Here is a 55815-nt window from a genome sequence, read left to right as displayed (position 1 = left end):
CACGCAGACCCTCGACGCGTTGTTCCTGGGCGCGCGAGTCTTCGTGAACATCCCCAAGCAGGGCTATGTCGGCATTGGCAAAGTCGTGGGGCCCTCGACGCCGGTCCGAGACTTTGAAGTCGAGGTGAACGGAAAGACGATTCCGATTCTCGATGCGCCGCTAGCCGCCCAGGAAATGGATCGCGACCAGGACAACGACGAGCTCTGCGCCTACCTCGTCCGCGTCGAATGGATCAAGACGGTTCCCCGCGAAGAGGCCTATTGGGAGAAGGGCCTGTTCGCCCTGCAGCACACCGCCTGCAAGATGACTAGCAGCTTCACTATTGAGCGTCTGACACAACACTTTGGGGTGGAGGATTGATTGGCCACCCCACCTACAGTGGTCCGCTCGGCAAGTATTGTCTTCCGCCGTGCAATCGATAAGGATCGACTGCATGAATGTTCTGTGCCGATCAAGGCTCCGCCGGTTCAGGTCTGAGCCCTTTGCTGTTTGTCTGCCGCCCCGAGACCGTGTAGCGCTCTACCGCGTCGCCCGGCATCGCCGCGTATCCCATGCGAGGGTGCTGCATGACCTCTTGCGTCGTGAGGGTCTGGCGTTGCCAGCGCGTCGCCAAGGAGTTTCTTACTGATTAACTTAGATCCGGGCTCGCGGAGTAATTAACCGCACAGGCTGGCGAGCGACAACGGGTGCTACCTCCCCCGCGTTGCTCGCCGGCCGGCTCGGCGTCATCGGAGGTAGATATCTTGGGAAATTCAAATAGCGGCCGGGGCCGCCGTTCTCGACTCTCCAAGAACGCAAGCCGCCGCCCGATGTTCCGCGGCGTCACTTCACAGCGGGGTGGGCGTTCCCTGTTAGAGCAGGCGCTCGCCCGAGTTCCCACCGGTGAGGACCAGCCCGACGCTGTTGTTTGGGCCCGACCGATTGAGCCAGATTCTGCGCTCCGTGATCTTCGTACGCTGCGCTCTGATATTGCCGCCGCAGCGGCTAGGCAGTTCTCTCATGAGGTTATCCTGCCCTCGCGCTATCACCCCAATAATGTCACCAGCTTCGCGTTCACTGACAACCAAGACCGCCAAACTATCTATGGCCTAAACGCTGGTAGGTTCATTGGATACAAGTGGTGGCGCCGTAAGAGTCACCCCGCCGAGTCGAGAGATCGGCGGTCGCAGCGTCGTCTCTACTCTCAACTTGAGGATCTTTGCTTCGCCAACTACTACTGCACGTACGCCATCGAATGCGTTGAAGAATTGATCGTAGGGCCCGGCCCACCGTTGCCAGTTTCGCTCTCGAAACTGTTGTTCGCGCACAAGGAAGCTTTGGAGCGATGGAACCGCTACCGTGATGCCGCAAGGGTCGCTCGCGACTTTGCGGCCCGAGGCGAAGTGACTCGATTTGATCAAAAGAGAAACGCGGAGCTACTCGACACTGCGTTGGAGATCGTGGGGCCTGGGAACGTGTCACAGCTTGTGCGGTACCTCAATCGAAACCTACCGGAGGGTGAGAGGCAGTTTTCTCACAAGTCAGTGGGCAAGGAGCTAAAGCGACGGAAAAATAACCGGCCGTAACGGCGTTCCGGCCATACTTTCTTTCGGCCGGAACGCTGTTACGGCCGAACTGATCCGTCGCATTGCCCGGCACACAGCGTCAAACTGCCTTCCGTGTTCAAGCAAACGGGAGGCAGGATGGATTTTCTAACGACGAAGCAGGTCGCCGAATTGCTCGGCGTCGAGCCCTGGCGGGTCCGCCGACTCTACGAGACCGCCGCCCTACCTGAGCCGGGTCGATTTGGAGGGAAACGCGCTCTGCCGCGGTCCGCCGTGGCCGATGTTGCGATCGCTCTGCGCCGCCGCGGCTGGCTGCCGGCGGTCTCTCCGGCCTCTACGCTTCAGGAGGCCGGCCGCGATGGCTGAAGCGGACGCGCTGACCGACGATGAGATTCTCAGGTTCGCCGATTCCGGGCTCTGCTCCGCGCCGACGGTCGAGCTCTCGGCGGAGCTCGGCGAGAAGCTTGAGCGGGCGCTCTCGCGTACCGCGTTGCCCCTGATGCTGACTGCCGCCCAGGTGGGTGAGCAGCTCGGCGTGTCAGCACGCGAGATCCGCCGCATGAACCTGCAGGGCGATCTCCCCGAGCCGCTCAAGATGGGCCACAAGAAAGTTCGCTGGCGTCGTGACGAGCTGGTCGCGTGGATCGACGCCGGCTGCCCCGATCGCGACGCCTGGCTGCGTCACGCCGGGCGGGCCGCGCAAAAGAGCGGGCGGCCCTAAGGCCGCCCGCAGGACCAACCAACCACCGGGCTTCGAGGGCTCGACAGGCGACAGGAAGGAACCGTGAGCGATTCTACCGGCCAGGCTGGCCGCCGACAAACGCGGCAGAAGCACTCGCCCCAGCAGTACCTGCTTCCGTTCGAGACCTACCGCGAACGCTTCGCCCTTCTAGATGCGATCGACTATCGCCGCATCACGGTCGAAGGCAAGCCTTGCACCCGTGGCCAGTGGAAGCGCATCCGAACGCTGCTCAAGGTCTACAACCGGCTGGCTGGCGATCGTGAGTGCTTCGCGTCCGTGGCGACGCTCGCCGACCGATGCGAGTACAGCAAAGCAACGGTTTCGACCGCCATTCGAGAAGCTACGGAGTTGCAGCTTCTCGAGAAGACGCCGCAGACCCGCAAGACGGGAAACGGCGGACGGGCGCCGAACCTTACCCGAGTGCAGTGGGATCGCGTGGCGGCGCTCGCAGGGTCGAGGGAGGTTGATTCCAACTTTGGGGAGGTTGATTCCAATTCTTGCGAGGTTGATCCCAAGAATTGGAGCGCCAATAAGGAGATATCAGAGTCTACCTCTCCGAGAGGAGAGGGGTCGAGCGCGACCGTATGCACTGGTTTCGGTCTCGGGCTCTCTGACGCCCAAGTCGATGATTGCCGCCGACGCGGCAACCTCATCCTCAAGACGGTCGGCCCCGCGCGCCGCGGTTCCGATGACTTCGAGCTTGCCGCAAAGGTCGCGATCCTGAGCGTTCAGCACCTTGGCGAGGCGTGGCTCATCGACTCGCTGGAGGCGCTGACGCGGCGCACGGGCACCAAGAAGATCGACGACCCCTGGCGTTATTGGCGGACCTGCCTGGCGAACAACTTCGACCAGTTCGCCAAGGGGTTCTGCGGCAACAAGTTCAACACGGCCCTGGCCAGGACTCGAGTGCCTGCGGACCTACGGCGAAGTAAACGCGAGGGAGGAGTTGAGCAGCCATGCTGAATACCTCACCCGTTGCCCGTCCGTTCCCAACCATGGCGGCCGAGAGAGCTCAATGGGCGCGGCTCGAGCGCGACCACGGCGCCAACCTCGACGCATTGCCCGCGAAGGGCCGACGCCGGATCGAATGCCTGGTGTTTCGCTCGGCGGCGGCAGCCGAGCTCGGCCGCCGCTTCGCTCCCCACGCGTACCGCATTAGCTTGCTCGCCGCGCTTGACGAGGTTTCCCCCGGTTCCCGGAAGAAGCGTTGATCATGAGCGATTACCCCAGCAGCAACGAGCGTCTCCCGCTGTTCGAGACGCCCCACAACGGCAGCGACACCAGCCGAGCCGCCGCCAAGTCGGCCGCGTCCAACGCCTCGCGGCAACGCGAGCGGATCCTGCAGTTCATCCGCGACCGGGGCGACCACGGCGCCACCCGCGAAGAGATCGAGCTGGCGACCGGGATCTCGGGCAACAGCACGCGGCCCCGGGTCCGGGCGCTGTGCAAGGCGGGCCTGATCCGCGAGACCTCGTGCACCCGCCGCACGGCCGCGGGCAACGCGGCCCGCGTGCTGGTCGCGGCAGGCAAGGCCGAGCGCGACCCTCTCCTTACGACCGGCGCCGCGGGGTGTTAGTTTCGTGAGCGATCAATCCTTTGCTGCGGCGCGTGGCGGTCGGGAGTCGAACCCCGGCCCCACGCGTCCGTGGCGCGTTCGACAAAGGAGCCAACCCCGTGCCGACGATCAAGCGGCTCACGTTCACCAAGTACGTGGGGCCCGACGGCCGACGCGTGAAGAAAGACGCGCCGGGCGCCAAGCCCAAGCAGTACCAGTCCAAGCGCTACTACGGCTGGTACCAGGACGCCCGCGGCGAAACCGTGCGGGTGAAGCTGTCGACCGACAAGACCGCCGCCGCGCAGCAGCTCGCCCAGCTCGTGAAGCGGGCCGAGTGGTCGCGGTCGGGTTTGCGGCACGAGTGCAGCGACCACCTCGAGACGCCGCTCGCCGAGCACCTGGCCGCGTACAAATCCCACCTGGCGGCCAAGGGCAATTCAGAGCGGTACGTTCGCGAGACCGCCGGGCGGCTCAAGCGGATCCAAACCGCGATGAACGCCGACAAGCTCGGCGACCTGAACCTCGATCGGTTCACGGTCTACCTGAACGAGCTCCGCGGCGGCGGGGCGAGCGCGCGGACCCTGAACGCCGCCCGGGGCGATCTCAAGTCGTTCGGCAAGTGGTGCGTCATGACCAAGCGGCTGCCGGCGAACCCATTTGAGGCGGTCTCGAAAGAGAACGAGGCGGTCGACCGGCGACGCGAGCGGCGGGTGCTGCGCGCAAAGCAGCTCGCGGATCTCATCGCCGCCGCTGACGATAGCGAGACTCCGTTCCGCGGCCTGGATGGGCCCAACCGGGCGATGCTCTACCAGTTAGCGATCGCCACGGGGCTCCGCGCGAACGAGCTCGCCACGCTGACGACGGCGAGCCTGCAGCTCGAGGGCGACTCCCCGTGCGTCGTGGTGCGGGCGGCCTACTCGAAACGCCGGCGCGAGGACGAGCAGCCGCTGCCGACCTGGCTGGCGGAGAAGCTGCAGGCCTGGCTCGACGTGAAGCGGGCCCGCTCGCTGAGCCTGGCGCCGCAGAAGCTGTTTCCGGGTTCGTGGCCGCGGCGGGCGGCCGAGATGCTGCAGCCCGATCTCGAGGCGGCCGACATCGCCTACACCGACGAGGCTGGCCGCGTGTTCGACTTCCACGCCCTGCGGCATCAGTTCATCACCACGCTGGCGGCGGCCAACGTGAGCCCGAAGATCGCCCAGCAGCTCGCGCGACACTCCAGCATTGAGCTCACACTCGGCCGGTACACCCACCTGCAGGCGGCCGACGTGGCCGGCGCCCTCGACGTGGTTGGCGATCCTGCAGCCTCGCGGGAGTCAGGCGCCGCGACTGGGACCGACGACGCCGACGCGTCGAAAGAGCTGCGCTACAGCTGCGCTAAACGTGTCTCTCATCGGCCGGAATCGGCCTCAGACGGTAAGCGGGGGGATCGGGGGCGAGTTGATAGAGACTCGCCTGAAACAGTTGCCAGATTAGGAGTTGCGTCTGGCGTAGAAGCGGAGGGCATGGGACTCGAACCCACAACCCCTTGCGGGGCGCCTGATTTCGAATCAGTGCCGGCCTGTCGTGGGCGGACGCTGTCGGACAGAGGCGGACTTTTTCTCGCGGAATAGCGTGCTCCTGCTACCGCCAAGCTCTTTGGCGGTCTCCGTTTGAGGCTTTGGGCGCAGCAAAGTGTTGCAGTTTTGTTGCAGGGTAGGGCGGCGCTGCCGGCGGCGGTCGGCTCTAAATGCGTTGTCAACGTTCGTTACAAGATTCTGGTGAGCTTTCAGCTGCGACTGCCGGACTCTGGCGGATTTGGCTTAGATCGGCCCTTAAGCTCTTCTTCGTCACGTGCATGAACACTCACGCCTGACGTGAGCAGCTCCTATCTAAGGCCGCACGTGACACTGCTGCTCGGCTTCGGTCGAGCCTCTCAGTAGGAGCTGCTCACGCTGGGCGTGACCCACCAGGAGGCGGCCAGCCCGCGAAACGCACGACGTGGTTCTCACGGACGAGCGCGGGCCCCGCTCTTTTTGATGTCCGATTACCCCGCGACCGAAGGCGGCGAGCGGCTGCCCCTGTTCGATCCGCCCCAACGGGAGCCGGAGCGCGAGGAGGGGCCGCTCGCGCCCTGCCGGTCGCCGGCCGCCGATCGCAAGCGGCTCGGCAAGCAGCAGCGCGAGATCGTCGAGCTGCTGCGGCAGGGCGAGCAACCCAACCACCGGCTCGCCCAGATCGGCATCCGGTACAGCGCACGGATCGAAGAGCTCGGGAAGGTCGGCTACGTGATTAAGCACCGCAAGGGCTCGTCGCCCGGCGAGAACATCTATTGGCTCGAGAGCGAGCCCAGTCCGTAGTGGCGTGGTTTGACGCGGTTTGTTTCAGTCCAACAGGAGCAGAGTCCATGCTGGTTCTTTCACGGAAGATGCACGAGGCCATTGAGGTCGGCCACAACGTCAGGGCGACCGTGGTCGACATCCGCGGCGATACGGTCCGGATCGGGGTCGACGCGCCGCCGGAGGTCCCCGTGCACCGCGGCGAGGTCGGCAACGCGATCCGGCGGGCCCGGCGGGATACGCCGCTCTTGGGCCTGATCGGCTACGCCGGCGCCGGCAAAGACGCCGCCGCGGCGGAGCTGGTCAAGCAGGGCTGGCGGCGGCTGGCGTTCGCTGATCCACTGCGCGAGTCGCTGCTGCGGCTCGACCCGGTAGTGCGACTAGACAACGGATCGCACGCGAAGCTAACGCGGATGGTCGGCACGTTCGGGTGGGACCACGCCAAGCGGCACGCGGACGTGCGGCGGCTGATGCAGGGTCTCGGGACCGACGTGGTCCGTGACGTCTGCGGCGCGGGCGTGTGGGTCGACCTGATGCGGCGGCGGCTCGATGAGACCCGGCGCCGCGGGCCGGTGGTGGTCACCGACGTGCGCTTCGCCAACGAGATCGCGCTGCTGCGTGACGAGTTCGGCGGGCGGCTGATCCGCGTCCACCGGCCCGGCGTGGGACCGGTCAACGGCCACGTCAGCGACCAGATCGGCGAGCTGCCGACCGACGGCGAGGTGCTGAACGACGGCGAGGTGCTGAACGACGGCGAGGTGCTGAACGACGGCTCGCCCGAGCAGCTCTGCCGCCGGGTGCTGGACTGCGTGCAGACCTTCTGGGAAGCGGACCAGGCGGCGGAGGGCGCGGCATGAGCTGGATCGGTCTCTACGAAGGGGGCAGGGTGGATCTGGTCGACCCGCGACCCGAGCAGTTCGCCATCGAGGACATCGCCCGCGGGCTGTCGCGCGTGAACCGGTTCGCTGGGCATACGCACGAGCCGTACTCTGTGGCGCAGCACTCGGTGATCGTCTCGCGGCTGGTCCCGCCGGAGCTCGCGCTGTGTGGGCTGCTGCACGACGCCGGCGAGGCGTACCTGGGCGATCTGGTGCGGCCGCTCAAGCAGATGCTGCCCGGCTACGTCGAGCTGGAGTCGCGGATGATGCTGGCGATCGCCGAGCGGTTCAACTTCCCGTGGCCCAAGCCCGCCGAGGTCCGTGAGGTTGACAACCGGCTGCTGGTGACCGAGCGCGACCTGCTGCAGCCGAAGGCGCCGGCGTGGGAGTCGCTGCGGGACGTGAAGCCCTACCCACGGGTGGAGATCTACTACGAGTTGCCCGCCCGGGCGGCGGGCAACTTCTTGCGGCGGTACGAGGAGATCGTCGGCGATGAGCCGGGCGAGCTCCCAAGCGCCATGAACCGACTAGCCGACAACACGCGGCCGTTTGGCGACGGCGCGTACTGACACCCCCGGAGACCCCCCATGCCCGTAGCCCATCTGATCCGTTTCCCCGATGGTTCGAGCGCCCTGCTGGGGGTCGACTCTGCGATCGCCGCCTACACGCTGCGCGAGAAGCTGATGGAGCAGTTCCGGCAGATGCCGCCCGGCGAGCCGCTGGAGTTCGCGATCAAGAAGATGCCGGTCAGCAACGACGATCTACAAGAGAGCCAGGAGCTGTGGTGATGGGAAGTCGCCCGCACTATGACCGGTTCTGCGCGGACTGCGGCGAGTATTTGGACGACTGCAAGTGCTGGCTCGACGAGCCGTGCCCCTGCTGCCTGGCGCCGCTGAACCGCTGCCGCTGTGACGACGAAGACTACTCCGCGCCCGACGCCTAGAGCAACCACGATGACCTACCGAAGAAAACCCGCCGCCGGTCAGCAGCCGCTGCCGCTGGACGTCGAGTACGCCGAGCGGTTCCGCCTGCTGGAGTCGGTCCACTACAGCCGCAGCGGCCTGTCGCAGCGGCGTTGGAACAACGTCGTGGCGTTGCTCTCGGCCGTGCACCGCCTCAATCAGGGGAGCGGCTGCTGGGCGTCTAGCGATCGCCTGGCGGACGAGTGCCGCTACTCGCGTCGGACGCTGTTCCGTGCCAGCCAGGACGCCCAGGAGCTCGGTGTGCTGGAGGTCGAGAATCGCGTCCGGAAGGGGGCCAACGGCGGCCGGGCGTTTAACTCCTGGCGGATCGACTGGGGGGCGTTCGCCCGCCTGGGCTCAGCGATCCCGGCATGCTCGGCCCCGTCGTGCGCGGGTGAGTGCCAAAATGCCCTAGGTGAGTGCCAAGATGCCGAGGTTGAGTGCCAGTTTGGCACGGCCATAGAGGAGAACTCTAAGCTTAGCTCTTCGAGTCGAGACGGGTCGAGCGCGACCGAAGAAGCTTGCATTGGTTTCGGCCGCCGGCTGTCGCCGGGCGGCCTGGACGAGGTCCGCCGGCGGGGCAATGCGATCCTGGCCGCTGTCGGGAAGCCCCGCCCCAACACGGACGACTGGGAGTACGCCGCCAAGATTGCTGTGCTGAGCGTCGAGCGGCTTGGCGAGCACTGGCTCGCCTCGAGCCTGGAGGCGGTCCGCCACGGCAGCCCCAAGACGCCCTGGAGGTTCTGGCGGGGCGTGCTGGTCAACAACACCCGGGAATTCCTGCAGCTGGACCTGCGCCGACTGCTGGCCCAGACGTCGGTCCCCGAGGTGTTGCGGCGGCGTTCCCCACCCATTGACCTGAGCGAGCGGCTTTGCGTCGCGGGAGGGGAGCCTTGAACCGCCTCGACCAATTCGCAACCGACTCCGCCGCGGCCGGTTCCGACGAGCACGTGGTGGTGATCGCCCTCTAAAAAGGCGCCGAGCGGTACATGTTCGCGTTCTGGCCGCACCAGCAGGACCTGGTGCGGCGGATGTTGGGGCGGTTCGCGGCGAACGACGAGCTGTCTTTCAATTGGTACGACGCGGCGACGCTGAGTCAGCAGATCAATCAATCGAAGTAGCCCCAGTCGGGGCAAACAACCACGAGGAGCCAACCATGGTGAAGGTGATCAAGCACGGCAGGGCGCCGCTGACGGTGTTCGAGGGCGTCTGCCGGACATGCCAGTCGCTGCTGCAGGAGGACCGCAGCAAGGTGAACCCGACGTTCGACGTCCGCGAGCAGACGGAAGTGGCGACGGTTCGCTGCCCGGTCTGCAAGGCGGACGCGCAGCTGGTGCCCAAGTCGGAAGGGGGCCCATCGTGATGCGTACGTTGCTGCCGATTGTCCCAGAACCCGTCAGGGAGGGCAGGACAGATGCCTAGCGACCCATCGTGGCGCCCCGTCAACCGCGTGCAGGCGCATTTCGAGAGGGAGGGCGAGCAAGCCCAGCCGCAGGAGAAGCCGACGCGTTGCGACGCCACTCGCGAGCGAGGAGAGGGCTGCCACCTGCCGTACTGCAATTGCGGCTACGGCGCCCGCAGCCACTGCACGTGCCGCAGCGAGGCGATGGCGATCGCCCTCTACGGCGCGTCGTTCGCCGTTGTGCTAGCGCTCTTGTCGTTGCTGTTGTAGCGGACAAACGCGGACGGACCACAATCCGGAGCCCGCGCGACGCCCAATGCCGAGAGACTTTACAGGTTTGAAGCAACCGGAAGGCAGGAGGCCCATGCCAAGGCACCGAGAGATCACGCTCAAGTTCCCGGTGGTGTACCAGATCGGCGTGCCGTTCGCGACGGTGCGTGGGAACCACCAGGAGGTGGTGATCGTCACGATGGACGACGAGTGGCTGACGGACGAGCAGCTGCGGGAGAAGGCGGAGCGGGTACGGAAGCGATTGGCGATGAGGCGTCGGGATCGGTAGTGCTTCGAGTGGCCCCTGGCGTCAAGCACTTGGTTCGGAGTCAGCGACCGCGTGCCCTAGGTTGGCCGCGGATCTCGCTGGCGTCTGAGCTGCGCGGCCGCGGCGATCTCAACTGGATACCGATGGCAGGGACTGAACCACCTTGGTCTAGCTACGCCGCTGGCTGAATAGTCCACGGCTGCGGGCTCTGTCAGCCGATGGGGTCTATTGTGCCTGTTAGCTTTGAGGCCGACGTTTGGGCGGGGACTTGAGTTGATCCACCACACGGCGGACGCCTGCAATATTGCCTACCGCTTTGACGATCGGTCTGCGCTGGTTCTCGTACTGTAGCGCGCCGCTCAGTGTGACCGTTCCTTGCTGGACGGTGGCGGTCACTTTCGACTGTGCTCCGGTCCCCGTCCGTTCTAGCCGCTGGTTCACGGTCTTCTGCAGCGATCTGTCGGGGACTTGGTTTTGGCCGAACATTGGGTCGAACCTCTTGAGGGGGTTGTTTGCGTCGGCGCCCGACGGGTCATGCGCCCGTTCTTTCGCACTCACGCATCATTTCGAATCCGGCCTTCGTCAGAGAGTACGCGCCGGGGCGCTTCTCCCGGACAAGCAGTTCCTTCTCCACTAGCTCTTCTAACGCTAGGTGGTGCTTGTCCCAGCCTGCGCCCCAGAAACAGAGCATCTCGCGCGGCTCCATCAGGTACTGATGAAACGTCCGCAGGACTGATCGTTGTGGCTTGGGCAACAAACGGTTCATTCGTTCCTCGACATCACACGGGGCGGAGCAGACCCCGTTAGGGACTTGCGCCGAGAATGGACCTGCGTCGTTCCAGGTCTCTGGAGAGGGTCTTGAGGGCGTCGCTGCCGGCACGCATCGATTTCAGCACGGCTTCCGCTTCCGTCAGGGTCAGCAGCGTCACTGCCTGCCCCCGGAACAGTTTGCGCCAGAGTCGGACCGCTTCGTCATCGGAGAGCATTGTCGATTCCCTTTTCTTGTCGTTCACGCAGGTGGGCCTACGACTCTCCGCCGATGTCGAATTCGAACTGGCAATCCGGGTCGAGGTGGTCCAGGAATTCATCGCTCCTGACTCCATGGGCGATCTTGGATGCGTCGAACATCGATTTCGCGCCATCGAGGTCGACCATGCCGTTGGCGAGCAGGGCGCACTGGATGAATCCGATCCAGCGGTGGAGCTTCGTGGCGGGCCAGTCTTCGGCGTGGTCCTGAATCCGCTCGCACATCCACTCCAGGTGAGCGGGCTGCAGGGACCTAGGCAGCATCGTGAGGGGCTCGTCCCATGCGCCGACGATCGTCTTGCACTTTTCCGCCATGGCTGTGATCAGCACCGCAGACTCGTCCATGGAGATCTCCTAGGCTTCCGGGTTGATTCGTTCCGTGGCGCGGTCCATGCGGAGGAGTTTCCGGCGCGCCTCCGTCTTGACCCGCACCGCGGCGCCGGGCATGGCAAGGACTCCCTTGAGGTCGCCTATCGCTTGGTCTTGCTCTCCCATCGCGAGCCGCACCAACGCCCTGTTGTAGAGCGCCATCGCCACCAATTCGGGCGGCACGCCATCCATCTGGATCACCATCCTGTAATCCTCAATCGCCAATGCACGCTGGTGCAGCTTTGCACGCGCCATCCCCCGCCGGTAGTGCCACTTGGCTTTCTGCCGGGGTGAGCTTCTCAGGCTGAACCACTTAAGTGTCTGCATTCAACGGGTCCGTCGCTGCGCTAGCGCGCACTGGAGCGACTGCTGTGCGGAGGCTGCTTCGGACTAACGCCTCCACCGATTCCGGCGTGTGGAAAGAACCGTAGGCGATCCGGAAGAAGCAGCCCCCCTGATGGGGCTGCTGGTACGGTTCGCTCGTGGTAAAAGCAAAACTACGACTGAGGCGCGACACGACCCGTCGCGCCGTCTGAAGGTCTCTTACACCGACGCGGCACGCGTAGGCTTCGTCGAAGACTAGATACGAATCTGAACGGAGGGCTGCTGGAGCCAAGAATCGCCCTGGCTATTGAGGGGCGGCTGTGGGCTCTACTTCCAATGCCTGTTGTCGTATCCGCCTTTCACGGACTGTCTCAAAAGGCATCCCCTCCAAGAGCTCATACCGCTCGGCACGGATGAACCAGAAGGCCAATCCGCCCGAGTTGTGGCGGGGCGAGTTCGCGGCCGCTGGCGCCCGCACTCCCAGCGACCCCTTCTTGCCCGTCTTCTTCCAGCCACGGCGTTCCATGATGATGCGCACCAGAACACCGATTGCCTGGCGGAGCCGCTGCGACCGCTGGGCGTGAATCCCTGATAAGAACTCGTTGATCTGGGGGTGGCACTCCAGTTCCCTAACGACCCCGGCGAGCGGCGCGCGGTCGTGGTGGATCTCGGACTCCTCCATCCTCCGCTGGCATTCTGCGTCGTTGAAGAAGTCCAGCACCGCTTCAAAGGGCAGTTCCTGGTCATTGACGACATCTGAAAACGTCTTGCCCTGCTTGTCCGCAAGGAACACGTTGCGGGTGACTCTAATGCGTGGCATAGGAACCTGGTGGTGGAGCGGGTCCGGCGTCTGGCGTGCTGTGGAGGTACAATTATTGTATCTCCAAAATCGGCATCTGCGGGGTGGAATCCATGAAGAATCTTGAAGTAGCACCGAATCGTCGGAAGAGGACGCGACAGGCACCTGCTAACTCCTTTGCTAGCGTGACCTCTTGCAACCGATTAGGGACGCCGGGGGCAACGTCCGGTTGGGGGGCGTCGGCGGAGCTGCACCGGAAGCTGAAGGAGCTGCCAGGCGGGAGGTCGCCGGGGTGGTGGGGGCGATGCGGGCGGAGGAGAGTGTCATCCGCAGGTTTGTTCGGTCAGTTTGGGACCGACGCGGGGTGGGTCGGTCGATGAAGCCGGTGCAGCTTTGCGAGTCCCGACTCTGACCGAGGTCGTGACAACCTCAGCGGGTTCGCTGCCGTTCTTTGGCGCCGCGGGCGATGCAACCTTCGTCGGTAGGGGCGCCCGCGGACAGCGGGCAGATAGTCCAATCGACTTCGATTGGAATGGGCGATCAGGGGCATCAAGGCCGGGCATGCTGTATGGCCATCGCGGCCAAATTAAGTTCGTATCACTCGATCAAGGTGAATGCCCGAAGTAAGAGTACGCGCTGCCCGAACGATGAAAGTCTGATTCGCCCCGAGCACTTCGAAACATGATTGCAAGAACTTCCACGGATCGCTCCGTGGGGAGAATTGCCCCGACTTTCCTGGGCGTGGACCCTCGTTTTGGTGTAGATTCAGTAGCACTTACTTCTGGTCCCACTGGCGAGTGATGCAAATGCGGCTGTCAACTCATCGATCGGCAACTCTCTCGTTCGTGGCTGCGATGCTGCCTCTTTGCGGTGTCGTGGCGTCGCCGGCGCCGGCCGCGGTCTACTCCCAGGTCGCTCAGGTGTCTGGAAGCGGATTGGGTGATAATGGCGCCGGGGATGGCACCACACGCACTGCTCAGGCGAGCACGGCTGACAAGTTGTTCGCTGGCTCGGCTCGCGCCCGCAGCGCGGCGGGGTTCGTCTCCGGGTACGTCCTCGCCTTCGCCGATAGTCGGGCTTTCCCCAGTGGGGGATTCGTCTCGGCGAAAGCTTCAGCGTACCTGCAAATCAACGATGTTGTCATCAGCCGCACTGACCCAAACCTACCCGACACGGTCGAGACGACGTTTCAGATTAGCTTCGACGAAAACACCGACCTAGACCGCCTGACTACCATCAACGGCGGACTGGGCAACTCGGACGATTTTGACCTGGACGGCGCGCGGGACGGATTGCTGGATGTGACCAAGACGGTGCCCGTCGACACGCCGCTGTCGATTTTTCTAACGGCCGGCATTGGCGCCACGCTCCAAAGCATGCCCGGTCAGATTGAAGCCAGCTTCACTGCCAGCCTGGGGGGATCGCCCGTCTTCCTGCTCCCCGACGGGTATGTGGCCAACAGCGTCGATGGGCAGATCGAAGATAGTTGGTATGTCGGTCCGGTAGGTTCCGTGGTTCCCGAACCCAGCACGCTGACCGGGTTGCTGGCGGTCCTGCTGCCGGCTTTGCTGTGCCGGCGTGGCTTCTGCCGCGGCGACCTCTCCGAATTTCTTTGTTCCTAGCGTCCCCCATCACTGCAAGCACGCGCAGTCGGTAGGCGACTGAGGTTGAACCAGTTTCAGCGAGTTAGCCGCCTGCCCGAGCCGCTGAGGCGCCCGATCGGCGGCGGCGCCTCCGCGGCTAAGTCGGGAGGGGCCGTCCTGGCCGGATGGTACGCTGGGAGGAGCAAGCGGCGACTGCACGGGCACTCGCCGACACCGCGGGCTGCTGCGTTGAGTTTGGTCGGGTTGTCTTTGGCCAGGGGGGCCAGTAGTGCTTGGGGCGCCTGATGATCTAAGATTACTTGACTACTAAGAGGCGGTGTCACCATGAAGCATAGGCCCCTTAATGTGGTTAGAGACCTCCTGTTCCCTTGCGCTCAACGCACCTGTGGCCACGCCTTTCGTGCTGATGCTGCGGCCCCGTAGCGGGGCACAACAATGGGTGGCGAGTGAGCAGTACGTGCTGACGCCCAGCGTGACAGCGGTTGAATTCACCGACCAGTTTGGCGATTTGTGCCAACGACTGGTTGCTCCTTCCGGGAGTTTCTCGATTCATACTGGCGCCGTCATCGAGGCGGCCGACGCCGCCGACCTCGCACCAGGGGCGCCCTTCGTCGAGGTGCAGCAGTTCCCTGACGCGGCGTTGCCATTCTTGCTTCCAAGTCGGTACTGCGAATCGGACCGATTCAGTCAGATGGCAGCGTCCATCACCGCCGGGTACGCCGCGGGTTACGACCAGTGTTCCGCGATCGTCGACTACATTCGCGGCTTTCTGCGATACGTGCCCGGCGCCGGTCAGCAAATCATCAGCGCGGCCGAGGTGAATGGCCGAACGCAGGCGGTCTGCGGCGACATGGCCCACCTGGGCATCGCCCTCTGCCGCGCGTTAAGCATCCCCGCACGGATGGTCGTCGGGTACCTCGAGTCGCTTCAGCCAATGGACCTGCACGCGTGGTTCGAGGCGTATGTGGGCGGCCGCTGGTACACCTTCGATCCGACGCAGGACGCGTTGCATGGGGGACGCGTGTCGATTGCTTACGGCCGCGACGCCGCGGACGTCGCTGTTTACACACAGTTTGGCGAACCGGTGGACCTGGTTAGCATGACCGTCCGTGTGGCGCGGCTACCCGGGTCGCCCACATGAGCGGAGCGATGACGGGTCCTGCGTCCGCCAGTGCTCTCGCCCCCGAAAGGGCTGGTCCAAGCCGAAATCGAACCAGAGTCACGCCTGAGCGCTCGACGCGGATTGTGGAGGCTAGTCTTCCTGCAGAGGTGTACACAATCTCGGCGCCTTCAGAAGTCCCGGTTCAGACGGCGGTTGTGACGACCTCAGCGAGTTTGCTACCGTTTTTTGGCGCCGCGAACGATGCAACCTCACAGAGTCTCATCTAGGCACCCGGCCCAGCAAGGCAAGCGACCTCACTTGCTAGCCGTGCATGCACCACAGAAGGCGCCGAATCAAGCAGACACGTCAGACGCCCGCATCCGGGGTCCGGACAATCAGCATGTCACGGTACGCGATGCCATCGATTCATAAGCCGTGCACCCTCCTCGCTATGATTCATTAACGAGACAGGCAGTTGAATCGCGGCCTTCGGCGCAGCGTGTGTCCGGGGTCGCCTGCTATGACGCGACGAGGCGCCGGACTTTTTCAAGTAAGAGGCCGTTGTCGATCGGCTTGCTCAAGTAGTCGTCACACCCGGCTTTGATGCAGCGGCTCATGTCGCCTTGCATGGCGTCTGCAGTGAGCGCAACGATCGGTCCGTTGTAACCGAGACGCCGTAGTTGATCCGCGGTTCGATAGCCGTCCAGCCTTGGCATCTGCATGTCAAGCAGGATGATATCGACGATGCGGTCGTTCCGCAGCATTTCTTGAACCATCTCGACGGCTTGCTGCCCGTCTTCGGCTTCGGTGATCTTGGCGCCGGCTTTTCCCAAGAGCCGGGTGGCGAGAAACCGAATCTCTCGACGATCGTCGACGATCAACACGCTGCAGGCGAGTGGCGCCCCTTCAGACGCGAGCGGTTGCGGCTCGTACTCGCTCGACCGGTCCAACGGGATGAGACGAGCCCCAGCGATGTCGCCGCAGTCGATCGTGGCGGTGAAGCAACTGCCCACCCCCGGTTCGCTACGCACGGCGATATCGCCCCCCATCAATCCGGCCAAACGCTGCGAAATCGCCAGACCTAGGCCCGTGCCCTCGAACCGTCGTGAGACCGACGAGTCGACCTGCGTGAACGGCTTGAACAGCTGATGGATCTGCCGCTTGGTCATGCCAATCCCCGTATCGGCGACCTGGAACTCAATACGATTGGTTGATTTGTCGTACCGTACGGAGAGCGTCACTACGCCGCGGTCGGTGAACTTAATCGCGTTACCAATGAGGTTGATTAGGATTTGCTTCAATCGCTTAAGGTCGGACACAATCACTTCCGGTACGTCGCTGCAGTCTAGCTCAAACTTGATGCCGCTTTCGGCAGCGCGAACGCCCATAACGCTCCGCACGTCCTCAACGACGCTGATAGGAGAGAACGGCTCGGCGAACAGCTCGATCTTGTCGGCTTCGATCTTCGACAGGTCCAGGATGTCGTTGATGATCTCCAGGAGGTACAGTCCGTTTCGGCGGACGGTCGCGACGTGCTGCTGGGCTTCGGCATTCGTCGCACTCTCGCCAATCAGGTCCACATACCCAAGGATCGCCGTCATCGGCGTACGGATCTCGTGACTCATGTTGGCGAGGAACTCACTTTTGGACCGATTCGCGAGTTCGGCTTGCTCACGGGCCTCTCTCAAGGAAGCCTCCGCGTCGTGGCGTGGGGTCACGTCCCAGATCACGCCCGAGTGGCGGATCGTTCGCCCGGACTTCCCGCGGACCGGTTCCCCGATCGCCGACAACCAGCGCTGGCCGAGCCGCGGGTGGAGGATGCGAAACTCCATCTCTAGGTCGACTCCGTCGGCCAAGGATCGCTCCCAACGATCGACGAGCTCGTCGCGGTCGTCGTCGTGCACGCGTTCGAAACACCGTTCGGGGTCTGGCGCCAACTCGCTATCGAAGCCAAACAGCTCGAAGAATCGCGGCGACCAATAGAGTTCTCGCTCGCTCCACTCCCAAACGCCCATCTGTCCCGCCTGCAACGCCATTTGCAGGCGTCGGGAATCGATTGCGGCCCCCTCGGCGGCTCGGCGACGTTCATCGATCAAGTCCCTCACGGCGCACTGGCGCTGGCGGTCACGCAGCCGCGCCCGCACCGTGCTCACGAAGACCGCGATCCGGATCGGGCAAGGGACCAGCGTCACATTTCCCAGCGACAGCAGCTGCTCAACCCGCTGTGATGACAACGCGGCCTTGCCCAGTAGCACCAGGAGTGGGAACTCCGACCAATCCGGCTGATTCGCCAGCGTGCGCTGAAGCTGCTTGAAGCCGGCCGCGTTCAGCCATGCCTCAGGCGCCACGCCGACTCCAACTCCCGCATCAATCGCTCGGCACAGTTCGCCAATGTCTCGGCAGAAGGCCACTTCGATCTCAGCACTCTGCAGGATTTCATCGCAGATCCGCGAGTCCGAGGGCGTGGGCGCGAGGACTGCGACCGTTTCGATAGGGTTTTCGGCTCGTAGTCGCGTTGTCATTCTGAACGCTTCTCCCGGTCCGGCATGAGCGCGTCCTGAGATCCGACGAACTCCGGCGTTCCCGAAAGCACCCCGCGAAAGTTGGTCAGGGGTTGGCCGATGACGAAGCCCTGCTCGCCCATGCTGAATTCGCGGATCGTGCGCTCGTGATTGGCGGTTCGGTTCTTTACGACCGAGATCGCACGGTGGATCTCGCCATCGGCCTCGAAGTAGCGAAAGAGGATCACCGCGTCGGCCAGGTAGCTGGTGTCGACAGGCGTGGCCATGCCGCGTCCCAGCATGCCGTGCTGCGCGACGACCAGGAACGTCGCGACGCCCCGCTTGGCGAGGTAGTTCAGCATGTCGTTCAGTTGGATCATCAGGTGTTTCTCGTGGGGCATCGAGTTGAGGTAGCCGTTAAGGCTATCGATCAACACCACGGAGGTCGGCCGGCTCCTCTCGTAGGGCTCCACCGCTGCGCGGACGATCATCGAAAACTCATTCGGGGTGATCTCACCCGCTTTGAGGTGGCGGACCTCGATCAAGCCTTCGTCAACGTACCGCCGCAGCGGTAGGCCCAACCCCTTTGATCTCAAGAACAGCGCGTGGGAGCTTTCTTCGAACTCAAACAGCACAGCGCGCTCCCCACGCTTCGCCGCCTCAACGGCGAATTGGACCCCTGTGGTTGATTTGCCGATGCCCGCCGGCCCTAGGAGCAGGGTGCTGGAGCCCTTGGCAAGTCCGCCTCCCAGTAGCGAGTCCAGCGCCGGCAGGCCGCTGCTCACTGATTGGCCGTCGAACTCGGCAGCGGGGCCGTCTATCCCGCGCGGGTAGACCCGTATCCCGCCACGAACTAGTTGGAGGTCGTGGGCGCCCCCGATAAAGTCCGACCCTCGAAACTTCGTCACGCGGAGAAAACGGCGTTCGCCTCCGTAGTCGGTCAACCGTTGCTCGAGCCGGATGACTCCGTGGGCGAGGCTTTGTAGCTCCTGATCGTCGCCATCGGACTTGTCGTCCAGCAACAGCGACGTGCAGTGGCGCCCCGCCAGAAACTGTTTTAATGCCAGGATTTCGCGCCGGTACCGGAGCGCTCCCTGCGAGAGTAGACGCATCTCCGACAGCGAATCGAAGACGATGCGGTCGGGCTTAATTGAATCGATCTGCTTGTGGACGTCGCCTACGGTCGCGCCCAGTTCGACCTCGGCGGGTTCGAACATGGTGTACTGAACCCGGTCAACGTCCTCGTCCGGCCTGACAAGTTCGTGGATCTCGATCCCATCGAGACACCAACCGTGCGAGCGGGCGATGTCACGCAGCTCTACCGCCGACTCTGAACGCGTGACGTAGATCCCTTTCTCGCCGGCGTCGCGGCCCGCCAGCAGGAATTGCATCCCTAGCGTGGTCTTCCCGGAACCGGGGCTTCCCTCGATCAGGTAGAGCCTGTCGGCGGTCAAGCCACCGTGCAGCACGTCGTCGAGCGCCCCAATCCCGGTACTTACCCGAGCCCGCTCTTCTGTTTCATTGTCCGTCACCTTTTCCTCCGTTTGTGTCTCTAGGGCACGCCGAAGGTGTCGCAGGATGGGCGGACAGCGGTCGGGCACAACAGTATAGCAGAACTGTCGTCGCCTTGGTGTGCGCGCTCCAACCGAGCCCCCTGCCAGGAGCAACGGCCCCACTAATGCCTGCTAGAACTCGCAATCATCGATGTTCTGGACATGCTTGCAGCAGGGAGCCACCCCATACGGCATAGAGCACACGACGAGATGATGAGGTTGGGCCAACCGCCCGGAGTTACGCCCGCGGCAAATGCGCTGAGGTGTGCCGAACATCGGCGCCATCAGAGAGCCCGGTTCAGACGGCAGTTGTGACAACCTCAGCGAGTTCGCTGCCGCTCTTTGGCGCCACGGACGATGCACCCTCATTCAGTCCGCCAACACGCTTTTCCTCATAACAATGGTGGGAAAAAGTCGATTGGTTCATTCCCTGTCGTTCTCGGCACGGCTATGGCGAGGAACTAAGGAACTCTTCCTGGTACAATGAGGGTTTCCTGGACTCCTTCGCAAGGGGATACGATGTGGCTGCAGACTTCCTGTTCGCTAGAGTTTGACGCGCCCGTTGCAACGCCATTTCTGCTCATGTTGAGGCCGCGGAGCGGCGGGCAGCAATGGATTGCTCGCGAGCAGTATGTCCTGACGCCGAGCGTGCCGGCCGTTGAGTTTACAGACACGTTCGGGAACCTGTGCCAGAAACTCGTGTCTCCAACTGGGCCGTTCACAATCCGCACCTCCGCGGACATCAATGCCGCAGACTTCGCCGATGCGGAACCCTACGCGCGGTTTGTTCCAGTGAACCACCTTCCGATCGACGCGTTGCCTTTCCTCTACCCGAGCCGGTATTGCGAGTCAGACACATTCACCGAGATGGCGTCTTTGATCACAGCCAACTGCGCGCCCGGCTACGGGCAATGCATAGCCATCGTGGAATACATCCAGCAGAGTCTTCAGTACGCGCCGGGATCGGGCCAAGAGATCATCAGCGCTGCAGAGGCAAACACACGAACCCAGGCTGTGTGTCGCGATATGGCGCACCTCGGTATAGCGTTGTGCCGCGCTTTGTCCATACCTGCCAGAATGGTCGTGGGCTACTTGGAAACGCTTCGGCCGATGGACTTGCACGCCTGGTTCGAGGCTTATGTCGGAGGCCGTTGGTTCACGTTCGATCCTACGCAGCATGACTTGGAGGGTTGCCGCGTCGCGATAGCCTATGGGCGCGATGCGGCGGACGTTGCGATCTACACCCAGTTCGGGGAACCGCTTGAACTAAAGCGAATGTCGGTCGATGTCCAGCGATTGCCGGGCCCCCCCACCTGAGGGAAGAAGCACGCAAGCAGCAGGTTTGGACTCCGGCCTGCTTGAGAGTACAGAGACCGAGTGGCGAGCGTCGTAGTACTCGCGCACAAGCCCAGACTATGGCGCGTCGAGATCTCGAACCGACTCCATTGTGGCCATTAACTCGTCGATGCTCGCCGATTCCTCCATCCGTCGCTGCCGGTCGCCATCGCTGAAGAACGCCAGGATCTAATCGGGCGGCTGAGCCGGGTCGTTCAGAACATCCGAGAAAGTCCTGCCTTGCCGATCCTCGGCGAAGTCTTTCCGAGAAAGCACAACTTTTCGCATCCCAGAGCCACGAATGCGCCCCGACGAGCCAAAGCAGATACAGATATCGTGTCTCCGATAGCCGGCATAGTTAGGGCAATCCACAGCAAAGCCGGTCCAACGCGATCGGCCGGCAGCACATCCCGATTGGTCGTCAGGCCATGCGGCCACCGCCCGAAACCCTGACACATGGATCGCGGTCTTCGGCGCACCGCGAGCGATCGAAGCGGAACTACCCTTTTGTCACGTCTCAAGGCGAAGGTAATCGAGCAAACTTGAGGACGAGGTTGAGCTATCGTCAGCACTTAAGCCTTCGGCATAACTGCTGTCGGTGTGTATCACCTGTGCGAGTTAGAGCCCGCCCCAATAGTGCACCGGCGTGAAGTACCTGCGTATTGCAAGGCACGGTCGGACGCCATGCTCACACGCGGTAACGGGTGAGCATCCTTGTTGTTGCATCTCCGTCAAACATGCCTAGCCGCTGTCGCGTGTAGGCATGGCGCCCGGCCCGTGGAAGTTGCTTCTGACGACGAAGCCGACGCGTGCTCATCATGTAACTTACACGCAGCAAGTGCGAAGGTCACCTTCGAAGTATCGCGAGATTGCGAGTTGCGATTCTCCAAAGGTAGCCGCGCTGTTACCAGTTCGGGGTCGCCACGAAATAGTGCGTGAATCATGTCGCCAGGAAGTTCTAGATGGTTGGCGGATTCCTTATTGGCAGGAAGTCTCAAGGAAATAGCAAGATTGTTCCACCTTGCTGACAGAATTATGCAGCGTGCGTGGGCGTGAAAGTCCTGCGCAGCCAACGCCTCCCGCCTGGCGCTCCCCAACGCCGCCGCGAGAATCTAGCCCTAACGTGCACAGGACGATGAATCCGGAGCAGGTTCGGGGGGCCGTCCTGAATCTGCACGAGGTAGTGACAACCGACGCGAGTTCTCTGAGACGCGATCTCAGCGAAGTCGATGCAACCTCGTGCTCGAAGCAAGGAGTGCGCGCAAGAGCCCAGCCGACAAAAGTAGCTGACGCCTTCGTCCAAGAACGATTCATCACTTCATGGCGGTGAAGCGGATCGGTACTGCAACAGACGCATCCGTCGTCCGAATAGCCGACTGAGTCAGCCGGGCAAGCACTCGGTGCCACGGCTGCGGGGACGCGGCGTACCTCTCCCTTGAGCAGAAAGGAGGGCTAGCCGCCAACGGTTTTTGCAGATACAATATTTGTACGTCCAGGGTGTCGCCCACCGTCCGCGAAGCCAACTGGATGCCGAAAGCGAAGATCACAAGCCGGGACTTCGTGGATGATCGCCAGGGGAAAGCGTTCTTGGATGTCGTCGACGATCCCGAACAGCGCTTTGATACCGTGCTGGAGTGCTTCTGCGACGCGGAATGGCAGTGGCGGATGGAAGACGCCGAGATCCACCACGACCGCGCGCCCCTCGCGGGCGTCGTACGAGAACTGGAGTCGCACCCCAAAGTCGAAGCGGTCCTCTCGGGTGTCCATGCCTGTCGAACGCAACGCCTGCGGCAGGCGATTGGAGTCGTCATACGGATCGTTATGGAGCGGCGTGGCTGGAAGAAGGCGGGCAGGAAAGGGTCGCTAGGAGTTCGCGCGCAGCGCACAAAGGGCGAGCCGGCCCACAACACGGGCGGGTTGGCTTTCTGGTTTGTCCGTGCTGAGCGGTACGAGCTTGCTGAGGGGATGCCGTTTGCTTCGGTATCGGAGCTGTGCAAGCAGATGGAAGCGGCGCCGCAGCCTCGTTCATCGAAGAATCGGCAGACGATTAAGGAATAGCAAACGAACGCCGAGCCATCCGCTGACAGACGAAGCCGCGACGGGGCACATTCGTATCTTGTCACGGTTGAAGGACTGGAGTCGGCTCTTAACTTGCTCGCTCGGCTCAGCTCCGAGTTCGTTTTCAAGACGGCCGAGCCGATCGTTGTCGGAGCGACATCGGGTCGCTGTAGCTTTCGGGTTGCTTGCGCTCCCGGCATGTCGGTCCGTCGACTGCAGGGCCTGCTGTCTGTTTTTCCTAGCGCACGGCTTGTGACGGAGCCTGCGGCTTGAGCGATCGACGGGGTCGGTACGAATGAGCGGGAACTGGTTTAAGGAGCTCTTCACCGTGCGCAAGCGCGGGGTGCTGGCTTTTCGTCGCGGCATGGTGTTGGCGAACGTGCGTCAGTACGCGAAGGCAATCGACGCCTACACGACGGTTCTTGCCACGCCGGACATCGAAGCAGGATTGCAGGCGATGGCGCTTTACAATCGCGCGCTCGCTCTTAGCGCAAGCGGCGACAAACCGGCCGCGGCGGTCGATCTCGAACAGTTGCTGCTCCTGTCTGGCGTTTCGGCCACCATCAAGACCGAGGCGCGGCGGAAGCTTGTGAGAATGAAAAGAAACCCGACACTCACCGATCGTCCAGGCGGCAATCGATAAATAACTAAAAGGACGGAAGCATGTTAGTACTTAGCAGAAGAACGGATGAGTTCTTGCGGATCGGAGACAACATCCTAGTGAGGGTGCTTGGCGTAAAGGGTCGCGTCGTACGCCTGGGAATCGACGCCCCCTCCGACATCCCGATCTTACGCGGCGAGCTAACGACGTTCGATCCAACAGGCGCTTGCAGGCAAGCAGGCGATGCCCAAGAAGCGCGAGCGGGCAGACGGGCCCGAGGTCCGAACGGCAGAAGGACCGGCGCAGCATGAAGGCGAATGACACGAGCCCATCGACTCCACGCCCCGTGCTGCGACGCCCCTTCGGACCTCGTTGCCGTGAGGACGCAGAGCACGCGTACAGCGCTGCCTACGGCTTCACCTCACGGACCGTCTGCGAAGCTTGCTGTGACCGCGTCGCCGAGCCGTTGCGGCCCTATCCGTTGGTTCGCGGTTACCTGACCCGGGTAATCGACCACCCCGGCATTCGGCTGTTCGTTGTCGACGCACCGAGTCATACAGAAGAAACCTCGACGCGGCGCTCGCCGAGGAACGAGTCGCAAAAAAGTGCGATGCAAACGGTCGAACCATCGCGCTCTATCGGTTGACACTCGACAACGAGACTGTCGGGTACGACGTCGAACTGCGGAAGCTGCACGACGCAGAGTCAACAACCGCAGGCGGCTAGCGGGTTCGCCGGCTTAGGCTTTTCCACCCATCAATTAGCAGAGGTTCCAATGAGCTGGGAAGTCATCGAGCGGGATTGGAAATTCGTTTGCAATCAGGTGCTGCTCACTTGGGGCAAGCTCAGTGAGGACGACCTGGTCTTCATCGCTGGCGATCGCGATCGCTTCGTTGACTTGTACGTGCAGCGCTATGGCGTTGACCGGGAACGAGCAACCGCCCGCGTTGATGCGTTCGCGGAGAATCTCGCGCTTACCTCGCCAGCAGCCGCCCTGACGACGCCCTGCTGAGAAATCTCGGCGACGAACGCCTCCCTAACCTAGCTGGATTTCATATGCCGATTTTGGAAGGGACTCCTGTCAGCCCTGGGCTCGCCAGTGGTACAGCGATTGTCTACGACTTTGAGGTGGGACGCAGGCTATGCGTCCAGCACGCCGGGGAATCAGGTTGTGATGTTACCGAAGAGTGGGAGAGGGTCGACAGTGCGCTCGCACAATCGAGCCACGATCTGGGACGCGTCGCCGAACTTGCGGGCAACGCGCCCGTCAGCGCGACTTCGCTGTCGCTCTTGTCTGCCCATGCGGCGATGACAGCCGAGATCGCATTTCTCGTGAAGAAGCACATCGACCACCAGCAGGTGAATGCCGATCGGGCGCTCGAATCGGTGATAGCAGCGTGGGTCGAGAGGCTGACGAGGCTCGACAGCGAGTACCTTCGGGAGCGAGAGCAAGACGTCCGCGACGTTGGCAGACGAATGGCGAGGTATCTTTCGGGCTCGATGCCTTGGAGCAAAGGGCCGTTGAAGGCCGATTCGATCGTCGTGGCGCGGGAGCTGCTGCCTTCGGAGGCTGTCGAACTTTCTAACTGTGGGGTCTTGGCGATCGTCGCCGACCGCGGTGGACGGTACGGCCACACCGCAATCCTCGCCCGCTCGCTGAATATCCCAATGGTCAGCGGCATCACCGACGCCGCCCGGGTAATCCATCCTGGGGATCGCCTGCTGGTCGATGGCGAGACAGGCCTGGTTGTGGTTAACCCTACAGCGAATGAGAGAGGAGTGTTTAATGAGCGGATGACGCGTGTTGCAGTCGATTCGTCCACCAAGATGATCGAGTGCGGCCAACCGTGCACGACCCTGGACGGCGTTGGAATCGAACTCGTCGCGAACCTAGGTCGACCGGACGAAACCGCCTCGGTCGTCGAGCAGGGCCTCGAAGGGGTTGGGCTCTTCCGCACCGAGTTCATGTTCATCGATGCGCCCGATCGGCCTGACCCGGCGACGCAAGGCGCCATCTATGCTGACATAGCGAATCAACTCGCTGGACGTCCCCTTGTCGTCCGGACTTTCGACCTCGGACGAGACAAAATCCCCCCCTTCTTGCTGTCGGACGAGGCCGAGCAGCCGAACGGGTTGCATCTCGGCGGATTGCGTTTCCTACTAGCAGAGAGCTCGCTGTTTGAATCCCAGCTGCAGGCCATCTTGGAGGTCTCACAGGACCACGATCTTCGCATCTTGCTGCCGATGGTGGTCGGCAGCGATGACTTCGGGAAGGCGGTTTCCGTCATCCAGCGTGTTGCCGATCGCTGTGGCGTGCTCCGCACCCCGCCCATTGGCGCGATGATTGAAACCCCGGCCGCGCTATTCTGTCTGGATCAGATCCTCGACCAAGCGGACTTTGTCGCCCTCGGGACGAACGACCTCACGCAGCTGCTCCTGGCAACCGACCGAGACCTCGCGCAGGCAAAGGACGACTGCACCGCCATGCACCCCTCGGTGTTGCGAGCGATCAAATCGGTCGTCGGCGCCGCGGCAAGGCTGCAATGCCCCTTATGCGTTTGCGGTGAAGAGGCCGGAGATCCCGACTTCGCATGCCTGCTTGTTGGCCTGGGCATTCGAGAGCTAAGTCTTGGCCCCACGCTTGCGCCAGCCGTGCGGTCAGCGATCCGCAAGATCGACTCTGGTGTCGCAAGCCGTGTCGCAAGCCGCGCGATCGACTGCGACAGCGTCGCCGAAGTTCGAGAGTTGATTGACGAATGGCGGTCGCGCGACTTCGCAGAGGCCGACTTTGCCGACCGACCTTTCGATACTGCCTTACGGAGAGACTAGAAGACGATCTTGCAGGCTCGAGACTCTCAGTGCCCGGGCTACAACTCTTGTCAATCAAAGGACGTATGCTGTGAGTCACAAGAAGCCAGAACCCTTGATCAAGGCTCAGCCACAGAGGAAGTGTCCTGTCTGTGGCCACGTTTCTTACTCCGCTGGCGGGGTTCATCCTCAGTGCAATCGCGACGCAGCGGACGAGCAACGCAGGGCGCTGCGTCGCGTTGAAGCCCTCGCCCAACCCCCATCTGAGGAGGAGCGGGTGGCTAAGCGAAATCGCTTCAACCACTCGTGTCAGCCCAACCCATGACAAGCGCCGACGAAGTTGCCCCTCTGACTCACGGATTCGAGGTGATCGGCGTCTTCAACCCAGGCGTCGTACGCACCGGCGACCGAATCATGCTGCTCGCGAGGGTCGCGGAGAGGCCCAAGCCGGGCCATCCAGGACGCATTGGAATGCCGCGGATAGAGCAAGGCGGCAAGGTGACCGTCGACTGGGAGCCCGAGTCGGAGTTCGACCTGAGCGACCCGCGCGTCGTCCGAGCGCTGAACAATGGCCAGTCCCGCCTGACGTCGATCTCTCATCTTCGTGTATTCCACCGCAACGAGGACGGCCCAGGCACGTGGAGTGCGGATTTGGTTCTGTTGCCGGAGTCGCCTACCGAAGAGTACGGCGTCGAAGACCCGCGCATCACCACCATCGACAGTGCTCACTGGGTCACCTACGTCGCCGTTTCGCGGCACGGAGCAGTGACCGCCCTCGCCTCGACCCGAGACTTCATTGACTTTGCGCGCCACGGCGTCATCTTCCCGCCCGAGAATAAGGATGTCGTTCTCTTCCCGCGCAAGATTGGCGACGAGTACGTCGCACTCCATCGGCCGACGGCGAGGACCGACTTCTGCCGTCCCGAGATCTGGCTCGCACCCTCGCCCGACCTGTTGAACTGGGGCGCTCACGAGCCGCTGCTCAGCGGCATCGGCGGTTGGGATAACCAACGCATCGGCGCCGGGGCGCCGCCGATCGAAACGGACGACGGCTGGCTGGTGCTCTACCACGGCTGCGGGTCCTCGGGTGAAATTGGACAGATTGGGGCCTACTGCGGAGCCGCCGTTCTGCTTGACCGTGACGACCCGACGCGTGTCCTGCGTCGGAGCCTTGAGCCCCTCCTTCGGCCTCTCGCCGACTTTGAGTGTTCTGGCTTCGTGCCGAACGTCGTCTTTCCCACCGCGTTGATCGATGCCGGTCCGACTCTGGCGGTTTACTACGGCGCGGCAGACGAAGCGATTGGCGTTGTCAACCTGTCCCGTGACTCCGTGCTTGACTCGCTGCAGTAACGCCCGTCAGTAACAACCTCTCGAAGATTCCCAATGACGATTTCCGACACTCTGCGAGTCGCCTTTGTTGGCGATTACCCGCCGCGAAAATGCGGCATCGCAACCTTCACGCACGACCTTAGCTCCGCCGTCGCCGGCCTCGCGAACACCGAATGCCTCGTCGTGCCAGTTGACGATATCGAGGAGGGTTACGACTACCCACTCAACGTCCGGTTCCAGATCAGAGAACAGGACCGGGAGTCCTACCGCCGGGCAGCGGACTTCCTCAATTTCAGCAACGTTGACGTCGTCTCACTCCAGCACGAGTTCGGGATCTATGGCGGCCCTCGGGGCGCCCACATCTTGAGCTTTCTTCGCGACCTGCGGGTGCCAGTGGTAACGACGCTGCACACGGTGCTCCCCGATCCCGACAAGACCTTGCGCCGGGTAATGGAGCAGTTGCTCGAGCTATCGACGCGGGTCGTCGTCATGACCCGGCGGAGCCGGGCGACGCTCCTTGAGCAGTACCAAGTTCCGGATGAGAAGATCGACCTGATCGTCCACGGCATCCCCGACCGGCCCTTCTCCGATCCGAACTTCTACAAGGATCAATTCGACCTGGCGGGCAAGCACGTAGGACTAACTTTCGGGCTCCTTTCGCCCAACAAAGGGATCGAGGTGGTCCTCAAGGCGTTGCCTGAAATCGTCCGAGAAGTCCCAAGCTTCGTCTACCTTGTGCTCGGAGCGACCCACCCCAGTCTGCTCCGCAGCGAGGGGGAGACCTATCGGATCGGCCTTGAAAGACTGGCCAAGGAGTTGGGCATACAGAAGCGCGTCGTTTTCTACAACCGCTTTGTCGAACTCGAAGAGCTTACCAATTTCATCGGAGCGACCGACCTCTACATCACACCGTACCTGAACGCGGCGCAAGCCGTCTCGGGAACGCTCGCCTACTCGTTTGGGTGCGGTCAGGCGGTGATCTCAACCCCGTACTGGCACGCCGAGGAATTGTTGGCAGACGGGCGGGGCGTGTTGACGCCATTCGGTGACTCCGCCGCGATCGCTACAGAGACCATCGCCCTGCTGCAAGACGAACCACGCCGTCACGCGATGCGGAAGAAGGCGTACCTGCTGGGGCGTGAGATGGTCTGGAGCCACGTCGCCGGGCTCTACTCTGACTCGTTCGGGCTCGCGCGGCAGAGCCAGTCCGTGACGCCCAAGCCGCTGGCGATCAGGACGCTCGACGAACAGCCGCTCGCACACCCCAAGATCCGACTCGACCACGTGCTGCGGATGACCGACTCGACCGGCATCTTCCAGCACGCTACCTTCTCGTTGCCCAACTTTCAGGAGGGGTACTGCACCGACGACAACGCCAGGGCGCTCATTTTTACCGTTCTCATGGAAGACCTTGGGCGTGATTCGATCGAGCTGCACCAAGCCGCTTCCAGTTACGCCGCGTTCCTAAACCACGCGTTCGACGAGGGTACCGGCCGCTTCCGGAACTTTATGGCCTTCGATCGGACGTGGCTGGAGCAGAATGGCTCTGACGACTCACAAGGACGTGCGGTGTGGGCGCTCGGTGTCTGCGCCGGGCGGTCGCGCCGGAGGAGCTTCCAGTCCTGGTCGGTTCAGCTCTTTCAGCGGGCCCTGCCGGCCCCGGCGAGAACTACGTCGCCGAGAACCTGGGCGTTGGCCTTGATCGGCATCCACGAGTACCTCCGGCGCCTCAGCGGCGACCGCCTCGTCGATCAGATGCGTGACACCCTCACCGACAAACTGATCGAACTGTACGAGCGGAGCGCGACCGATGACTGGCCCTGGTTCGAGAGCATCGCCTCCTACGCGAGCGCCAAGCTTTCCCACGCGCTGATCCTCAGCGGGAAGTGGAGCGGCAACGCGAAGGCGACCAAGATCGGCCTCGACTCGCTTCGCTGGCTAGCCGCCAAGCAGGTGTCTCCGGAGGGGCGGTTCCGGCCCATTGGCAGCAACGGCTTCTATCGACGTGGGAAACCCATCGCCGCCTACGATCAGCAGCCGATTGAGGCCCACGCGATGATCTCCGCCGCGATCGAGGCGTACAACGCCGAAGGCGACCCGTTCTGGATAGACCAAGCCCAGATGGCGTTCGACTGGTTCCTCTGTCGCAACGATCTCGGGCAGCCGCTCTACGATTCGGCGACTGCGGGTTGTCACGACGGATTGCAGGAGGGCCGCGTTAACGAGAACCAAGGGGCGGAATCGACGCTGGCGTTTCTGATGTCGCTCGTTGAAATGGAGCAGCTAGAGAGTTCCCTGGCGATCGTCGCCACACCGGACGCCACCACGGCGACGGATGAGAATCGTGACCAGGAAGCCTTGCGGCTCGTACATGCAGATTAACAGAACCGGGATCGTCCTCTCTCCCAACAGCAAGCGGGTCGTCCTCCGACCCTTCATTCCTCTTCCCGAGGAGCGAACCCTACGAATTATCGCGCGCCTCTCGGCGTTGCCGGAAGCCGAAGTCGGCGAGCTGATAGCCAACGTGCTGGAGGAGTTCCACGGGCGGCATCAACGCCCCAGGGACTTCCTCCTGGCGAGATTCGAGGACGTGCGCGAGCACCTGATCACCGACGCCCCGCTAAGTGAGAATCGCCGGCTGCTGATCGGAGCCTACTTCACCCAGGAGTACGCTGTCGAGTCGGCGGCGCTGTTCAACCCCTCTATCGTATGGCACCCTGATCAGTCGGGGCTGCCTAAGGGCACACGCCGTTTTGTGCTCAGCCTGCGCGCCACTGGGGAAGGACACCTCTCCTCGATCACGTTTCGGTCCGGGGTCGTTGACTCGCAGTGTGCAATCTCGATTGACAAGCCGACACGCTTCGCTACGCCTGCCGACGTCGTCACCGACACCTGGTATCAGAAGACGCTGTTTCTTCGGAAGCTGGCCGAACTCGGGTTGGCGGGCGGGTTCACGAACCGCGTAGTGGGCCGCCTCGACAAAGAGTTCTCGCTTGAACAACTTGACGAGGCGTTGGAGCTAGCGGTGCGTGAGAACCGCATGCGCCACCACGAATTTGACACGGTTCTTGACGGGATCGTCACGCTCGCCAGGTCGAACTACGAGATCACCTACCTACCGGAGACAAAGCTATCCGAACGCCTCATCTTCCCGTACAGCCCAACAGAAACAGCAGGGATGGAGGATGCGCGTTTCGTCCGCTTCCAAGAGGAAGACGGCGGCATCCGGTACTACGCCACCTACAGCGCTTATGACGGACGTCTTGTACTTCCGCAGTTGTTGGAAACCGATGACTTTCTTGACTTCAAGATGCACACTCTCAATGGCCCGGCTATAGCCGACAAGGGCTTGGCGCTGTTCCCCAGGAAGATCAATGGGCGCTATGCGATGCTGTCACGTCAAGACGGGGAGAACCTCTTTCTGATGTACTCAGACATGCTGCATTTCTGGCACTCAAAACGGGTTCTCATAAGGCCTACTTACCCTTGGGATTTTGTGCAGGTCGGAAACTGCGGTTCTCCCATCGAGACGGACGCCGGGTGGCTGATCCTCACTCATGGTGTCGGCCCCATGCGGAAGTATTCCATAGGAGCCTTTCTAGTAGACCGTGATGATCCATCTCGCTTGATTGGACGGCTGAAGCATCCGCTGTTGACGCCTAATGAGGAAGAAAGAGAAGGATATGTTCCGAATGTTGTGTATAGCTGTGGAGCAGTTGTTCACAACGACCACCTAATCTTGCCTTACGCGATGTCCGACTACGCCACAACTTTCGGCACGATCCCCCTCAACGAATTGCTATCCGCAATAGAACCAGAGTAGTTACTACCGCCTTCAATCTAGGAGAACCAGTCATGGGTGATAAAGGAAGTAAGGACAAAGGCAAAAGAGAGCAGCAAAAAAAGGCGCAGCTTACTCCGAAGGAGAAACGGCAGAAGCAACGAGAAAAGAAGGGCAAGTAGAGCCCACGTCGTAGTAATCACGGTTGAAACGATCCATAGTCCGGTCTCAACGCCTGGCTCAACCCCGCCGCCAGCTGGACATTCGGATGTGCCACTAGCTCTCGCCGCAAGCGAATCACCGAATGAGTATGTATCCGCCGCTGCATTGTCTTTTCGCTTGCACTTTGGTTTTGTACCTTGGTGCCGCGACTAAAGCCCAGCTCGTTACCAACGCGCCACTAATGGTCGTGGAGAATGGCGTCGAGTTAATGGACGGTAACAGCCTCTTTGTCGGTCCAGGCGGCGAGGTAGGTTCCGACGTAGTAGCAAGGTCGGGGAGCCTAGCCGCCGTTGATTAATGGTCACTCGCGAGGCCCTGTCAGGAAAAACTGTCCCGCCGACTGAAACGGGGCTCGCAAGACGAGCGGAAACCAAGGATTTGTCGAGCCGATCGCAGGGGCCCGACGGCAAACGGGCTTGATTTATTCTGACATGCCGCGGCGTCACCCCATAAATCAACGGGCTGCTAGTTCGGGTCACGGAGGGAACCATCGGCTGGGAGTTCCGTGCCGATGCTGGTAGCGACGTACTTATTTCGGGCGGGCAGGTGTCACCGGGCCTTACCGCCGGGGCGGGAAGGAAGAAATTGACCGAACATCACAATCCAGTTGCAAACAGCGTACGGTGAAAGCCGCATCAGATTGTCTGAACTGGTGACTTCAGGACAGGACCTGATGAGAAGTTACCAAACCCGTAAGGGATTCTGGCGAGAGGCAGTTGCCCTTCAGGGGTCAATTACTGTTCATGTCTTGCCATCAATACTGTTCTTTGGCTTGCTTGGTAGCATTGTCTGCGCCGTTGCGTGGTTCACGCAACACATGTTCGACCCTTCCTTCACTCTCGACATCAGGCCACTTGGATTCGCAGGAGCGGTGTTGGGGATTCTCCTCGTCATTCGATTGAATGCAGGATATGACCGTTGGTGGGAAGCTCGTACAAAGTGGGGGGGGATTGTCAATCAATCACGCAATCTTGTTATCAGTGCAATGGCTTACGGACCACATGATTCGGAATGGAGAGAGAATGTGGTTCGGTGGACTGCGGTTTTTCCGTACGTCGCTCACCTCAGCCTTCGAAGTGAACAGCCATCCGCTGAAACCGGCAATCTAATCGGCATTGAACGTGCAAACGAACTAGCGGAAGCGAATCACATGCCGAGTCTTGTGGCATTACGGCTCGCCGAGTTACTCCAGGACGCTACCGAACGGTTTGCGATGGACGGGTTCGCCTTCATGCAAATCGACCGGGAGCGGGCTTTGTTGATTGATCATATTGGGGCGTGCGAACGAATCTTGGCGACGCCGCTGCCACGGATATATTCCATTACCATCAGACGTTTTATCCTGCTGTTTCTCCTCATATTGCCAATCGCTCTTCTTCATATAAGTGATACGGTGTGGTTAATTCCGGTCATCACCATGCTAGTCGCATATCCTCTGCTAACGCTCGATCAGATTGGCGTGGAACTTGAGAATCCATTCTCAGAAGACAATCTTAGCCATTTGCCGCTTGATGACATCTCGGCGAACATTGAACGAAACCTGTTCGCCATGTCAGAGCTCAAGCCGACGAAGGCCCCATGACTGACAAACGCGAGTTGAGGTATTTGGGAAGCGTGTGTTCTCTCCCGTACCGCTCAACGAACAGCTTGCCCGTGTTATCTATGCCGTATCTGAAGATGCTGGACGTATGTGTGTATTGTACGGAAACTGCTGGCGAAGCTACTGAGGGCGAAATCACCGCCGCGATATTGATGGGTTGCTATGTTGCAGAAGTTGGACCAGCCGCCAGCTCTGAGCGACTCGCCGAACTGTAGTTGGTGTGCCCAACCTCAGCGCCTCTTAGCCCAATTCTTCGACGCTCAGGCGTGAAACGCCTGCGCGTCATGCTACCGCCAAAGCTCCACCCCCCGAACCACAAACTCCGCCCCGCGAACCTCCACCCGATCCCCCGGCCGTAGATCCGTGATCCGCTCTTTCCCTAGCGGCTTAATCCGCTCGGCCTTGGGCGTGGGGTCGCGCCAGACGATCCAGCCGATGGAGCCGGCGCCGCTCGGCTTGTGCAGTTCCAGCCGGACCGCCCAGCAGTTGGCGAGCGTGGAGTCAGGGCTCGCGTGGGGGTAACGCGTCACACCCTCGGGTAGGGGGAGCGGCGGTGTTCTGACGACGGGCGTTGAGTGGAACGGGGATTTCATGGGGTCGCGATTGTTGCCACGCGACTCCGCAATGCAAGACGACCACCGCATCTTGTAGTGGCGATAACCCGCCATACCAGACTTAATGTCGCGATGCGCCGGAACTCAGGCGCGCCGCCCCGGTTCGATTGGATGCTGCACGCTCATTAGGGGTCGGGTGCCAACGATCCTGCAAGAATCCCGGCACGGCCCCCCACTGGCAGGTACTATGCCCGAGTTCAGCAAACGCGAGATCGCTCTGCTCGATATTCTAGTCGGCGGAGCTTCAAGCCGAGTCGCTGCGGCAAAGATGGGCCTCGCGCTACGGACCATCGAGCTTCACCGGAGAAAAGTGATGGATAAGCTAGGCGCCGCAACTCCGGTGCAACTCGGCTTCAAGTATGCGGCCTGGAAGAGGCGGAACCAACCCGGCCCGCGTGTCATCCCGGGGGACGGCGCGGGTGACGGCGGGGCGCCGAAACGCTTGTAGCGGTTAGCGACGTGATCTAAGGTTCCGCAGTTCCTGTCGCCGCACCCCGCCGCTGCCTATCCTAGTGCCCATGGACACCCGCCAGGCAGTTCTCGGTGACCCGCGACCACTTCGTGCACAGTTGCTTTGAATTCGCTGAGATAGAGTCTTGCCCCACCTGCAGAGGTGCCCTTTCTCAAGTAAGACCTCTGCGAGTTGCCCGGACAGTCAATCTGCTGAAGCTGGTCCACCAAACCGGAGTTGCAGCCGCTCATTAGTCGCTGAGGTGTGCCCAACCTCAGTGAGTTGGAGCCCAATTTACCGACGCGAAAGAGCGAATCTCGGACGCATTTCTTGCGTCCAGCGCCGCAGCCGATCGGTTGGGAGGCTAAATTGGCTTGACGGATCGTACGCGTGGCGCTTTAATGCACCGCACAACCTGAATGCCGACCCGCCGGCTGATAACCGCGGTCCCTTGCCTTCGCTCTTTGGAGCTCGCAGGGGGCCGCGGTTTTTTTGTTGCCCCGTGGAGAAGTTGGGTATCTCGCCAGGCTCATAACCTGGAGGCCGCTGGTTCGAATCCAGCCGGGGCCACTCGTTTCCGCTGCCCGTCCCGACCGTTGGAGCCGCCCTGTCATGTCCCCCGAAGCCCAAGCGTTTACCGTCGCCGACCTGTTCCCTGATCGCCAGGCGGTCCGCAGCGCAATCGAGATGATCCTGCCGCTGGCCCGCAACGCGGCCGAGAAGACCGAGACGCTGGTTGACGACGCCGCGGTCGACATGTGGCAGGCGCTGCACGATTCCGACCTGGCCGTGCAGTGGGCGGCCGACGAGATCACCCGGCAGGAGCAGATCCCTGAGGGCGCACTGGCGGTGTCCGTGATGCCCGACGCGGTGAAGCAGGACCTGGTGCGCCACCTGCCGACCCCTGAACGCCGCGAGGCGTTTCTCAACGGGCCGCTGCTCGAGAGGGCGTTGTCGTGGGGCCTGCCGCTGTTGCTGCAGATCCTGGGGCGGGTGTTCACCAAGTAGGCAGGGTTCGCGGCCGGCGTCCCCCCGGGCGAAACAGGGGGCGCCGGCCTACTTCCCCAGCGAGGGCCACACGATGACCGCTCCGCAGCAGATCCTGATTTGCGGCAACAAAGAACCGGCCAGCAACCGGCTCGCCCGGTGGGACAAAACCCCCTGGAACGGGACCGGCTGGATCGGCGAGCCCGCGGCCGTTCAGCTCACGGTCCACGCGCCCGACTGGTGCAAGCTGGCGACCATCTGGGCGGTCCGCGAGTGGATGAAGGTCTGCGCCCTCGAGGTGGAGTGGGAGAGCAACCCGCGGGCGGCCAGCGTGACCATCGGGCAGGGTCCGATCGACGGCCCCAGCGGCACGCTGGCGTACATGCACCTGCCGTACGGCCCCGACAAGCAGCTGGACGGCCTGGTCGACACCAGCGAGAGCTGGCACGAGGACCCCGACAGCAGTCCCGGCCGCGGCATGATCCACCTGGGCGCCGTGCTGTGCCACGAGTTCGGCCACGCGCTGGGCATCGAGCACGTGCCGACGTCGCAGGGCGTCGCGCTCTTGAACCCCATGTACCGCCCCGACGTGCTGCGTCCGCAGACGCTGGACGCCGAGCAGGCGGTCTACCGGTACGGGCCGAAGCTGGCCACGCCGACGCCCGACTCCGGCGACCCCGAGCCCGGCCTGGTGACGATCGAGCTGTCCCGCTCGCTGGCCGCCGGCCGCTATCACCTGATCAAGCAATGACCCGAGCCATGCTGCCATTCGCAATGCTGCTGGCGGTCGCGGCCACCCCGGCGACCGAGGCGCAGGCTGCGCTCGCCCACCGGCGGCAGTTCCCGCCCGCGGAGTGGGGCTACCACTACTACCTGAGCTGCGCGGCCGCGGCGCTTGAGTACCAGGCCGACCTGGCTGTCGCGGCGCGGCTGATGGTGGCGAGCAGCTAGCTGCAGCCTATTGTCGAGCGGTGCACGCCGCAGCATGTGACGCCGACGCTGCTGCAAATCGACCTGCGGGGCCTGCAATGGTCGGAGGGTGCCAGCCTCTCGGTGGATATCGCAGCCGGCAGGGCGGTGGCGGATGCGATCCAGGCCAAGACCGACAACCTGCCGGCCAACCCGCCAGACGTCTCGGACGTCCCGACGGCGGCGCAGATCGAGGCGGCGCTGATCAACGAGGGGGATGGACAGCAGCTGATCGACGCGATCCTGACGGTGATCAACAACAGCCTAGACGTGCCGGCGCTGGAGCTGGCGGCGATAGCTAGTGCGGTGCGGGGTGGACTGGCGATGGAGCTGGGGCGATTGGACTCGGCGGTTTCGTCGCGATTGGCGGCAGCTGGGTATGTGGCCCTGGATAATGCGGGGATCTCGACGGCCGCCACCGAAACGGCGGCAGCGAGCACGGCGGCGTCTGCCCTGCAGAGCGTTGTGAGCGGAATAAGCAGGTTGGGTAGTTGGCTCGGTCTGATGGCGGGCAAGGCCGCAGATGCGGTGACGCTGTCGGAGCTGCAGGCCACTACCGGCGTGGCAGGGTACGACAACACCACCGACAGCCTGCAGGCGGTGCGTGATCGTGGCGACGCCGAGTGGGCTGGGGGCGGGAGTAGCGGTGCGACGCCGTTCCTGAAGCGCAAGCCGGGCAAGGTGATCGACGTGAGCGACCGCGCCGATAGCCGGCACACCCAGGATCGGTTGCGGGCTGCGCCGGGCGAACGGGTGCTGGTGGCGCTGGCTTACCCTGATCCCGACGCGTGGCTGTACGGCATGGAGGCGCCGGAGTCGCCGGACCCGGAGGCGATGACGCTGAGCGAGGAGTATGGCGTGAACCGCAGCTGGGCGATGTTCGAGGTGGTGCTGGCGGCCGGCGTGGCGGCGGGGACCGAGTTGTCGCTGCCGGTGGTGGTTCAGCCGACCGAGGGGACTGAGGACCGGCGGCGGGTGCTCGTGGAGGTGATTGATCCGGTGCAGTAGGCGCGTGCGGGCGTCGCCCTAAGTCCTTTGGTAATGGGGGCGGGGGCCTTGGGGTCCTTCCCAGACGACCCCCGTGGGGGCTCCGCCCGGAGCGATCGAAGGGTTTTTTTACGCGGGGCAACTCCGACGGCTGCGGTAAGTAATTTTGACGCCTGCGGGCGGCGGTGGGGTGACCGTGGTACATGGCAAAGCAGCAGCAGCGGGCCGCGCAGGCGGCTACGCTGAGCGAACAGATCGAGCAGCAGGAGCAGGCCGAGCTGCTGCGCAGCGCCAAGGCGAAGGGCTTCCGCGGTTTGAGCGGGGCGGAGAAGGCCGCGGTCCGAAAGAACGAGGAGTCGACGCTGGTGCGGCTGATGGGGTCGGTCGGCAAGACGCTGTCGGCCTGGCTGCTGGACACGCAGTCCAAGCAGATCCGCGACGCGATGCGGAACCGCGGGCTGCCCTGGCCCGAGGGGAACAAGGAGCGCGTCAACCTCATCGAGCTGCTGCGGTGGCTCTGGCGGTACTTCATCGAGCACCCGCTCCCCGACGCCAAGCCGGGCGGGCTGACCGAGGACGACGTGCTCTTGGTCGGCGCCTCGCAGGAGCTCAAGGACGAACTCCTGCGGCAGCGGATCGTCGAGCGGCGGCTGTTGGTTCAACAGAAACAGCTCGAGCTGCTGCTGGCCCGCGAATAGCACAAGAGCCTCCGCAAAGACCGCTTCGGCGCCGACAAGAAGTTCGTCGCGGTCACCTGCCACTACGACGTGCTCGACTGGCTCGAGCCGGACTGGGTGTTGGACATGAGCAGCCAGCAGCTGGCAAGGGGGCGGCTTCGACGTTTCCCCGACGGGCGACCGGCAATTGAGCTCCAGGTCGCTCCGGTCCACCGTGGCGCCTGGGAGCTGTTTCGGCGGCATCACTATCTGAACACGTCGATCCAACGCGGCGCCACCTGCTTCTGCGCGTTCTGGCCGCAGCCTTCGGGCGCCTGGGAGCCGGTCGCGTTCTCCGCGTGGTGGCGGGCGATGAGATCGTGAGCTGGCGGGCGTGCTGGGCCATTCTGAGGTACAGCATGGGAGGTTCTCCTGCAAAAGAGGGCGGGGAAATCCATCCCAATCCAATGGCAGGACCGCATCGGCAGCAAGGAACACTCTTTCATGGATACACAGCAACTCTAATCACTTCTCAATTAGAGCGGTTGTACCAATCTCACTGTGTCGGGCGTGGCGCGTAGGTCCTGAAGTTGGTCCAGCTGCGGCTCAACTCGGACGTTCGTCGCCACCAAACCGAGGAGTCGGCGGAAGCTCGTACCTGAGGTGCGTTAGGCTGGCGTTACGCCTGAAAGCGTGAGTCGCCCTCTCTGGTTTCCACCGTTACGCAGAACTAGTCGTCAGGCTTCACGATGGACGGATCGATCTAAAGGAGAATCAAGCTAGTTACCCACGCAAGCATTAGACTGATGGGATCTCAAAGCCCGGCCTGGGCTTGCGGGCCATCATTGCCGCGGCTTGCTCATCGCCCGAGATTTGCTCGCTCTGGGGGTCCCAGGTGATCTTACGTCCGAGCCGGGCGGCTATCGACGAGAGGTGGCAGACGTTCATCGTCTGAACGTGCGAGTAGACGTCCGAAACGGGCGTGCCGCCCTCGCGCAAACAGCGGAAGAAGTTCTCCTTGTGCCCTTCGAACGGCTTGCCACGGTAGAGGGCCCGAAGTTGCTCATCGCCGAACTTGCCATCATCCCAGTTCTCGTCGATAGGCTTGCCGGTGATCCGGCCACGGTTGACGAAGATGCGGCCCTTCTCTCCTTCGAAGAGTATCCCGTTCCGGCCACGGCTGGTCAGGTGCAGTTCCAGCCCATCGTCAAACTTACTGATCACGTTGAAGTCGTGGGACGTGTTGTAGCAGTCGTGAACTGTCGGGTAGCCGTCCTTCATCGGGACAGGGTGCTTCGCGTCGGAGCCGTCCACCTCCACGGGTCCCGAACCCTGCTTGTCCAACTCCAGGGCCCAGAGAGCGATATCCACGTGGTGGGCGCCCCAGTCGGTGAACTTCCCACCCGAGTACTCGTACCACCAACGGAACTCGTAGTGGCAGCGGCGAGGCATGTAGTTCCTCAGCGGCGCCTGCCCCAACCACATGTACCAGTCGATCTGCTCCGGCGGAACCTCCGGCGTGAAGGGACCTCCGGTCGGGCTCCCGTCGACACGGGCGGTGACCCTGTGCACCCGTCCGAGCAAACCCTGCTGCACCATGTTGATCGCACGAAGGAAGCGGTCGCGATCGCTTCGCTGCTGAGTGCCGATGAAGAACACCAGGTTGGGGTGGCTCTGGCAGGCGGAGCGGATCAGCTTGTTCTCATCAAGGGTCAAGGTAAGCGGCTTCTGGCAGAAGACGTGCTTGCCGGCCAGCAGCGCTTCAACCGCTATCTTCACGTGCCAATGGTCGGGCGTGACGATGCTCACCACGTCGATGTCGCTGCGGTCCAGCACGCGTCGGTAATCTTCGTACGCATCCGCACGCCCCCTGCCGATTCGATCGTGGTGCTTGGCCCTGAGGCAGTGGTGCGAATCAACATCACACACGGCTATCACATCACCAAACTTCGCGTGTTCCTGGGCGTCACCGGTTCCCATGCTGCCGGTGCCGATGCATCCAATGCGGGGACGATCGTTGCTTGCGAGATTCGCAAATGCGGGTTCTGTCCATGAAGAATAGGGGACAGTCGCGAGGGCGCCAGCGGCGCCTACAAAGGAGCGACGGGTTGGTAGCGGGCGTGATTGGAAAGCATTACTCATGGAAGAAACCCCAGCAGGTCAAGAAAGAGATCTGGTGTCAGGCTTGCGCATTGCCCAAATCTGAGTACGGTTGACTGGTCTGGCGCTGCGTCGATGCCAGAGACCCCACTAATAGTCTTCACTTGCTATTCCGACGCCCCAGTCTGGTTGACGAAGAGCAGCGGCGCGAACTCTCTTAAGCTCCGTCGCCAGGTCAACCACTCGTGGGCCGTGTCGGGAGAAACGTAGAACACGCTGTTCACGCCCGCCTGCTTGAGCGCCTCGACGTGGGCTTTGGGGTCGCCGCCGCGACGGGTGCGGCCGCCGTCGATCTCTCGGCTGCCGTAGCTTACGAACACCAGCTTGACCTTCTCCTTGAATTCCTCCGTGTTCTGGACGTCCTCCATCGAGATCGATCCACCGCTAAAAAGACCAATGTGCGAGAACGTGTCGAGGTTGCGCAGCGTGATCAAGCGGGTCTCCATGCCGCCCATCGAGAGCCCGGCCATCGCCCTGTTCGGTTGATCGGTCAGCGTTCGAAAGTTGGCGTCGATAAAGGGGATCAACTCGTCGACCAGCACGGTTTCAAACGGCTCAATACTGAAACTGCTCAAACCGCCAAATCGGACCTCGTTCGTCATCCCGTAGGTCATGACAATGATGAAGGGGCGGGCTTTGCCTTCGGCCATCAGATTGTCCATGATCAGGTTGGCGTGCCCCTGGACGCCCCAGCCGTATTCGTTCTCGCCCCAGCCGTGCTGGAGGTACAGCACGGGGTAACGTTTCTCTGTGCTCTGCTCGTACCCGGGCGGGGTGTAGACAAACGCTCGGCGGGTCGTCTTCGTGCTCTCCGAGTAGAAAAGCACCTCCCGGAGCTGCCCGTGGGGCGTCTGCTTCACGGCGTAGAAGTCTCGGTCGTGCGCCGGGACCTCCACGCCGCTCCCCCACCGCATCGCGCCAAAGAAGTACTTGCTGCCGGGATCGGGGACCTCGGCGCCGTCGATACTGATCGTGTAGTAGTGAAAGCCCTCATCTAGCGGCCGTGTGAAACCCGTCCAGACCCCTTCTTCGTCCTTCTTAAACTCGTTGCTGCCGCGGAAGCTGCAGGACACAGTCTTGGCCAAGGGCGCCTTGATGCGGAACATTACCCGGCCTTCGGAATTAACCTTGGGAAACTCGCTACCGGGCTGATTGGTGGACGCCGGCTCCCAATCGTCGACCGGCTGATCGCCCTGTGCGCTGACGCTCGACGTGAAAGCCACGGCGAAGAGCAGCGCCACGAGTGCTCTATGGATGCTGTTCATTGATGCTACCCCTGTGGTCGGCTTCGGAATGGGAATCAGCACGCGTGGCGGTCCGAATCACCGCATCAAACGCGGGCTTGGGCTGACTAGCCCCGTCGAAGAGCAAGGGCCTGCCACTGGATCGCCAGGAGTTGGCGTCGTTGGCGCCCCAGAACGTCACCACGTCTAGCTTCTCGCGGTGCTTGACGAAGGCTCGGAACACCCCCTCGTACGCAATCGCCAAACGCTTGTCCGCATCGGCCACAAGACCGCCTTCTGTCGCAGCGGCATTGCCGGTGATATCGGCTCTCGTGTCGCGCTGACCCCGTCGCGCGCTGTTGATGTCCAACTCGGTCACATGAATGGGCAGGCCAAGGATCTCCAACTCCGTGAGCGTGCGGTCCATGTTCTCAAAACTGGCGGAAGACACATTGAGGTGGGTTTGGGTGCCGATCGCCATCACCGGAGCGCCCTCGGCCTGTAGCGACTGAACAAGCTTGATGAGCTTGCGTCGCTTGGCGGGGTCCTCGAGTCCATAGTCGTTGTAACGGAGCACCGCGTCGGGGTCCGCCTCGTGCGCGTACTGGAACGCCTTGGCGATGAAGTCGGGGCCGATAATGTCGAGCCACAGCGACTCTCGCAGGACTGCGTCCCCTTGATCCGAAAGGGCTTCGTTGACCACGTCCCAGGCTTTGATCTTTCCGCGGTAGCGGCCAACGACTGTGTGGATGTGGTCGCTCATTCGCGCCAAGAGCTGCTCACGCGTTGCGCGGGGACCACGGAACCTGGGGCGCCGGAAGCGTCTGCGCCACGGCCCTTCCGCGTCGTCTTCGGGCCCCGTTCGCCCATCCGCTTCCACTTCATCTTCCGACGACCCGTCGCCGGTGAACACCCAAAATGGCGTCTGGCTGTGCCAGACGAGCGTGTGGCCTACGAGGTACATATTGTGGCGTTTGCCAAATTCAACGAACTGGTCGGCGGGCCCCCAGTTGTAACCATCGGGTCCCTCGTTCGGGTGGATAAGGGCCCACTTGAGGTCGTTCTCGGGCGCAATATTGTTGAACTGCTCAACTACCAGCACTCGGTCACGTTCGATCAGCTCCGGTGAGCGACGGCCGAAACGATCGCGAGCAGCCATCCCCGCCGCGATCCGACGATTCACCGCGGCGCCTACAGAAAAACAGTCGTCGAATACTCCCTTGAGTGTTGCAGGTTCGCCAGCCTGCGCCGACACTGAGGCACTGGATAGGAAGGCGAGCACTACGCCTGCCGCTACTGCTCGGCTTTGGTAGCGTCGTGTCGGGGGGAAGATTGATCGCGCTAACAATGGACCTACCTTTCGCCTCCCAAGAGGCTGGCGTGAACAGGGTCCGCGACGGGACAAAGTGTTGCTCGCGTGCGGGATCAAGCTACTGACCGGTGGCCTGAAAGAGCTGCTGCGCAAACCAATAGAGGCTCTTGCTCCAGTGCTGCGGGTCGTGGCCGTGGGAGTCGACGTGCCAAACATGCGGCACGTCGTTCTCTGCCAGCCGACGGTGCACCCCTTGGCTGATGTTGATAAGTCCATCTTTGTTGCCGCAGCTCAGCCACAGCAGCTTCAGTTTCTCGCGGGTCGTGGGCGGGTCGGGGATCAGCTCGGCCGGCGGCTCCGTGTTTGGCGCTGAAGAGAACCCGCCCACCCAAGCAAAGGTGTCTAGGTTGCCCAGGCCGAAGTTGAGCGATTGCCCGCCCCCCATCGATAGACCGGCCAGCGCCCGGTGCTCTCGATCGGGAATCGTCGAGTAACGCGCTTCGATCGTTGGGATGACGTCGCCCAGTAGGTCGCTCTCGAACTTCGCAAACGCCGGCGCCGATTCAAAGACATTGCCTTCCGCGCGGTCATTCTTCTGGGCGCGTCCGTTGGGCATGACCACGATCATCGGCACGGCTTTACCGTCCGCAATTAGATTGTCGATGATCACGTTGGGCTTGGCGAAGCGCTGCCACTCCGTCTCGTCACCGCCGATGCCGTGCAGTAGATAGAGCACCGGGTATTGCTGTTCGTCCGAATACCCGGGCGGAGTGTAGACGTTCATTCTCCGGGTGGCGCCCACCGCCTTCGAGTCGTACTCGATCATCTCAAGCTTGCCGTGTGGCACGTCTTCGCGTTCGGCCATGAAACTAGTGGGCGGCTCCTCAAACGCGGGCTTGTCGTCGGGGTCCAGTTCAATAGGCCCGCCGAACCGAGCGCGGTCCCTGCCGCCAGGGCGCCGCCGACGAGGACGCTCGCCCGTCGCCTGGGAGGGCTCGGGGGATGCCGCGGGCTGCTGCGTCAGCAGCCCTAGCTGGTAGGGCAGCAGATGATAAGGCCCACCGCTGTCCGCGGTGCGGCCCTGGAACAACAGCCGCATGCCCGCGGGATCGATGGTCGGTGTCTGGTCGTAGTTGTCTCGGAGCAGCTCCCCGTGGCTGATGTCCCGAGTCCAGGGCTCGACTCCGTCGTCGAACTCGACGTTGTTGATGCCCGCGAAAGGAGTCTCCCAGGTGTCCGCGCCCTCGAGCGGCGTCCACTCGCCATTCAAGTCTTTTGCGATCCAAGCGCTGTAGTACCGCGCCGGGCTCAGCGCCTCAATGATTGTGAGGTAGGTGTCGGCGCCTTTGATCTTGTAGGTCATGCTCCCCTCAAAGAGATGGTCCCTGCTGTCGTCGATCGCCACCTCGGGGTCGCTCATGCCGTTTGGGAAGTCCTCGATCCTCGTCCGGCAGCGGTAGAAGCGGCCGTTGTCTCCGGTAAAGAACAGGTAGGCGTGGGTATCGTCGCAGATGATGTGGTAGTCGATCGGCAGACGCGGCGAACTGCGGGGCATCCGATCGAAGAAGTTCTGCGGCGCGGTCCAGGTCTCGGGTTTAGAAAGGTCGTCGGTGGTGCAGTACTGGGGCTGCTGCGACTGGAAGACGAGATACCACTTCTCGTGGGGCTCGAAATAGAACACGTGGGGCGCGCAGTGATAGCCCCGCAGCCCCGGGTTCACATCAATGTAAGTCAGCGGCGCGTCCGGAGCGTCGGACCAGTCTTTGAACTTGAGGTACACCATGCTCCATGTCTTGGCCGATGTCGAATAAGCCGTGGCGTAAACGTGCCAAAGGCCGTTGTGGCGCACAACCGTGGGGTCTTTCACCGAGACGATCTCGTGAGTCGCGTCGGACAAGGGCGCGATCAGGACGCCGCTCGATTTCCAATTTAATGGGGTCTCTATCTTGGATTCGGCCGCCTGGCCAACGCCGCCCCGCGCCGGTTCCAGACTGGTTTGGCCGGAGGCGGTTGCCCCGAATTGAAACGAGAGCACAGACGCGACGAAGATTGTCGCTGACGCGCGATAGAGCATCGACAGACACATACTTCTGATCCTCGGCAAGAACGGTAAGCTCAGAAAGGCGGACTCAACAGAACGCCCATACGCGGGTGGTTGAACCCTGGGGTGACGAGACCTCGGAGCGTAGCCTCTTCATCTACCAAGCGACCGGATTTCCCAACAAGAGTGGGCCTGATAAGTTGGGGCCGCATTGATTGAACCCACGCTTCGGCAAAAAGTTCCTCTCTGCTTACGCACACGGTCGATGCACGTCGCGTCTACCGACTCATCACGCTGGCGAGGCGATTCAGGTTGGCAACGAAGGATTCTGCTTCATCGACGCCCACCGCGGAGAGGATCATCTCTTGCACGGGCTTGAGATTGTCAGACAGCTTCAAATAGACCTTGCGCCCCTTGCTCGTGACCGTGACCTTCCACGCGCGCCGATCTTTCTCGTGCGACTCCCGGACCAGGATTCCGTCGCGTTCCAACAACAGCAGCGTAGCGCTGATTGTGTTTGCGTCTGACGAGGCCCGCTCGGTCAACTCCCGTTGGGTGACGCCGTCTTCCGTACAAAGCACAGAGAGCACCACATACTGGAACGGGGTGAAGCCGAACTCCGACAGCAGCGACTGTGTCTGCCGGTGCATTGTCAGGTAGGCCGCCCGCAGGCCCAATGCTATATCGTGCCCTGTTGTCATTGAGCTCCGCCTGTGCAATTACGTGCACGTATTAAAACTGCTGGACAATCAGGAGTCAACCATTTTCGAGCGGTCATGGGGCGTGGGTAGCGCCGCTTGTATGCAACCCAGCAGGTGTTCTTCCGATGGCAGCGTCGTCCGTACGGAGCGAAAGCGAAGGTTCACTCCGAAAGGGCCCCGTTAGGAAACCTCACGCTACAGCATGCTCTCCGAGTTCATGACGAGTTCACAATCAGATATAGTGGAGGCGTCGCGCCGAAGGCGACTTCCACCTGCCAGCGATGCCTCATCAGATCCGCAGGAACAACGATGCCGCTAATTGCCTCACCCCGCTGGCGAGTTCTTCTCTATTGCTGGGGCGTGCTGATGGTTTCGGCTGTCATCACCTCGACCGCGCCCGGTCAGGAGAATGCTTGGCGAGAAGAAGCTAACGAATCCATTCGCAAGATCCGCCAGCGAGAGATCCGGATACGCGTGACCGACGAGCACGGGGCCCCAATTGCCGGTGCAGACGTGGAAGTGAGCCAGACGGCAATGGCGTTCCCTTTCGGGGCCGCCCTCAGCCCGGCGGTGCTGAACGACGCCAACTACCAAGGTTTTTTTCTGTCGCACTTCAGCTGGGCTGTCTTCGAGAACGAGATGAAGTGGTACAGCAATGAAGGGAGGCGCGGGCGGGAGAACTACGCGCGTTCCGACGCGATGGTTCAGTGGTGTACGAAGCACGGAATACCGTTAAGGGGGCACTGCATCTACTGGGCGCCCGGGAAATGGCAGCCTCGCTGGCTAACGTCGCTCACAGCGGAAGAGCTACGTCACGCCGTGGAGCAGCGTGCACAGAGCATCGTGAGCCGCTATCGAAAGGATGTCGTCCACTGGGACGTGAACAGCGAGATGCTGCACGGCTCGTTCTTCCAGGAACGGCTCGGCGAGGATGTCCGCCCGTGGATGTTCGAGCGTACGCACGCACTGGACCCAGACGCCAAACTCTTTGTAAACGAGTTCAATATCCTCACCGTGGACAAGGACTTCACGAAGACCCAGGTCGATCAGTACGTCGAACAAGTCCGGACGCTGGTCGCCGCCGGGGCGCCGATTCATGGCGTAGGCGTGCAGGGCCATGTCTGGTCCGCCGACGCGGTAAAGCACCCCGAGGCGATCAAGAGCAATCTCGACAAGATCGCCGAGCTCGGGCTTCCGATTTGGATCACCGAGTTCGACTCCGCGTTCGAGGACGGCGAAATGAATGCGGACGCACTAGAGGCGGTGTATCGCACGGCCTTCGGGCATCCTGCTGTCGAAGGCGTCGTCATGTGGGTATTCTGGGCGGGGAATTCTTGGCGTGGCGCAAACGCGGGGTTAGCACACCGTGACTGGCGACTCAACGCCGCCGGTGATCGGTATGAGTCGCTGATGGCCGAATGGTCCACCGAGTTCTCAGGTACGACGGACAGCGATGGTTCGCTCGACTTTCGTGGCTTCCACGGCGAACACGCAGTAACGGTTCACACTGGGTCGTCTTCTACAACAGAGGAAAAGATCCACGTCTTGCCTGGAAAAGAGCCCCTTCGAATTGCTCTGACCGTGCCCGTTGAGTAAGTCACCTTGTTTGACGGCCGCAACATCCACCGAGAGGAACGAATACTTCACCGTTCAGATGGAAAGAGCATCTTTACCTCTAGATCGTCGATCTGGGAATTCGAGTCGACCGAATTCAAAGCAACCGAGTCCATAGAGCGTGCGAAACGCGGTCGGTGAGTCCTCCTTTCGTCGCCTTGACGGCACTTGAAACTGGACTTGGCACAGTTCCGAGTGCGTCGGCAACGCCCTTAGAGGACGGGCGTGTTTTCAACAGGAGTCTGGCGGCCAAGTTTTTCCGGAGTCTCAGCGTAAGCTGAAACGAGGCCTGATCTCCGTAGAGCGTATCTCAGAACCTCGATCTGCTAGCTGAACAGCTGCTTGAGCGTTCCGTAGAAGAGGTCCCAAGGAGGACCTTTTCGATGAGCGACCGATCCCGCGTTGAAGCGGGGTCCAGGATGGAGCCCGAAGCTGATGACCTACAAGCCGAGCTCAGCGACGAGCACTGGCTGCTGATCGCTGACTTGTTTGCCAACCCCGATCCTAGCCCCAAGGGCGGCCGCCCGATGGCCGACCCGCGGGCCTGCTTCGAGGGCGTGCTGTGGATGCTCCGCAGCGGCGCTCGCTGGAAGGACCTGCCGCCGCGGTTCCCCTCTCGCTCGACCGTCCACCGCCGATTCATCGAGTGGGTCGGCGGCGGCGTCCTCGATCGGGCGTGGAAACGCCTGATGCGGAAGCTCGATCGGGAGGGCAAGATCGACTGGCAAAAAGGCTTCGCCGACGGGACGTTCGCCCCGGCTAAAAAAGGGGCGAGCACGTCGGCAAAACCAAACGCGGCAAGGGGACCAAGGTCATGGTCCTCGCCGACGGCGGCGGCCTGCCGCTGTCGATCGACATCGCTTCGGCAAGCGAGGCCGAGGTGAACCTCATTGAGCCTCTGCTCGACTCTTCGGCAACGACCCACGTCCCCAACAAGCTGATCTACGACAAGGCGGCCGACTGTGACGCATTGCGGGACCGGCTCGCCGATCGCGATGTTGAGCTGATCACGCCGCACCGCAAGAACCGCGTCCGGCGCAAGAGGCAAGATGGACGGAAGCTGCGTCGCTACCGCCGGCGTTGGAAGATCGAACGCACGGTGAGCTGGCTGGACGCCTTCCGACGCTTCGTCGTCCGCCACGAGTTCTACTCCTCGATCTACCACGGCTTCGCCAAGCTCGCCTGCCTCGTCATGGCCGTCAGACGGTTATGAGATACGCTCTAGCGTTGCAAGAGCCGACTAACAAGCGTGGACGATACGCCTCATTCTGTCGCTCCTCACGGGAGGGTGACGTGGTTCATGGATTTGCCGTGATGTGCTCGACGTAGCGCTGGTAGACTGCGCAGGACTCGCCACTCCTTGCGGCTACGCGCTGCTTCACGCTACACAGCTGCGATAAGAAGCGGTGGCCGGATGTATCAGGGCCTCGCTGATCATCGCATTCGATCCCCTCCAGAGTAGCTAAACGCTGAAGTTGGACCAGCCGCCAGGAGTTCCGCCCGAGTCAAGTGCGCTGAGGTGTGCTTAACCTCAGCGACTTTGGGTCAATGGTTCGACGCCCCGGAGTGAAACTCCGGCGCCGTTTCCTGCTGGCTGCTTTTCGGCGGCTGCTCCAGCCGTTTTAGTCCGTTGGGGATTCCTAACCGGCGAAACGTCCGGGCGGATACCGGGGCTGAGCGGCGAGACCGCTACGGGTTCTGGGGCGCCGGGGGCAACGGCGTTAGCTCTGCCGGCACTTCGCAAGATTGCTGGAAACCGGCGAGCCGCCCAGTCACAATAGCCGGCCTGACCCCTAGATCAGCAGCACACCGCAGGAGCCCCCAATGCCCAAACTCACCCCCCGCGAAGAGAAGATGATGCGGCTCATTGTGGATGGAGCGTCGAACGTAACGCTGGCCAAGAAACTGGGCATCGCTTTGAGAACGGCGGAGCTACACCGCGCCGCTGTAATGAAGAAGCTGGGCGCGAGTTCGCCGGCGCAGCTGGGATACAAGTACGCGATGCTGGAGCTGAAACGCGCCCCGGTTGAGGCGCCCGCGATCTAGCGCCAAACCTCCAGCACCGCCCCGAACTGTGATTCCAATGGGGGGCTGTAACATTCGACGCCAATGCCGAGGCAGGTTTGCTAGTTGGCGTCTGCCGCCTATAGTCCGCGTGGAACAGCAGCACCCATGCAGCGCTAGGCTTAGCGTGCGTCGAAAGGGCGGAAGTGGACACTCAGTATCTCGAACAAATCGCTCGGCAGTTCAGCGACGATCTCTGGACCCCCAAGGAAGCAGTGGGCTACTGCTACCAAGAGGTGGCGGATCTGGAGCCAACAGACAGGGCGACAGCAATCCGCGAAGCGGTCTCACCGGCGATGTTCGAACACCTACGCAACGCCGCTGTTCGCGCCCTCGACGCCATTCCGCCCGACTTCGATCACTTCGGGCTGGGGCTGGTGACGCCCGACGCGGCCTGGGCCGTGACCGAGGTCCCGCGGAGCTTCGTCGAGTCGCTGGCGAACGGCGATGCAACTAGCTAAGGAGCCACCACGTTCTTCCTTCGCTGCTCATTGGGCGTTGAGTGCAATTGCTCGACCACCGCGGGCGGTATCTAGCTCCCCCCCAATCCGGCGGACCACAAACTCCGCCCCGCGGGCCTTTACCCGCGATATCGATCCATCCTGCCCGAATTCCCGGAACCGCCCGTGGCGCGGCTCGGTTCAATCGGCTATGGCTCGTGGTGCCAACGAACCTGCAAGAATCCGGGCACAGCCCCACTAGGCAGGTACGATGCTTGAACTCAGCAGGCGTGAAATCACTCTCCTCGAAATCCTAATCAGCGGCGAAACCGGTCAATCCGCCGCGACTAAGATGGGCATTGCCCTGCAGACTGTGAAGACCTATCGAGAGAAGCTGATGAAGAAGCTCGGCGCCACCACTCCCGCGCAGCTCGGGTATAAGTATGCGGCCTGGAAGCGCCGGAAACCGCCAGGACCGCGGGTCGTTCACGGGGAAGGCGACAGTGGTTCGCCGCGGCGGCTATAGGCCGAGCCGCCTCGGTTTTGCCGCGAGTCCGTTGATTTCGGCGCCGATGCGATCGCGCTACGGGAATAGACAGAGCAGGCCGCATCGGAGTGGATACGGCGGATGGCTCAGCCGTCTATCAAGGGCTATGGCGAAAAGAAAGCAAACGGTACGTTGCAATTAGCGTGGATAGTTGTAGCAATGTGGCCGGTTCGGGTATCGCGTTCGAGTTCTCGGAGTTCGTCGCCGGTTGGACAGTTGCTCCATAATTAGACCTCCACACGGCGTAGTCAGAGGCGTCGACCGTGCCGGCAGAATCCCCGGTCTCGTCTCCATTACCGTTCAAGTCGAACGTCCCGCCCAGGTTATCTCGCCATACCGTGTAGTCTGCGGCGTCAACTGTTCCGTCAGCGTTGAAGTCTCCTGGCAATTCGACAACCACGCTCAACACGAGATTCTCACCCTGCTGCGAGACTTTGAACCCGGGCGACACTGACGCAAACGATCCGGAGAAATCGGTGGCCGTCATGATCACCCATGATCCGGTAGTGGGAGAGAAGCCGTCTAGAAGCGAGACGACAAGGTCACCACCCAGGGAGGCGCCGCCGGTCACATCCACCAAGTCGACTTGGGAGGGCGAAGCCAGCTCGATTGCCAGTACGCCTGAGTTTAGTGAAAGGCCGCCCAGAACGGTTGTAGCGCCGACCGACTCGCCGGGTGAGATCGTGGCCCCGTTGTTGACCAAGTCGAACTCAACGATGTTCGCGCTCAATACGCCGCCGGTCAGATTAAAGGCCCCGCCTATCCCCTTGGTCACCGTACCGACGCGCAGCTCCCCATCCGACAGGTTGACCTGTCCATCGGCGCCTGCAGCGGCGATCTCCAGCGTATCGACGACTTCCAGCCAGCCGCCGTTAATGTCCAATCTTGCTGACTGCCCAGAATGTGGCGCTACTTGAATTGTGCCAGCATGCTGCCCCTTTGCGTCAACCACGGCCGTGCCAGCCGGGACGACAGCGGTGTCAAGACGCGAGGGTTGCCAGTCGAAATCCCAATTCCCTTCTTCCGCGAAGCGGGTGCTCATGCCGCCGTGGAAGTTTAGGGCTGTGACAGCCGGAAACGCGCCGAGTTCATTCAGGTACTCTTCGAGATTCGTATAGCCGTCTGAGTCGAAGTCGTCATTGCGATCGGACGCGAGATCAGGGTCCAGTCCGCGACGGAGTTCCCATTCGTTGGGCATGCCGTCGTGATCGTTGTCGGCGGGCGCGGGGGTACTGCTTAGGGTCGGCCATCCCCCAACGTCGCTAGGGCTCTCGATCAAGCCGTTACTTACAAAGGTAGCCGTCCCGGCCCTGACCTCTTGGATGATACGACTATCGACAGAATCGCGAGACGGCAGCGAGGCGCCGACATGTGAGAGGACGGATTTAAAGGCGTCTTGTGCGGTCTGCTCGTTGATCGCCATGGCGTCCCACGGTTGATCTAGCCGGATGTACTCGTCGCCATCGACCCCCAGCCAGTTGTTGTCCGACACCGCGGGGTAGCCCTCGACGACGTTGTCGGCAACGTACCAACTGCCCTCGTCGCCCGAACCACGGGCAGAGGGTTCGACGATGCGATCTCTAACCCCACTCGATGTCGCCGGCCCCGCCTTGTAGTAGTTGCCGATCATGTTGATGGTAGTGAAGTCGAAATTCGGATTACCGACTTGCTGTGCTTCACCGCCGTAGGAGCTGTTGTAACCCCAGTTATAGACGACGTTGTTTCGATAGTCATTGTGCTTGCTTCCGGAGGCCCAACGCGGGTTACGGCTTGCATTATGCGCAATCAACTTGTGATGGTAGGTGCCGTGGTTGTTCCCCCAGATCCCCCCGAACTTGTGGTCCGACGACCCCGCCTCTGTGATCATCGACCATTGGATCGTGACGTCCTCGCCGTGGTAGATGGAGAGCACTTCGTCGCTGCTCCAACTCGTTGACACGTGGTCGATAATAATGTTTTCCTGGTACCTCCCCCCTAACGCGTCACCACTAACTTCATCGCGTACGCGGATGTAGCGGATGCTAACGTTACTGGCGTCTATACTGAGATTACCCTTGATCGCAATTCCTCCTCCCGGCGCGGTCTGCCCGGCGATGGTGACGTTGTCGTTGTCGATGTCGAAATTGCCATCAATCGTCCCAGACACCCTGAACACGACGGTGCGTGGCCCGGAAGCGTCTAGGGCCGCCCCCAAACTGCCAGGCCCGGTAGGATTCAGAGTCGTCACTTCGTAGACAGCGCCGCCACGTCCACCGGTGGTGTGCTTGCCGTAGCCCTCTGCACCCGGAAACGCTACCTGCTGTGCGACCACGACAGCTGGCCCAATGATGAGCATGGTCAAGAACGTGGCGGCAACTCGACGAGCGCTTGTATGTATCATCTGCCTACTCCCAAAAGGCATGCAGGTTCTGCCCTGCCGTTCATTGACGCAACTGAGAATCGCGTGGTGTTCGAATGCCATTCAGAAGGCCAGAGCCATTCATTCATCGAGACGCTATATGCACCGCAGGCATGTGAGCTGACGCGAGACCAACAGCCGACCCTCAATTTAGCCCAGATGAAGCCCCCGGCGGATCTGGCCGCGGCCTATTTTGAGACAAGCCTTCTCGCAATCTGCTCCACCCAACCGGTCCTAACTACGGATCTGACATTGCATTCTTGCCCTTGTGAACTCAGCGCTCAACAACGCCCGTGCTGCTATGCTGGGGGGCGGCCCGCACCAATCCGTGGCTCTCCGACCTCAATTGGCCGGCCCACTCTCTCCTCAAATTAGAGCTCTTTGTCATGCTTCAGAACACTTGCAGTGAACGTTGTCGCTATCGTACCCCGCAAAACAGGCTGGCCAGTCCGCATAGAGTGTTGGTTCTTCTGCTTACAATCGCTGGAACCCAAGCTGCGCCGACGCTCGCACAAACGGGTGATTCGGATAGCAAGCCGCGAGTGATCGTCACGACGGATGGGGAAATCGACGACGAATGCTCGATGGTGCGGTTCCTGTTGTACGCGAATGAGTTCGACGTCGAGGGCATCGTGACATCGAGTTCGCAGTATCACTGGCAGGGCCACAGGTGGGCGGGCGATGACTGGATTCAGCCGCTTCTGGAGGCTTATGAGAGAGTCTATCCCAACCTCAGCCAGCACGACCCCGACTTCCCCGCACCAGACTATCTCAGATCCATCACCGTGCTCGGCAACGTCAAATCGGAAGGCGACATGGATGAAGAAACGGTGGGCTCAAATCTGATCGTCAAGGCCCTGCTGGACGATTCCGACGACCGACCGATCTGGTTGCAGGCGTGGGGCGGACCCAACACTATCGCGCGGGCGCTGAAGACGATTGAGGAGAAGCATCCGGATAAGATGGCCGAGGTGGCAAAGAAGCTCCGCTTCTATTTCATCTGGGAGCAGGATGACACCTACCAGAAATACATTCGGCCGCGCTGGGGCGAGTTCAACATTCCGACGATCGTCTCCGACCAGTTCATCGCCTTCGCCTATGAACGTCAACGCAAGGCCGTACCTCAGGAAGTGCAGCGATATTTCTCCGCAGAATGGATGAACGAGAATGCCCTGCGCAGCCATGGGCCGCTACTCGAGATGTACAAAGCGCACGATGATGGACGTTTCAGGTCCGAGGGTGACTCGCCGGCGTTCCTGCACGTTATTCCGACCGGTCTGCGCAGCGAAGAATCACCCGACTGGGGCGGTTGGGGCGGTCGGTTTACCAAAGTCCGCGAGAACACGTGGCTCGATCATGTTGCGGAGCGTGGCTACGAGTATCCCAAGGGTCGTTGGTATGGCAGTTCGGCATGGGGTCGCAGACGTGCAAAACGTGAGACTACCAAAGATCCGGAATTGACTGCCTACCTCAAACCTCAATGGCGCTGGATCGATGCCATTCAGCAAGATTTTGCGGCACGAGCCGACTGGTGCGTGAAACCTTATGACGAAGCAAACCATCCGCCCGATGTCAGATTGGCCCACGACGCCGACTTGGAGGTCAAACCGGGCGAGACGGTTTCGCTGAGCGCTGCTGGAACCAGCGACCCCGACGGTGACGCATTAACGTATCGCTGGTGGCAATACGAGGAAGCCGACTCGGCGGAATCCCGGGTAGAGATCGACAACGCGGGCCAGCAAGAGGCCAGCTTTGTCGTCCCCAACGAGCCCGGCAAACAGATTCACATCATTCTCGAAGCTACTGACGTTGGGACGCCGCCGCTTGTTCGATACCAGCGGGTCGTGTGCAACATTGAATGATCGACCACAGCCAAAGGCCGGGGTATTGGGAAGGCCCCGGCGGGTGGCACCGGAGAACACCCGAATGGTTCGTATTCAGCGCGGTTCTTGGGGCTCCGCAACTCCCACCGGTGCTCATCGCTTCGCTCAGATTCGACTCCGGCCACGGTGTAGCGATTGGACCAACACCAGCAGATTCGCGCGTCGCCCAGATGCACGAGGTGTGCCCAACCGCCGTCACTAGAGCGAGCCTCTAGTTGCAGTCGGTATTCACCACCTCTGCGGCTCTAGGACAGCGGCTTCGCCGCCTCGGCTTAGATCCCCGAACCTTGTCGCAGCGACGTCCACTCTGCGCGTGCATTGGCTCTCAGACGAGCAAATAGGCGCCCCCAATCGCTAGCGTGCCCGCGCAAAAAATGTGCACATATTGTGGGTTGCTTTGCCGATTGGGGTGAGTATTCTAGGGCCCAGCACCTATACGTAAGTACATCATGCCGACGGGGCCTTTTCTGATGCCAAATTCTCCTCTCAGCCGCGGCCAAGCCCGTATTTTAGTGGCTCTGCGGCGTTACATCACCACGCACGGCTACGCGCCTACGCTGCGCGAGTTGGCGGCGCGGCTCGGCATCCGGAGCCCCAACGGCGTGCTGTGTCACCTTAAGGCGCTAGAGCGGAAGGGCTACCTCCGCCGCGCGAGCCACCAGGCCCGCGCCATCACGCTGCACGGGGCCGCTTAACCCCGCCGGACTCTGGCAAGATGGTCCGTCAGAGTACCGCCCGCCGCGGAGCCAGCCGCGAGTGGGCGGGGCCGCCCTAACCCAGTCTCCTCGGATGCGCCGCGCGCCGCCTGCGCTGCCGCTGCGCACGGAGCGAGGTACGCATCGACCCACCGCACGCCGCGTTTGGGTTAGGCAGCGGCGCGCGGTTGCAGCAACCGGGGGCAACCGATGGTCTGGCAGCAGAGCGAGCGCAGTCGTGCGCACAGTAAGGTTTCGGAACAGAAAAACGTCACGCGTTCTCTACCGCCGGACCCCCTACTTATCTCCTGCCCTCACAAGGGCTTCCGTGGAGGGCGTGGCCTCATTCGACGTGATCAGCGTCGTCGCCGCGCGTTGACAACCGCCGGGCGGCGTTCACAATCGACGCTGCTCATTCAAAAGGCGTCCCGACCCGCAGTTGCAGCTGCGGATCGGGACCACGGACATTTCCCCAAGCTGTTACCCGGGAAACGCCATGGCGGTTACGCCAAGTCTAGCTGTGCGCGGCTGCGCACTTCGAATCGATGGCGCCGAAGGTCGGCGCGAGATCCCCTTGTCTGTCTGCCGCGGTGCGCCGCGCAGAGCTACCGCCTCGGTGGGGCAGGGGGTGGCCTATGAGATAGCCAGGCGAGGGCAGGGGCGTTGGAAAAACGGGGCCGCCAGTGGCGGCCCCGTCTCCGGCGGCGCTGTCTTGAAGGGCGGCCCCACAGGGCTCCCAAGTTCGTGCCCTCTCCCGGTTTGCGGCCAGAGCGGGCCCTCTCTCGAATCGACCTCTATGAGGCCGCCGTGAGCGCATTGTGGTAACGGCAAGCGCGGCGGTCAAGGAAGCTATCTGCCCTATGGACTCCAAATTCAGCGAGTCGCCGTTCTTCACGCTGACCGAACTCGTCAAAGCCTGGACCAAGAAGGAAGCCGACCAGGAAACCCTTCAGAACCGACGGCGGGTGATCCGCCGCAACACGATTGAGCGTGGTTGTCCTCATATTCCGCTTGGCAACGAGACCATCTTCGTCACCACGAGTTTTGTGCAATGGCTATTAGAGAACGAGGATCGAACGGCCCCCGAGTCCGAGTAGTGCCCTACAAGAACCGTCCCTACGGAC

59 protein-coding genes and 1 tRNA gene (1 of these 60 running past the window's edge) are annotated in these 55815 nt (G+C 62.1%); 46 read left to right on the top strand and 14 right to left on the bottom strand.

Annotated elements, in window-relative coordinates; translation table 11 throughout:
• The 17 genes from KOR34_RS18435 to KOR34_RS18365 all read left to right on the top strand — a co-directional run.
• A protein-coding gene (locus tag KOR34_RS18435) for an endonuclease NucS domain-containing protein (protein ID WP_146566902.1) crosses the window boundary here: on the top strand, positions 1 to 361 show its end. It extends 719 nt beyond the left edge of the window; 361 of the gene's 1080 nt are visible here — the last part of the coding sequence; its start codon lies beyond the left edge, outside the window; its stop codon occupies positions 359 to 361.
• A gap of 1322 nt (positions 362 to 1683) precedes the next feature.
• The gene (locus KOR34_RS18430) at positions 1684 to 1911 is read left to right on the top strand and encodes a hypothetical protein (RefSeq protein ID WP_146566900.1); all 228 of its coding nucleotides are present in this window, start codon (positions 1684 to 1686) and stop codon (positions 1909 to 1911) included.
• The gene (locus KOR34_RS18425; protein ID WP_146566898.1) at positions 1904 to 2266 is read left to right on the top strand and encodes a helix-turn-helix transcriptional regulator; all 363 of its coding nucleotides are present in this window, start codon (positions 1904 to 1906) and stop codon (positions 2264 to 2266) included. The genes KOR34_RS18430 and KOR34_RS18425 overlap by 8 nt, the downstream gene beginning before the upstream one ends.
• Before the next feature lie 63 nt (positions 2267 to 2329).
• Complete coding sequence (locus tag KOR34_RS18420) at positions 2330 to 3250, top strand: helix-turn-helix domain-containing protein (RefSeq protein WP_146566896.1); 921 nt, start codon at positions 2330 to 2332, stop codon at positions 3248 to 3250.
• Positions 3244 to 3498 carry a hypothetical protein gene (locus KOR34_RS18415; RefSeq protein WP_146566894.1) on the top strand — a complete coding sequence of 85 codons (255 nt, stop codon included), beginning with the start codon at positions 3244 to 3246 and terminating at the stop codon, positions 3496 to 3498. Before KOR34_RS18420 ends, KOR34_RS18415 begins: the two co-directional genes overlap by 7 nt.
• 2 nt (positions 3499 to 3500) lie before the next feature.
• Positions 3501 to 3863 (top strand): hypothetical protein, encoded by a 363-nt coding sequence (locus KOR34_RS18410; protein WP_146566892.1) that lies wholly within the window; start codon positions 3501 to 3503, stop codon positions 3861 to 3863.
• Positions 3864 to 3961: 98 nt separating this feature from the next.
• The gene (locus KOR34_RS18405; RefSeq protein ID WP_146566890.1) at positions 3962 to 5452 is read left to right on the top strand and encodes a tyrosine-type recombinase/integrase; all 1491 of its coding nucleotides are present in this window, start codon (positions 3962 to 3964) and stop codon (positions 5450 to 5452) included.
• Positions 5453 to 5857: 405 nt separating this feature from the next.
• Positions 5858 to 6178 (top strand): hypothetical protein, encoded by a 321-nt coding sequence (locus tag KOR34_RS18400; RefSeq protein ID WP_146566888.1) that lies wholly within the window; start codon positions 5858 to 5860, stop codon positions 6176 to 6178.
• Between the two features lie 47 nt (positions 6179 to 6225).
• Positions 6226 to 7014 (top strand): deoxynucleotide monophosphate kinase family protein, encoded by a 789-nt coding sequence (locus tag KOR34_RS27575; protein WP_197531566.1) that lies wholly within the window; start codon positions 6226 to 6228, stop codon positions 7012 to 7014.
• Entirely contained in the window at positions 7011 to 7604 is a 594-nt protein-coding gene (locus KOR34_RS18390; RefSeq protein ID WP_146566886.1) for a phosphohydrolase, read from the top strand. The genes KOR34_RS27575 and KOR34_RS18390 overlap by 4 nt, the downstream gene beginning before the upstream one ends.
• 18 nt (positions 7605 to 7622) lie before the next feature.
• Positions 7623 to 7823 (top strand): hypothetical protein, encoded by a 201-nt coding sequence (locus tag KOR34_RS18385; protein WP_146566884.1) that lies wholly within the window; start codon positions 7623 to 7625, stop codon positions 7821 to 7823.
• Positions 7823 to 7978, top strand: a complete 156-nt coding sequence (locus tag KOR34_RS26825) for a hypothetical protein (RefSeq protein WP_197531565.1) — start codon at positions 7823 to 7825, stop codon at positions 7976 to 7978. Before KOR34_RS18385 ends, KOR34_RS26825 begins: the two co-directional genes overlap by 1 nt.
• A 10-nt stretch (positions 7979 to 7988) precedes the next feature.
• Positions 7989 to 8894: a hypothetical protein gene (locus tag KOR34_RS18380; RefSeq protein WP_146566882.1), complete on the top strand. Its 906-nt coding sequence runs from the start codon at positions 7989 to 7991 to the stop codon at positions 8892 to 8894.
• 92 nt (positions 8895 to 8986) lie between these two features.
• Complete coding sequence (locus KOR34_RS27335; protein ID WP_261342657.1) at positions 8987 to 9118, top strand: hypothetical protein; 132 nt, start codon at positions 8987 to 8989, stop codon at positions 9116 to 9118.
• 35 nt (positions 9119 to 9153) lie between these two features.
• Complete coding sequence (locus KOR34_RS18375; RefSeq protein WP_146566880.1) at positions 9154 to 9360, top strand: hypothetical protein; 207 nt, start codon at positions 9154 to 9156, stop codon at positions 9358 to 9360.
• A gap of 51 nt (positions 9361 to 9411) precedes the next feature.
• Positions 9412 to 9669: a hypothetical protein gene (locus tag KOR34_RS18370; RefSeq protein ID WP_146566878.1), complete on the top strand. Its 258-nt coding sequence runs from the start codon at positions 9412 to 9414 to the stop codon at positions 9667 to 9669.
• Positions 9670 to 9763: 94 nt separating this feature from the next.
• Positions 9764 to 9958, top strand: coding sequence for a hypothetical protein (locus tag KOR34_RS18365; RefSeq protein ID WP_146566876.1), 195 nt, complete (start codon positions 9764 to 9766; stop codon positions 9956 to 9958).
• 216 nt (positions 9959 to 10174) lie between these two features.
• Here the strand turns inward: KOR34_RS18365 and KOR34_RS27570 are convergent, their stop codons facing one another.
• The 5 genes from KOR34_RS27570 to KOR34_RS18335 all read right to left on the bottom strand — a co-directional run bounded on the left by KOR34_RS27570 (position 10175) and on the right by KOR34_RS18335 (position 12476).
• On the bottom strand, positions 10175 to 10423 hold the full coding sequence (locus KOR34_RS27570; RefSeq protein ID WP_146566874.1) for a BON domain-containing protein: 249 nt from the start codon (positions 10421 to 10423) through the stop codon (positions 10175 to 10177).
• 317 nt (positions 10424 to 10740) lie between these two features.
• On the bottom strand, positions 10741 to 10950 hold the full coding sequence (locus tag KOR34_RS18350) for a hypothetical protein (RefSeq protein ID WP_146566870.1): 210 nt from the start codon (positions 10948 to 10950) through the stop codon (positions 10741 to 10743).
• Between the two features lie 10 nt (positions 10951 to 10960).
• Complete coding sequence (locus tag KOR34_RS18345; RefSeq protein ID WP_146566868.1) at positions 10961 to 11308, bottom strand: hypothetical protein; 348 nt, start codon at positions 11306 to 11308, stop codon at positions 10961 to 10963.
• A gap of 9 nt (positions 11309 to 11317) precedes the next feature.
• Entirely contained in the window at positions 11318 to 11659 is a 342-nt protein-coding gene (locus KOR34_RS18340) for a tetratricopeptide repeat protein (RefSeq protein WP_146566866.1), read from the bottom strand.
• A 301-nt stretch (positions 11660 to 11960) separates the two neighbouring features.
• A complete protein-coding gene (locus KOR34_RS18335; RefSeq protein WP_146566864.1) occupies positions 11961 to 12476 on the bottom strand; it encodes a hypothetical protein in 516 nt (171 codons plus the stop codon).
• A gap of 785 nt (positions 12477 to 13261) precedes the next feature.
• On the opposite strand from KOR34_RS18335, the gene KOR34_RS26820 reads away from it, so the two are divergent.
• Entirely contained in the window at positions 13262 to 14077 is an 816-nt protein-coding gene (locus tag KOR34_RS26820; protein WP_197531564.1) for a hypothetical protein, read from the top strand.
• A 367-nt stretch (positions 14078 to 14444) separates the two neighbouring features.
• A complete protein-coding gene (locus tag KOR34_RS18325) occupies positions 14445 to 15200 on the top strand; it encodes a transglutaminase-like domain-containing protein (protein ID WP_197531563.1) in 756 nt (251 codons plus the stop codon).
• A gap of 479 nt (positions 15201 to 15679) precedes the next feature.
• Here the strand turns inward: KOR34_RS18325 and KOR34_RS18320 are convergent, their stop codons facing one another.
• Positions 15680 to 17683 (bottom strand): hybrid sensor histidine kinase/response regulator, encoded by a 2004-nt coding sequence (locus tag KOR34_RS18320; protein ID WP_146566860.1) that lies wholly within the window; start codon positions 17681 to 17683, stop codon positions 15680 to 15682.
• Positions 17680 to 19263, bottom strand: coding sequence for an ATPase domain-containing protein (locus KOR34_RS18315; protein WP_315852862.1), 1584 nt, complete (start codon positions 19261 to 19263; stop codon positions 17680 to 17682). The genes KOR34_RS18320 and KOR34_RS18315 overlap by 4 nt, the downstream gene beginning before the upstream one ends.
• 471 nt (positions 19264 to 19734) lie before the next feature.
• On the opposite strand from KOR34_RS18315, the gene KOR34_RS18310 reads away from it, so the two are divergent.
• From KOR34_RS18310 to KOR34_RS18265, 10 genes are all read left to right on the top strand, one after another.
• The gene (locus KOR34_RS18310) at positions 19735 to 20532 is read left to right on the top strand and encodes a transglutaminase-like domain-containing protein (protein ID WP_146566858.1); all 798 of its coding nucleotides are present in this window, start codon (positions 19735 to 19737) and stop codon (positions 20530 to 20532) included.
• Between the two features lie 1545 nt (positions 20533 to 22077).
• Entirely contained in the window at positions 22078 to 22608 is a 531-nt protein-coding gene (locus KOR34_RS18305; protein ID WP_146566857.1) for a hypothetical protein, read from the top strand.
• A gap of 295 nt (positions 22609 to 22903) precedes the next feature.
• Positions 22904 to 23251: a hypothetical protein gene (locus KOR34_RS18300; RefSeq protein WP_146566855.1), complete on the top strand. Its 348-nt coding sequence runs from the start codon at positions 22904 to 22906 to the stop codon at positions 23249 to 23251.
• A 20-nt stretch (positions 23252 to 23271) separates the two neighbouring features.
• Entirely contained in the window at positions 23272 to 23520 is a 249-nt protein-coding gene (locus KOR34_RS27565) for a carbon storage regulator (protein ID WP_146566853.1), read from the top strand.
• Between the two features lie 464 nt (positions 23521 to 23984).
• Entirely contained in the window at positions 23985 to 24221 is a 237-nt protein-coding gene (locus tag KOR34_RS18290; protein ID WP_146566850.1) for a CsbD family protein, read from the top strand.
• Positions 24222 to 24265: 44 nt separating this feature from the next.
• On the top strand, positions 24266 to 26038 hold the full coding sequence (ptsP, locus tag KOR34_RS18285) for a phosphoenolpyruvate--protein phosphotransferase (RefSeq protein WP_146566848.1): 1773 nt from the start codon (positions 24266 to 24268) through the stop codon (positions 26036 to 26038).
• 300 nt (positions 26039 to 26338) lie between these two features.
• Complete coding sequence (locus KOR34_RS18280; RefSeq protein WP_146566846.1) at positions 26339 to 27367, top strand: glycoside hydrolase family 130 protein; 1029 nt, start codon at positions 26339 to 26341, stop codon at positions 27365 to 27367.
• A gap of 33 nt (positions 27368 to 27400) precedes the next feature.
• The gene (locus KOR34_RS18275) at positions 27401 to 29728 is read left to right on the top strand and encodes a glycosyltransferase family 4 protein (RefSeq protein WP_146566844.1); all 2328 of its coding nucleotides are present in this window, start codon (positions 27401 to 27403) and stop codon (positions 29726 to 29728) included.
• Positions 29691 to 31169, top strand: coding sequence for a glycoside hydrolase family 130 protein (locus KOR34_RS18270; protein WP_228714693.1), 1479 nt, complete (start codon positions 29691 to 29693; stop codon positions 31167 to 31169). Before KOR34_RS18275 ends, KOR34_RS18270 begins: the two co-directional genes overlap by 38 nt.
• An 853-nt stretch (positions 31170 to 32022) precedes the next feature.
• Complete coding sequence (locus KOR34_RS18265) at positions 32023 to 32931, top strand: bestrophin family protein (RefSeq protein ID WP_146566842.1); 909 nt, start codon at positions 32023 to 32025, stop codon at positions 32929 to 32931.
• 305 nt (positions 32932 to 33236) lie between these two features.
• On the opposite strand, the gene KOR34_RS18260 is transcribed toward KOR34_RS18265, so the two are convergent.
• A complete protein-coding gene (locus KOR34_RS18260; RefSeq protein ID WP_146566840.1) occupies positions 33237 to 33479 on the bottom strand; it encodes a hypothetical protein in 243 nt (80 codons plus the stop codon).
• Positions 33480 to 33627: 148 nt separating this feature from the next.
• On the opposite strand from KOR34_RS18260, the gene KOR34_RS27560 reads away from it, so the two are divergent.
• The 8 genes from KOR34_RS27560 to KOR34_RS18220 all read left to right on the top strand — a co-directional run bounded on the left by KOR34_RS27560 (position 33628) and on the right by KOR34_RS18220 (position 37997).
• A complete protein-coding gene (locus KOR34_RS27560) occupies positions 33628 to 34011 on the top strand; it encodes a LuxR C-terminal-related transcriptional regulator (protein WP_146566838.1) in 384 nt (127 codons plus the stop codon).
• A gap of 499 nt (positions 34012 to 34510) precedes the next feature.
• Positions 34511 to 34584 (top strand) — tRNA-Met (locus KOR34_RS18250).
• Positions 34585 to 34626: 42 nt separating this feature from the next.
• Complete coding sequence (locus KOR34_RS18245; protein ID WP_146566836.1) at positions 34627 to 35022, top strand: hypothetical protein; 396 nt, start codon at positions 34627 to 34629, stop codon at positions 35020 to 35022.
• Between the two features lie 73 nt (positions 35023 to 35095).
• The gene (locus KOR34_RS18240) at positions 35096 to 35752 is read left to right on the top strand and encodes a matrixin family metalloprotease (protein WP_146566834.1); all 657 of its coding nucleotides are present in this window, start codon (positions 35096 to 35098) and stop codon (positions 35750 to 35752) included.
• 8 nt (positions 35753 to 35760) lie between these two features.
• Positions 35761 to 35952 carry a hypothetical protein gene (locus KOR34_RS18235; protein ID WP_197531561.1) on the top strand — a complete coding sequence of 64 codons (192 nt, stop codon included), beginning with the start codon at positions 35761 to 35763 and terminating at the stop codon, positions 35950 to 35952.
• Between the two features lie 36 nt (positions 35953 to 35988).
• Positions 35989 to 36978: a hypothetical protein gene (locus KOR34_RS18230; protein ID WP_146566830.1), complete on the top strand. Its 990-nt coding sequence runs from the start codon at positions 35989 to 35991 to the stop codon at positions 36976 to 36978.
• 182 nt (positions 36979 to 37160) lie between these two features.
• Positions 37161 to 37655, top strand: coding sequence for a hypothetical protein (locus KOR34_RS18225; RefSeq protein WP_146566828.1), 495 nt, complete (start codon positions 37161 to 37163; stop codon positions 37653 to 37655).
• Positions 37656 to 37724: 69 nt separating this feature from the next.
• The gene (locus KOR34_RS18220) at positions 37725 to 37997 is read left to right on the top strand and encodes a hypothetical protein (protein ID WP_146566826.1); all 273 of its coding nucleotides are present in this window, start codon (positions 37725 to 37727) and stop codon (positions 37995 to 37997) included.
• A 414-nt stretch (positions 37998 to 38411) separates the two neighbouring features.
• Here the strand turns inward: KOR34_RS18220 and KOR34_RS18215 are convergent, their stop codons facing one another.
• The 5 genes from KOR34_RS18215 to KOR34_RS18195 form a co-directional block, all read right to left on the bottom strand.
• Positions 38412 to 39755 carry a Gfo/Idh/MocA family protein gene (locus KOR34_RS18215; RefSeq protein WP_146566824.1) on the bottom strand — a complete coding sequence of 448 codons (1344 nt, stop codon included), beginning with the start codon at positions 39753 to 39755 and terminating at the stop codon, positions 38412 to 38414.
• Positions 39756 to 39880: 125 nt separating this feature from the next.
• Entirely contained in the window at positions 39881 to 41038 is a 1158-nt protein-coding gene (locus KOR34_RS18210) for an alpha/beta hydrolase-fold protein (RefSeq protein WP_146566822.1), read from the bottom strand.
• Entirely contained in the window at positions 41022 to 42278 is a 1257-nt protein-coding gene (locus KOR34_RS18205; RefSeq protein WP_197531559.1) for an endo-1,4-beta-xylanase, read from the bottom strand. The genes KOR34_RS18210 and KOR34_RS18205 overlap by 17 nt, the downstream gene beginning before the upstream one ends.
• A 148-nt stretch (positions 42279 to 42426) precedes the next feature.
• Entirely contained in the window at positions 42427 to 44382 is a 1956-nt protein-coding gene (locus tag KOR34_RS18200) for a non-reducing end alpha-L-arabinofuranosidase family hydrolase (protein WP_197531558.1), read from the bottom strand.
• A gap of 245 nt (positions 44383 to 44627) precedes the next feature.
• Positions 44628 to 45050, bottom strand: a complete 423-nt coding sequence (locus KOR34_RS18195) for a MarR family winged helix-turn-helix transcriptional regulator (protein ID WP_146566816.1) — start codon at positions 45048 to 45050, stop codon at positions 44628 to 44630.
• A gap of 309 nt (positions 45051 to 45359) precedes the next feature.
• Between KOR34_RS18195 and KOR34_RS18190 the strand changes: the two genes are divergently transcribed.
• The 6 genes from KOR34_RS18190 (at position 45360) to KOR34_RS18165 (ending at position 49694) form a co-directional block, all read left to right on the top strand.
• On the top strand, positions 45360 to 46646 hold the full coding sequence (locus KOR34_RS18190; protein WP_146566814.1) for an endo-1,4-beta-xylanase: 1287 nt from the start codon (positions 45360 to 45362) through the stop codon (positions 46644 to 46646).
• Positions 46647 to 47047: 401 nt separating this feature from the next.
• The gene (locus KOR34_RS18185) at positions 47048 to 47548 is read left to right on the top strand and encodes a transposase (protein ID WP_146566812.1); all 501 of its coding nucleotides are present in this window, start codon (positions 47048 to 47050) and stop codon (positions 47546 to 47548) included.
• Entirely contained in the window at positions 47479 to 47877 is a 399-nt protein-coding gene (locus KOR34_RS18180; protein WP_146566810.1) for a transposase, read from the top strand. Before KOR34_RS18185 ends, KOR34_RS18180 begins: the two co-directional genes overlap by 70 nt.
• Positions 47878 to 48488: 611 nt before the next feature.
• Positions 48489 to 48710, top strand: a complete 222-nt coding sequence (locus KOR34_RS18175) for a LuxR C-terminal-related transcriptional regulator (protein ID WP_146566808.1) — start codon at positions 48489 to 48491, stop codon at positions 48708 to 48710.
• A gap of 164 nt (positions 48711 to 48874) precedes the next feature.
• Complete coding sequence (locus KOR34_RS18170; protein WP_146566806.1) at positions 48875 to 49189, top strand: hypothetical protein; 315 nt, start codon at positions 48875 to 48877, stop codon at positions 49187 to 49189.
• A 250-nt stretch (positions 49190 to 49439) separates the two neighbouring features.
• The gene (locus tag KOR34_RS18165) at positions 49440 to 49694 is read left to right on the top strand and encodes a LuxR C-terminal-related transcriptional regulator (RefSeq protein WP_146566804.1); all 255 of its coding nucleotides are present in this window, start codon (positions 49440 to 49442) and stop codon (positions 49692 to 49694) included.
• A 118-nt stretch (positions 49695 to 49812) separates the two neighbouring features.
• Here KOR34_RS18165 and KOR34_RS26815 read toward each other — a convergent pair whose 3' ends face one another.
• On the bottom strand, positions 49813 to 52056 hold the full coding sequence (locus KOR34_RS26815; RefSeq protein WP_197531557.1) for a hypothetical protein: 2244 nt from the start codon (positions 52054 to 52056) through the stop codon (positions 49813 to 49815).
• Positions 52057 to 52655: 599 nt separating this feature from the next.
• Between KOR34_RS26815 and KOR34_RS18155 the strand changes: the two genes are divergently transcribed.
• The 3 genes from KOR34_RS18155 (at position 52656) to KOR34_RS18145 (ending at position 55788) form a co-directional block, all read left to right on the top strand.
• The gene (locus KOR34_RS18155) at positions 52656 to 53975 is read left to right on the top strand and encodes a DUF1593 domain-containing protein (protein ID WP_261342656.1); all 1320 of its coding nucleotides are present in this window, start codon (positions 52656 to 52658) and stop codon (positions 53973 to 53975) included.
• Between the two features lie 491 nt (positions 53976 to 54466).
• Positions 54467 to 54691: a LexA family protein gene (locus tag KOR34_RS18150; protein WP_228714692.1), complete on the top strand. Its 225-nt coding sequence runs from the start codon at positions 54467 to 54469 to the stop codon at positions 54689 to 54691.
• 860 nt (positions 54692 to 55551) lie between these two features.
• Positions 55552 to 55788 (top strand): hypothetical protein, encoded by a 237-nt coding sequence (locus KOR34_RS18145; protein ID WP_146566798.1) that lies wholly within the window; start codon positions 55552 to 55554, stop codon positions 55786 to 55788.
• The last annotated feature ends 27 nt before the right edge of the window (positions 55789 to 55815 follow it).

It is taken from the genome of Posidoniimonas corsicana (assembly GCF_007859765.1).
Classification (GTDB): domain Bacteria; phylum Planctomycetota; class Planctomycetia; order Pirellulales; family Lacipirellulaceae; genus Posidoniimonas; species Posidoniimonas corsicana.
This window is presented reverse-complemented; position numbering and strand designations above follow the sequence as displayed.

What these genes read in the sequence shown, in the direction of transcription:
- KOR34_RS18430 (WP_146566900.1), top strand. Translation starts at nt 1,684, where the DNA reads ATGGATTTTCTAACGACGAAGCAGGTCGCCGAATTGCTCGGCGTCGAG.
- KOR34_RS18425 (WP_146566898.1), top strand. Translation starts at nt 1,904, where the DNA reads ATGGCTGAAGCGGACGCGCTGACCGACGATGAGATTCTCAGGTTCGCC.
- KOR34_RS18415 (WP_146566894.1), top strand. Translation starts at nt 3,244, where the DNA reads ATGCTGAATACCTCACCCGTTGCCCGTCCGTTCCCAACCATGGCGGCC.
- KOR34_RS18410 (WP_146566892.1), top strand. Translation starts at nt 3,501, where the DNA reads ATGAGCGATTACCCCAGCAGCAACGAGCGTCTCCCGCTGTTCGAGACG.
- KOR34_RS18400 (WP_146566888.1), top strand. Translation starts at nt 5,858, where the DNA reads ATGTCCGATTACCCCGCGACCGAAGGCGGCGAGCGGCTGCCCCTGTTC.
- KOR34_RS27575 (WP_197531566.1), top strand. Translation starts at nt 6,226, where the DNA reads ATGCTGGTTCTTTCACGGAAGATGCACGAGGCCATTGAGGTCGGCCAC.
- KOR34_RS18390 (WP_146566886.1), top strand. Translation starts at nt 7,011, where the DNA reads ATGAGCTGGATCGGTCTCTACGAAGGGGGCAGGGTGGATCTGGTCGAC.
- KOR34_RS18385 (WP_146566884.1), top strand. Translation starts at nt 7,623, where the DNA reads ATGCCCGTAGCCCATCTGATCCGTTTCCCCGATGGTTCGAGCGCCCTG.
- KOR34_RS26825 (WP_197531565.1), top strand. Translation starts at nt 7,823, where the DNA reads ATGGGAAGTCGCCCGCACTATGACCGGTTCTGCGCGGACTGCGGCGAG.
- KOR34_RS18380 (WP_146566882.1), top strand. Translation starts at nt 7,989, where the DNA reads ATGACCTACCGAAGAAAACCCGCCGCCGGTCAGCAGCCGCTGCCGCTG.
- KOR34_RS27335 (WP_261342657.1), top strand. Translation starts at nt 8,987, where the DNA reads ATGTTCGCGTTCTGGCCGCACCAGCAGGACCTGGTGCGGCGGATGTTG.
- KOR34_RS18375 (WP_146566880.1), top strand. Translation starts at nt 9,154, where the DNA reads ATGGTGAAGGTGATCAAGCACGGCAGGGCGCCGCTGACGGTGTTCGAG.
- KOR34_RS18370 (WP_146566878.1), top strand. Translation starts at nt 9,412, where the DNA reads ATGCCTAGCGACCCATCGTGGCGCCCCGTCAACCGCGTGCAGGCGCAT.
- KOR34_RS18365 (WP_146566876.1), top strand. Translation starts at nt 9,764, where the DNA reads ATGCCAAGGCACCGAGAGATCACGCTCAAGTTCCCGGTGGTGTACCAG.
- KOR34_RS27570 (WP_146566874.1), bottom strand. Translation starts at nt 10,423, where the DNA reads ATGTTCGGCCAAAACCAAGTCCCCGACAGATCGCTGCAGAAGACCGTG.
- KOR34_RS18345 (WP_146566868.1), bottom strand. Translation starts at nt 11,308, where the DNA reads ATGGACGAGTCTGCGGTGCTGATCACAGCCATGGCGGAAAAGTGCAAG.
- KOR34_RS18340 (WP_146566866.1), bottom strand. Translation starts at nt 11,659, where the DNA reads ATGCAGACACTTAAGTGGTTCAGCCTGAGAAGCTCACCCCGGCAGAAA.
- KOR34_RS18335 (WP_146566864.1), bottom strand. Translation starts at nt 12,476, where the DNA reads ATGCCACGCATTAGAGTCACCCGCAACGTGTTCCTTGCGGACAAGCAG.
- KOR34_RS26820 (WP_197531564.1), top strand. Translation starts at nt 13,262, where the DNA reads ATGCGGCTGTCAACTCATCGATCGGCAACTCTCTCGTTCGTGGCTGCG.
- KOR34_RS18320 (WP_146566860.1), bottom strand. Translation starts at nt 17,683, where the DNA reads ATGACAACGCGACTACGAGCCGAAAACCCTATCGAAACGGTCGCAGTC.
- KOR34_RS18310 (WP_146566858.1), top strand. Translation starts at nt 19,735, where the DNA reads ATGTGGCTGCAGACTTCCTGTTCGCTAGAGTTTGACGCGCCCGTTGCA.
- KOR34_RS18305 (WP_146566857.1), top strand. Translation starts at nt 22,078, where the DNA reads ATGCCGAAAGCGAAGATCACAAGCCGGGACTTCGTGGATGATCGCCAG.
- KOR34_RS18300 (WP_146566855.1), top strand. Translation starts at nt 22,904, where the DNA reads ATGAGCGGGAACTGGTTTAAGGAGCTCTTCACCGTGCGCAAGCGCGGG.
- KOR34_RS27565 (WP_146566853.1), top strand. Translation starts at nt 23,272, where the DNA reads ATGTTAGTACTTAGCAGAAGAACGGATGAGTTCTTGCGGATCGGAGAC.
- KOR34_RS18290 (WP_146566850.1), top strand. Translation starts at nt 23,985, where the DNA reads ATGAGCTGGGAAGTCATCGAGCGGGATTGGAAATTCGTTTGCAATCAG.
- ptsP (WP_146566848.1), top strand. Translation starts at nt 24,266, where the DNA reads ATGCCGATTTTGGAAGGGACTCCTGTCAGCCCTGGGCTCGCCAGTGGT.
- KOR34_RS18280 (WP_146566846.1), top strand. Translation starts at nt 26,339, where the DNA reads ATGACAAGCGCCGACGAAGTTGCCCCTCTGACTCACGGATTCGAGGTG.
- KOR34_RS18275 (WP_146566844.1), top strand. Translation starts at nt 27,401, where the DNA reads ATGACGATTTCCGACACTCTGCGAGTCGCCTTTGTTGGCGATTACCCG.
- KOR34_RS18265 (WP_146566842.1), top strand. Translation starts at nt 32,023, where the DNA reads ATGAGAAGTTACCAAACCCGTAAGGGATTCTGGCGAGAGGCAGTTGCC.
- KOR34_RS27560 (WP_146566838.1), top strand. Translation starts at nt 33,628, where the DNA reads ATGTCGCGATGCGCCGGAACTCAGGCGCGCCGCCCCGGTTCGATTGGA.
- KOR34_RS18245 (WP_146566836.1), top strand. Translation starts at nt 34,627, where the DNA reads ATGTCCCCCGAAGCCCAAGCGTTTACCGTCGCCGACCTGTTCCCTGAT.
- KOR34_RS18240 (WP_146566834.1), top strand. Translation starts at nt 35,096, where the DNA reads ATGACCGCTCCGCAGCAGATCCTGATTTGCGGCAACAAAGAACCGGCC.
- KOR34_RS18235 (WP_197531561.1), top strand. Translation starts at nt 35,761, where the DNA reads ATGCTGCCATTCGCAATGCTGCTGGCGGTCGCGGCCACCCCGGCGACC.
- KOR34_RS18225 (WP_146566828.1), top strand. Translation starts at nt 37,161, where the DNA reads ATGGCAAAGCAGCAGCAGCGGGCCGCGCAGGCGGCTACGCTGAGCGAA.
- KOR34_RS18215 (WP_146566824.1), bottom strand. Translation starts at nt 39,755, where the DNA reads ATGAGTAATGCTTTCCAATCACGCCCGCTACCAACCCGTCGCTCCTTT.
- KOR34_RS18210 (WP_146566822.1), bottom strand. Translation starts at nt 41,038, where the DNA reads ATGAACAGCATCCATAGAGCACTCGTGGCGCTGCTCTTCGCCGTGGCT.
- KOR34_RS18200 (WP_197531558.1), bottom strand. Translation starts at nt 44,382, where the DNA reads ATGCTCTATCGCGCGTCAGCGACAATCTTCGTCGCGTCTGTGCTCTCG.
- KOR34_RS18195 (WP_146566816.1), bottom strand. Translation starts at nt 45,050, where the DNA reads ATGACAACAGGGCACGATATAGCATTGGGCCTGCGGGCGGCCTACCTG.
- KOR34_RS18190 (WP_146566814.1), top strand. Translation starts at nt 45,360, where the DNA reads ATGCCGCTAATTGCCTCACCCCGCTGGCGAGTTCTTCTCTATTGCTGG.
- KOR34_RS18185 (WP_146566812.1), top strand. Translation starts at nt 47,048, where the DNA reads ATGAGCGACCGATCCCGCGTTGAAGCGGGGTCCAGGATGGAGCCCGAA.
- KOR34_RS18180 (WP_146566810.1), top strand. Translation starts at nt 47,479, where the DNA reads ATGGTCCTCGCCGACGGCGGCGGCCTGCCGCTGTCGATCGACATCGCT.
- KOR34_RS18175 (WP_146566808.1), top strand. Translation starts at nt 48,489, where the DNA reads ATGCCCAAACTCACCCCCCGCGAAGAGAAGATGATGCGGCTCATTGTG.
- KOR34_RS18165 (WP_146566804.1), top strand. Translation starts at nt 49,440, where the DNA reads ATGCTTGAACTCAGCAGGCGTGAAATCACTCTCCTCGAAATCCTAATC.
- KOR34_RS18150 (WP_228714692.1), top strand. Translation starts at nt 54,467, where the DNA reads ATGCCAAATTCTCCTCTCAGCCGCGGCCAAGCCCGTATTTTAGTGGCT.
- KOR34_RS18145 (WP_146566798.1), top strand. Translation starts at nt 55,552, where the DNA reads ATGGACTCCAAATTCAGCGAGTCGCCGTTCTTCACGCTGACCGAACTC.